General features: G+C 43.6%; 58 protein-coding genes and 3 tRNA genes (2 of these 61 cut by a window edge). 10 read left to right on the top strand and 51 right to left on the bottom strand.

Annotation, left to right across the window (positions count from 1 at the left end):
- From ACOAOT_RS04785 to ACOAOT_RS04725, 13 genes are all read right to left on the bottom strand, one after another.
- Positions 1-32, bottom strand: the 5' portion of a protein-coding gene (locus ACOAOT_RS04785) for a dockerin type I domain-containing protein (protein WP_420215931.1). Its footprint begins 2,326 nt before the window's first position; the window shows 32 of its 2,358 coding nt (coding positions 1-32); its start codon is at positions 30-32; its stop codon lies beyond the left edge, outside the window.
- Between the two features lie 209 nt (positions 33-241).
- Positions 242-691, bottom strand: coding sequence for a MarR family winged helix-turn-helix transcriptional regulator (locus tag ACOAOT_RS04780; protein WP_420215930.1), 450 nt, complete (start codon positions 689-691; stop codon positions 242-244).
- 23 nt (positions 692-714) lie between these two features.
- Entirely contained in the window at positions 715-2,571 is a 1,857-nt protein-coding gene (locus tag ACOAOT_RS04775) for an ABC transporter ATP-binding protein (protein ID WP_420215929.1), read from the bottom strand.
- Positions 2,568-4,298, bottom strand: a complete 1,731-nt coding sequence (locus ACOAOT_RS04770) for an ABC transporter ATP-binding protein (protein WP_420215928.1) — start codon at positions 4,296-4,298, stop codon at positions 2,568-2,570. Before ACOAOT_RS04770 ends, ACOAOT_RS04775 begins: the two co-directional genes overlap by 4 nt.
- A 172-nt stretch (positions 4,299-4,470) precedes the next feature.
- Positions 4,471-5,883, bottom strand: coding sequence for an oxaloacetate decarboxylase subunit alpha (locus ACOAOT_RS04765; RefSeq protein ID WP_420215927.1), 1,413 nt, complete (start codon positions 5,881-5,883; stop codon positions 4,471-4,473).
- Between the two features lie 42 nt (positions 5,884-5,925).
- On the bottom strand, positions 5,926-7,074 hold the full coding sequence (locus ACOAOT_RS04760) for a sodium ion-translocating decarboxylase subunit beta (RefSeq protein WP_420215926.1): 1,149 nt from the start codon (positions 7,072-7,074) through the stop codon (positions 5,926-5,928).
- Positions 7,075-7,130: 56 nt separating this feature from the next.
- A complete protein-coding gene (locus ACOAOT_RS04755) occupies positions 7,131-7,502 on the bottom strand; it encodes a biotin/lipoyl-containing protein (RefSeq protein ID WP_420215925.1) in 372 nt (123 codons plus the stop codon).
- Positions 7,503-7,521: 19 nt separating this feature from the next.
- Positions 7,522-8,304: an OadG family protein gene (locus tag ACOAOT_RS04750; RefSeq protein WP_420215924.1), complete on the bottom strand. Its 783-nt coding sequence runs from the start codon at positions 8,302-8,304 to the stop codon at positions 7,522-7,524.
- A 17-nt stretch (positions 8,305-8,321) separates the two neighbouring features.
- Positions 8,322-9,767: an acyl-CoA carboxylase subunit beta gene (locus ACOAOT_RS04745; protein ID WP_420215923.1), complete on the bottom strand. Its 1,446-nt coding sequence runs from the start codon at positions 9,765-9,767 to the stop codon at positions 8,322-8,324.
- Positions 9,768-10,040: 273 nt separating this feature from the next.
- Entirely contained in the window at positions 10,041-10,625 is a 585-nt protein-coding gene (locus tag ACOAOT_RS04740) for a hypothetical protein (RefSeq protein ID WP_420215922.1), read from the bottom strand.
- A 135-nt stretch (positions 10,626-10,760) separates the two neighbouring features.
- Positions 10,761-11,606: a YitT family protein gene (locus ACOAOT_RS04735; protein WP_420215921.1), complete on the bottom strand. Its 846-nt coding sequence runs from the start codon at positions 11,604-11,606 to the stop codon at positions 10,761-10,763.
- A 25-nt stretch (positions 11,607-11,631) separates the two neighbouring features.
- The gene (locus tag ACOAOT_RS04730; RefSeq protein WP_420215920.1) at positions 11,632-12,477 is read right to left on the bottom strand and encodes a tyrosine-protein phosphatase; all 846 of its coding nucleotides are present in this window, start codon (positions 12,475-12,477) and stop codon (positions 11,632-11,634) included.
- A gap of 84 nt (positions 12,478-12,561) precedes the next feature.
- A complete protein-coding gene (locus ACOAOT_RS04725) occupies positions 12,562-13,884 on the bottom strand; it encodes a D-alanyl-D-alanine carboxypeptidase family protein (RefSeq protein ID WP_420215919.1) in 1,323 nt (440 codons plus the stop codon).
- 113 nt (positions 13,885-13,997) lie between these two features.
- On the opposite strand from ACOAOT_RS04725, the gene ACOAOT_RS04720 reads away from it, so the two are divergent.
- Positions 13,998-15,242, top strand: coding sequence for a DNA polymerase Y family protein (locus tag ACOAOT_RS04720; RefSeq protein WP_420215918.1), 1,245 nt, complete (start codon positions 13,998-14,000; stop codon positions 15,240-15,242).
- A gap of 30 nt (positions 15,243-15,272) precedes the next feature.
- On the opposite strand, the gene ACOAOT_RS04715 is transcribed toward ACOAOT_RS04720, so the two are convergent.
- Both ACOAOT_RS04715 and ACOAOT_RS04710 read right to left on the bottom strand, forming a co-directional pair.
- The gene (locus ACOAOT_RS04715; RefSeq protein WP_420215916.1) at positions 15,273-16,151 is read right to left on the bottom strand and encodes a YitT family protein; all 879 of its coding nucleotides are present in this window, start codon (positions 16,149-16,151) and stop codon (positions 15,273-15,275) included.
- Between the two features lie 31 nt (positions 16,152-16,182).
- Positions 16,183-16,452 (bottom strand): U-box domain-containing protein 56, encoded by a 270-nt coding sequence (locus ACOAOT_RS04710; RefSeq protein WP_420215915.1) that lies wholly within the window; start codon positions 16,450-16,452, stop codon positions 16,183-16,185.
- Between the two features lie 87 nt (positions 16,453-16,539).
- Between ACOAOT_RS04710 and ACOAOT_RS04705 the strand changes: the two genes are divergently transcribed.
- Positions 16,540-17,463 (top strand): RluA family pseudouridine synthase, encoded by a 924-nt coding sequence (locus ACOAOT_RS04705; RefSeq protein ID WP_420215914.1) that lies wholly within the window; start codon positions 16,540-16,542, stop codon positions 17,461-17,463.
- Here the strand turns inward: ACOAOT_RS04705 and ACOAOT_RS04700 are convergent.
- Positions 17,426-18,829, bottom strand: coding sequence for an RsmB/NOP family class I SAM-dependent RNA methyltransferase (locus tag ACOAOT_RS04700; protein WP_420215913.1), 1,404 nt, complete (start codon positions 18,827-18,829; stop codon positions 17,426-17,428). The two genes, ACOAOT_RS04705 and ACOAOT_RS04700, sit on opposite strands and share 38 nt — an antisense overlap.
- Positions 18,830-18,930: 101 nt before the next feature.
- Here ACOAOT_RS04700 and ACOAOT_RS04695 point away from each other — a divergent pair, with 101 nt between their 5' ends.
- The gene (locus ACOAOT_RS04695; protein WP_420215912.1) at positions 18,931-19,506 is read left to right on the top strand and encodes a hypothetical protein; all 576 of its coding nucleotides are present in this window, start codon (positions 18,931-18,933) and stop codon (positions 19,504-19,506) included.
- Between the two features lie 8 nt (positions 19,507-19,514).
- Here ACOAOT_RS04695 and yedF read toward each other — a convergent pair whose 3' ends face one another.
- From yedF to ACOAOT_RS04590, 21 genes are all read right to left on the bottom strand, one after another.
- A complete protein-coding gene (gene yedF, locus ACOAOT_RS04690) occupies positions 19,515-20,126 on the bottom strand; it encodes a sulfurtransferase-like selenium metabolism protein YedF (protein ID WP_420215911.1) in 612 nt (203 codons plus the stop codon).
- A 93-nt stretch (positions 20,127-20,219) separates the two neighbouring features.
- Positions 20,220-20,558, bottom strand: a complete 339-nt coding sequence (locus ACOAOT_RS04685; RefSeq protein WP_104436882.1) for a DUF1292 domain-containing protein — start codon at positions 20,556-20,558, stop codon at positions 20,220-20,222.
- Positions 20,559-20,653: 95 nt separating this feature from the next.
- Positions 20,654-21,178, bottom strand: coding sequence for a cob(I)yrinic acid a,c-diamide adenosyltransferase (locus ACOAOT_RS04680; protein ID WP_420215910.1), 525 nt, complete (start codon positions 21,176-21,178; stop codon positions 20,654-20,656).
- Positions 21,179-21,194: 16 nt separating this feature from the next.
- On the bottom strand, positions 21,195-23,027 hold the full coding sequence (locus ACOAOT_RS04675) for an ATP-dependent helicase (protein ID WP_420216654.1): 1,833 nt from the start codon (positions 23,025-23,027) through the stop codon (positions 21,195-21,197).
- A gap of 82 nt (positions 23,028-23,109) precedes the next feature.
- Positions 23,110-24,570 (bottom strand): glutamate--tRNA ligase, encoded by a 1,461-nt coding sequence (gene gltX / locus ACOAOT_RS04670; RefSeq protein ID WP_420215909.1) that lies wholly within the window; start codon positions 24,568-24,570, stop codon positions 23,110-23,112.
- 106 nt (positions 24,571-24,676) lie between these two features.
- Entirely contained in the window at positions 24,677-26,026 is a 1,350-nt protein-coding gene (gene mgtE / locus ACOAOT_RS04665) for a magnesium transporter (RefSeq protein ID WP_420215908.1), read from the bottom strand.
- 328 nt (positions 26,027-26,354) lie between these two features.
- On the bottom strand, positions 26,355-28,904 hold the full coding sequence (locus tag ACOAOT_RS04660; RefSeq protein WP_420215907.1) for a transglycosylase domain-containing protein: 2,550 nt from the start codon (positions 28,902-28,904) through the stop codon (positions 26,355-26,357).
- Between the two features lie 79 nt (positions 28,905-28,983).
- Positions 28,984-29,056: transfer RNA gene (locus tag ACOAOT_RS04655), tRNA-Thr, on the bottom strand.
- Between the two features lie 193 nt (positions 29,057-29,249).
- Positions 29,250-30,203 (bottom strand): L-lactate dehydrogenase, encoded by a 954-nt coding sequence (locus ACOAOT_RS04650; protein ID WP_170822992.1) that lies wholly within the window; start codon positions 30,201-30,203, stop codon positions 29,250-29,252.
- A 56-nt stretch (positions 30,204-30,259) separates the two neighbouring features.
- Complete coding sequence (locus tag ACOAOT_RS04645) at positions 30,260-31,336, bottom strand: type IV pilus twitching motility protein PilT (protein WP_104436887.1); 1,077 nt, start codon at positions 31,334-31,336, stop codon at positions 30,260-30,262.
- A 19-nt stretch (positions 31,337-31,355) separates the two neighbouring features.
- Positions 31,356-31,778 carry a short-chain dehydrogenase gene (locus tag ACOAOT_RS04640; RefSeq protein WP_420215906.1) on the bottom strand — a complete coding sequence of 141 codons (423 nt, stop codon included), beginning with the start codon at positions 31,776-31,778 and terminating at the stop codon, positions 31,356-31,358.
- Between the two features lie 16 nt (positions 31,779-31,794).
- Positions 31,795-32,202 (bottom strand): hypothetical protein, encoded by a 408-nt coding sequence (locus ACOAOT_RS04635; protein WP_420215905.1) that lies wholly within the window; start codon positions 32,200-32,202, stop codon positions 31,795-31,797.
- Positions 32,195-32,686: a DUF4860 domain-containing protein gene (locus ACOAOT_RS04630; RefSeq protein WP_420215904.1), complete on the bottom strand. Its 492-nt coding sequence runs from the start codon at positions 32,684-32,686 to the stop codon at positions 32,195-32,197. Before ACOAOT_RS04630 ends, ACOAOT_RS04635 begins: the two co-directional genes overlap by 8 nt.
- Positions 32,687-32,696: 10 nt before the next feature.
- Positions 32,697-33,020 (bottom strand): hypothetical protein, encoded by a 324-nt coding sequence (locus ACOAOT_RS04625; protein WP_104436891.1) that lies wholly within the window; start codon positions 33,018-33,020, stop codon positions 32,697-32,699.
- A 9-nt stretch (positions 33,021-33,029) separates the two neighbouring features.
- Positions 33,030-34,082, bottom strand: coding sequence for a type II secretion system F family protein (locus tag ACOAOT_RS04620; protein WP_420215903.1), 1,053 nt, complete (start codon positions 34,080-34,082; stop codon positions 33,030-33,032).
- A gap of 29 nt (positions 34,083-34,111) precedes the next feature.
- The gene (locus tag ACOAOT_RS04615) at positions 34,112-35,095 is read right to left on the bottom strand and encodes a transglutaminase-like domain-containing protein (protein ID WP_420215901.1); all 984 of its coding nucleotides are present in this window, start codon (positions 35,093-35,095) and stop codon (positions 34,112-34,114) included.
- Between the two features lie 19 nt (positions 35,096-35,114).
- Complete coding sequence (gene rlmB / locus ACOAOT_RS04610; RefSeq protein WP_104436893.1) at positions 35,115-35,852, bottom strand: 23S rRNA (guanosine(2251)-2'-O)-methyltransferase RlmB; 738 nt, start codon at positions 35,850-35,852, stop codon at positions 35,115-35,117.
- Positions 35,849-36,307: a Mini-ribonuclease 3 gene (locus tag ACOAOT_RS04605; protein WP_277406798.1), complete on the bottom strand. Its 459-nt coding sequence runs from the start codon at positions 36,305-36,307 to the stop codon at positions 35,849-35,851. The genes rlmB and ACOAOT_RS04605 overlap by 4 nt, the downstream gene beginning before the upstream one ends.
- Positions 36,292-37,695 carry a cysteine--tRNA ligase gene (cysS, locus tag ACOAOT_RS04600; protein ID WP_420215900.1) on the bottom strand — a complete coding sequence of 468 codons (1,404 nt, stop codon included), beginning with the start codon at positions 37,693-37,695 and terminating at the stop codon, positions 36,292-36,294. Before cysS ends, ACOAOT_RS04605 begins: the two co-directional genes overlap by 16 nt.
- A 21-nt stretch (positions 37,696-37,716) precedes the next feature.
- On the bottom strand, positions 37,717-38,262 hold the full coding sequence (gene ispF / locus ACOAOT_RS04595) for a 2-C-methyl-D-erythritol 2,4-cyclodiphosphate synthase (protein ID WP_349669623.1): 546 nt from the start codon (positions 38,260-38,262) through the stop codon (positions 37,717-37,719).
- 33 nt (positions 38,263-38,295) lie between these two features.
- The gene (locus ACOAOT_RS04590; protein WP_349669622.1) at positions 38,296-39,222 is read right to left on the bottom strand and encodes a diacylglycerol/lipid kinase family protein; all 927 of its coding nucleotides are present in this window, start codon (positions 39,220-39,222) and stop codon (positions 38,296-38,298) included.
- 243 nt (positions 39,223-39,465) lie between these two features.
- On the opposite strand from ACOAOT_RS04590, the gene ACOAOT_RS04585 reads away from it, so the two are divergent.
- Positions 39,466-39,909, top strand: a complete 444-nt coding sequence (locus tag ACOAOT_RS04585; protein WP_420215899.1) for a hypothetical protein — start codon at positions 39,466-39,468, stop codon at positions 39,907-39,909.
- 118 nt (positions 39,910-40,027) lie between these two features.
- Here the strand turns inward: ACOAOT_RS04585 and ACOAOT_RS04580 are convergent.
- From ACOAOT_RS04580 to ACOAOT_RS04570, 3 genes are all read right to left on the bottom strand, one after another.
- A tRNA-Met gene (locus ACOAOT_RS04580) sits at positions 40,028-40,101 on the bottom strand.
- Between the two features lie 34 nt (positions 40,102-40,135).
- A tRNA-Val gene (locus tag ACOAOT_RS04575) sits at positions 40,136-40,208 on the bottom strand.
- A 149-nt stretch (positions 40,209-40,357) separates the two neighbouring features.
- Positions 40,358-41,242 carry a LysR substrate-binding domain-containing protein gene (locus ACOAOT_RS04570; protein ID WP_420215898.1) on the bottom strand — a complete coding sequence of 295 codons (885 nt, stop codon included), beginning with the start codon at positions 41,240-41,242 and terminating at the stop codon, positions 40,358-40,360.
- A gap of 130 nt (positions 41,243-41,372) precedes the next feature.
- Between ACOAOT_RS04570 and ACOAOT_RS04565 the strand changes: the two genes are divergently transcribed.
- The gene (locus tag ACOAOT_RS04565) at positions 41,373-42,371 is read left to right on the top strand and encodes a YeiH family protein (protein ID WP_420215897.1); all 999 of its coding nucleotides are present in this window, start codon (positions 41,373-41,375) and stop codon (positions 42,369-42,371) included.
- 63 nt (positions 42,372-42,434) lie between these two features.
- Here the strand turns inward: ACOAOT_RS04565 and ACOAOT_RS04560 are convergent, their stop codons facing one another.
- Positions 42,435-43,349, bottom strand: coding sequence for an NYN domain-containing protein (locus ACOAOT_RS04560; protein ID WP_170823006.1), 915 nt, complete (start codon positions 43,347-43,349; stop codon positions 42,435-42,437).
- Positions 43,350-43,545: 196 nt separating this feature from the next.
- On the opposite strand from ACOAOT_RS04560, the gene ACOAOT_RS04555 reads away from it, so the two are divergent.
- Genes ACOAOT_RS04555 through ACOAOT_RS04545 form a run of 3 tightly spaced genes read left to right on the top strand, consistent with a single transcriptional unit; the run spans position 43,546 to position 44,647 of the window.
- On the top strand, positions 43,546-43,737 hold the full coding sequence (locus ACOAOT_RS04555; RefSeq protein ID WP_349671431.1) for a spore coat associated protein CotJA: 192 nt from the start codon (positions 43,546-43,548) through the stop codon (positions 43,735-43,737).
- Positions 43,734-44,030 (top strand): spore coat protein CotJB, encoded by a 297-nt coding sequence (locus tag ACOAOT_RS04550; protein ID WP_420215896.1) that lies wholly within the window; start codon positions 43,734-43,736, stop codon positions 44,028-44,030. Before ACOAOT_RS04555 ends, ACOAOT_RS04550 begins: the two co-directional genes overlap by 4 nt.
- A complete protein-coding gene (locus ACOAOT_RS04545; RefSeq protein WP_420215895.1) occupies positions 44,030-44,647 on the top strand; it encodes a manganese catalase family protein in 618 nt (205 codons plus the stop codon). Before ACOAOT_RS04550 ends, ACOAOT_RS04545 begins: the two co-directional genes overlap by 1 nt.
- 64 nt (positions 44,648-44,711) lie before the next feature.
- Here ACOAOT_RS04545 and ACOAOT_RS04540 read toward each other — a convergent pair whose 3' ends face one another.
- The 3 genes from ACOAOT_RS04540 to ACOAOT_RS04530 are packed head-to-tail and all read right to left on the bottom strand — an operon-like array spanning position 44,712 to position 49,310.
- Positions 44,712-45,020, bottom strand: coding sequence for a DUF3837 family protein (locus tag ACOAOT_RS04540; protein WP_277406790.1), 309 nt, complete (start codon positions 45,018-45,020; stop codon positions 44,712-44,714).
- Positions 45,021-45,034: 14 nt separating this feature from the next.
- Entirely contained in the window at positions 45,035-48,238 is a 3,204-nt protein-coding gene (carB, locus tag ACOAOT_RS04535; RefSeq protein WP_420215894.1) for a carbamoyl-phosphate synthase large subunit, read from the bottom strand.
- Positions 48,231-49,310: a carbamoyl phosphate synthase small subunit gene (locus ACOAOT_RS04530; protein ID WP_420215893.1), complete on the bottom strand. Its 1,080-nt coding sequence runs from the start codon at positions 49,308-49,310 to the stop codon at positions 48,231-48,233. Before ACOAOT_RS04530 ends, carB begins: the two co-directional genes overlap by 8 nt.
- A 296-nt stretch (positions 49,311-49,606) precedes the next feature.
- Here ACOAOT_RS04530 and ACOAOT_RS04525 point away from each other — a divergent pair, with 296 nt between their 5' ends.
- A complete protein-coding gene (locus ACOAOT_RS04525; protein ID WP_420215891.1) occupies positions 49,607-49,804 on the top strand; it encodes a hypothetical protein in 198 nt (65 codons plus the stop codon).
- Positions 49,805-49,909: 105 nt separating this feature from the next.
- Positions 49,910-51,172, top strand: coding sequence for a peptidoglycan-binding protein (locus ACOAOT_RS04520; RefSeq protein WP_420215890.1), 1,263 nt, complete (start codon positions 49,910-49,912; stop codon positions 51,170-51,172).
- 71 nt (positions 51,173-51,243) lie between these two features.
- On the opposite strand, the gene ACOAOT_RS04515 is transcribed toward ACOAOT_RS04520, so the two are convergent.
- From ACOAOT_RS04515 to ACOAOT_RS04485, 7 genes are all read right to left on the bottom strand, one after another.
- On the bottom strand, positions 51,244-52,146 hold the full coding sequence (locus ACOAOT_RS04515) for a DUF368 domain-containing protein (RefSeq protein WP_420215889.1): 903 nt from the start codon (positions 52,144-52,146) through the stop codon (positions 51,244-51,246).
- A 27-nt stretch (positions 52,147-52,173) separates the two neighbouring features.
- Complete coding sequence (locus tag ACOAOT_RS04510; protein WP_420215888.1) at positions 52,174-52,824, bottom strand: HAD family hydrolase; 651 nt, start codon at positions 52,822-52,824, stop codon at positions 52,174-52,176.
- Positions 52,825-52,952: 128 nt separating this feature from the next.
- Positions 52,953-53,735: an N-acetylmuramoyl-L-alanine amidase gene (locus tag ACOAOT_RS04505; RefSeq protein WP_420215887.1), complete on the bottom strand. Its 783-nt coding sequence runs from the start codon at positions 53,733-53,735 to the stop codon at positions 52,953-52,955.
- A gap of 80 nt (positions 53,736-53,815) precedes the next feature.
- Entirely contained in the window at positions 53,816-54,271 is a 456-nt protein-coding gene (locus ACOAOT_RS04500; RefSeq protein WP_104436912.1) for an Lrp/AsnC family transcriptional regulator, read from the bottom strand.
- A gap of 134 nt (positions 54,272-54,405) precedes the next feature.
- A complete protein-coding gene (locus tag ACOAOT_RS04495; RefSeq protein ID WP_420215886.1) occupies positions 54,406-55,635 on the bottom strand; it encodes an LL-diaminopimelate aminotransferase in 1,230 nt (409 codons plus the stop codon).
- A 15-nt stretch (positions 55,636-55,650) separates the two neighbouring features.
- Entirely contained in the window at positions 55,651-56,463 is an 813-nt protein-coding gene (gene dapF / locus ACOAOT_RS04490) for a diaminopimelate epimerase (protein ID WP_420215885.1), read from the bottom strand.
- Between the two features lie 15 nt (positions 56,464-56,478).
- Positions 56,479-57,025 carry the 3' portion of an ANTAR domain-containing response regulator gene (locus tag ACOAOT_RS04485; protein ID WP_420215884.1) on the bottom strand. 2 nt of this gene lie beyond the right edge of the window, so the window shows 547 of its 549 coding nt (coding positions 3-549); its start codon straddles the right edge of the window (only 1 of its three bases is visible, at position 57,025); it ends in the stop codon at positions 56,479-56,481.

Below are 57,025 nucleotides of genomic sequence, written 5' to 3'. Positions count from 1 at the left end.
GCCATCCTGCCAGCTTTTTTATACTTTCTCATCTGTTTCTCCCATAATACCCTTAAGTATTTTCATTACCAGTTATATGTAAATCATACATTATTTTATTATAATGACAAATGCTACCATGTGTCAACACAATCAGTTAATCTTCAACTAATTGGAAATATTTGTAAGAAAATCTTTCATTTTATCCATAGTAAAAAACAGCGGAATGCATAAGCACTCCGCCGCCTGAAAATCAATCCCGCTATTCTTCACTTCCTCTGTCATTATAACGCTCCAGATTGACACACATTTTCTCCATGACTCTGTAAAATACATCAATATCCGCCTGAGAGATTCCCTCGCTGACAATCTCCTCGAACTGCTCAAATACTTTCCGTATCTCCATCGCTTCCTTATATCCCTTTTCTGTCAGGCAGATGGAAAAGGATCTTCTGCAGTCGGGATTGCTTTCCCGTACAAGAAGCCCCAGTCCTTCCAGCTTATCGATGTTTCTGGACATTGCTGCTGCATCGATTCTGCATCGGTCTGCCAGTTCTTTCTGGGTAATACGATCCTCCTGCTGAAGATGGTACAATATTTTTGCCTGGCCCTGACCGGGCGTCAGTCCTAAATCAGACAGCAGAGGAAAAAAAATCTGTTTTCTTGCTTTTTCACCCCGCACCATCAATTCCCTGATACTTTGTTTCTTCACAATCTGCCTCCTTCTTTCTTAATTTATTCCAATTCAAACTGGCCTGTATAGAGCTGATAATACTTTCCCTGCTCTTCAAGAAGTTCTTCATGATTACCACGTTCAATAATCTCTCCCCGCTCCAGCACTAAAATCGCATGAGAATTCCGAACGGTTGAAAGTCTGTGGGCAATAACAAATACGGTCCGCCCTTTCATCAGCGTATCCATCCCTTTCTCAATCAGCTTTTCCGTACGGGTATCAATGGAACTGGTGGCCTCATCCATGGCCAGTACAGGTGGACGGGAGATGGCTGCTCTGGCAATGGCAATTAACTGTCTTTGTCCCTGGGATAAATTACTTCCATCATTTTCAAGGAGTGTATCATATCCGGCAGGAAGTCTTCTGATAAAAGAATCTGCATTGGCAATTCTTGCAGCCTCCCGCACATCTTCCTCCGTCGCATTCAGTCTTCCATATCTGATATTATCGGCAATGGAACCAGTAAATAAATGTGTATCCTGCACAATGAGTGAAATAGATTGCCTTAAGTCATCCTTTTTAATCTGCCGAATGTCAATTCCATCATAGGTAATCTGTCCTCCGCTTAATTCATAAAACCGGTTGACCAGATTAATGATGGTGGTTTTTCCCGCTCCTGTAGATCCCACAAACGCTATTTTCTGACCTGGCTTTGCGTATAAAGTAATTCCATTTAATATGGAATGTTCTGGATTATAGCCAAAAACCACATCATGAAAACGGACATCTCCCTCCAGGGGGATCAGCCGGTATCCTTCTTTGTCATCTGGCACCTTCCATGCAAAGCGCCCTGTATAAGTCTGGGACTCCATTAAAACTCCATGATCCCCTTCCTGGGCTTTTACAAGTGTCACATCTCCCTCATCTACTTCCTGCTCTTCTTCCATCATCAGAAAGATCTTCTCTGCACTTGCCAGAGCTACCATCAGGAAATTAATCTGCATGGTAAACTGGTTCATGGGCATGGCGCTTTGTCTTACATAAACCAGATAAGAGGCCAGAGTACCCAGGTTAATCAGCCCGGCGATTGCAAACAGACCTCCCACACAGGCAGAGACTGCATAGTTAAAATAAGATAGTGCAACAATTGTAGGTACTGTAATTCCTGTATAAATGGATGCCTTGGTAGCGGAAAGCCGGAGTGCTTCATTTAATTCACAGAACTTTTCAAAATCCTGTTTCTCATGGCGGAAAATCTTTTCCTCTTTCTGCCCTTCTACCATTTCTTCTACAAACCCGTTGATGCTTCCCAGATTCCTCTGCTGCTTTGCAAAATAGTTCTTACTTATCTTTCCGTTGTGCCGGATATAGAGAAGCATAACCACAAGAAAGAAAACAACAATCATGGAAAGACGCACATCCAGGATCAACAGCATGATGATAGTTCCTGTTGAAGTAATGAAACTTTGAATCAGCAGGGTAAAGCTGTTATTTAACGCTTCCGATATGGTATCCACATCATTGGTAAAATGGCTCATCAGTTCTCCATGGGTATGGGTATCAAAATAAACGAGAGGAAGCTTTTGTGTATGGCGGAATAAATCCATTCGGATCTCACTCACTACCTGCTGGGATACATGAACCATCATTCTGCTGTAAATCAGACAGGAAAGTGCTCCTGCCAGATAGATTCCGCCCATAATAAAAATCATGCGGATGAGGCCTGGAATGTCCCCTGGCAGAATATAGTTGTTAATCACCGGTTTTAAAAGATAGGTTCCCATAATACCCGAAAATGCACTGATACATACCAGAACTGCTATAATTAAAATGGAAATTCTGTAATGCCCAATATACTTTAAAAGATGGAAAAGGGTCTTTTTTGCATCCTTTGGTCTTGCACGTCCTGTCTGTTTCATGCCAAAAGCCCCCCTCCTTTCTGCTGGGATTCGAAGATATCCCGATATATTTCATTATGGCTTAAAAGTTCATCATGGGTACCGACTGCATTCACCTTTCCGTCATCTAAGATAATAATCTGGTCTCCATGAGAAACGGAAGAAATTCTCTGGCTGATTATAATTTTGGTCATATCAGGAAGCGCATCCTTTAAACCGTCATTGATCTTTTGCTCTGTAGCTGTATCAAGCGCACTGGTTGAGTCATCCAGAATGAGAATTCTGGGTTTTTTTAAGATTGCCCTTGCTATGCACAGCCTCTGTTTCTGCCCGCCGGAAAGGTTCACGCCTCCCTGTCCAAGGACTGTATCAAGCCCGGCATCCAGACGGTCAATGAATTCGTCCACACAGGCAATCCGGCATGCTTCTTTAATCTCTTCGTCGGAAGCAGTCTCCTTTCCCCAGCAGAGGTTTTCTTTCACTGTTCCTGAAAACAATGTGTTTTTCTGTAATACCATACCAATGGCTTCTCTTAAATGATCCTGGGTATACTGATAAATCGGCTGCCCATCTATTAGAATCTCTCCGGAGTTTATCTCATACAACCGCTGGATCAGCTGAACCAGCGTGCTTTTTGCAGCACCGGTCTGTCCGATAATTCCTACAGTCTGGCCAGGTAATATCTGAAAGGATATATCAGATAGCACATATTCTTTTGCAGTCTCCCTGTATTTGAAATATACATGATCAAACTGTATACCTCCCCTGGTAATCTCAATGTCAGTTGCACGATCATCACGGATTTCAGGCTCTTCTACAAGAACTTCTGAAATTCTTCTCCAGGAAGTCAAGGATCTGGTAAACAAAAGGAACACATTGGAAAACATCATAAGAGAATTCAGCACCTGAAGCACATAACTTAAAAAGCTGGTCAGGGCACCCACCTTCATATGTTCTCCAATTACAAGATTCCCGCCAAACCAGAGAATGCTTAAAATGGTTCCGTACATAACAAACTGCATGGCAGGCATGTTGAGAGCTGCCAGTGAGAAGGAGTGTTCGGAGGTGTTCCTTAAATATGTATTGACCTCTCCGAATTTTTCTGTCTCATATTCCCCCCGTACATATGCCTTTACCACACGAATTGCTCTTAAGTTCTCCTGTATGGCACGGTTTACTAAATCCATGGCGCCCTGCATTTTCCCATAAAGGGGTCTTACATTCTTAATAATAAAAAATAAGATTACCGCTAGCAGAGGGGCAGCAATAAAAAATACCATTGCCAGGCGGGCATTCAGCCGGAAAGATACCACCAAAGCGGTCAGCATCATCACTGGGGATCGAAATCCGGGTCGCATCCCATTGGTTATGGAATTCTGAATGGTGGTAACGTCACTGGTGAGTCTTGTTACCAGGGAAGATGTGCTGAATCGGTCTGTATTGGCAAAAGAATAGGTCTGCATCTTCTGAAATTCTGCTTTACGGATCTCCGCACCAATTCCATTTCCACAGATTGCTGTAAAACGTGCGCAGGCATGCCCCAGTAAAAGAGCAACTGCTGCGAAGGCAATCATCTGTCCTCCCTTCATTAAAATATAACTTTTGTTGCCGGTTGCAACTCCCACATCAATAATATCTGCCATAATCATTGGTATGATCAGTTCAAATACGGTCTCGGCCTCGATGCAGATAATTGCAAGAATCAATTCTTTTTTGTACTTCCTGGCATAATGCAGCAGATTATTCATTTTTTCTTCTCCACATTGATTATTACAATAATTGTATTTGCAACTATTGACTATACAACTATTATATTCTCTTCTATGGGAATGTCAATGAAATCACTCCATTTTTCCAAAAAAATCAGGCCTGGAGTCCCTGTTGCAGGGAACTCCGAAGCCTGATTCTAAATCTGGTTTATTAAACCGGATAAGTCTTATTCTGTTTGTCAGCCAGAGTGGAATCCACACCTGTCTGCTGCGCTGCACGGTATTCAAAGAATTCCTTAGCAACACTTGGGAACAGAGCATAGGACAGAACATCTTCATCCTGCTGTTTCCACTGTGCACATTCTTTCTCAAACTGAGGAAGCTGTGGTGCGATTAAGTCAGCCGGACGGCAGGTAATTGGTTTTTCATCACCAATGATCTTTTTCTGTACTTCTGGATTAAAGGGTTTTACTGTCTGTCCGAACTCACCCATAAGGATTTTTTTGGTCTCCTTGGTTACCATCTTATAACGCTCACCGCTGATCACGTTTAATACAGCCTGAGTTCCCACAATCTGGGAAGATGGAGTAACCAGAGGTGGCTCACCAAAGTCAGCTCTTACTCTTGGAACCTCTTCTAATACCTGTAAATATTTATCTTCCTGCCCTGCTTCCTTTAACTGGCTAACAAGGTTGGAAAGCATACCGCCTGGCACCTGATACTGGAGTGTCTTAATATCCACACCAAGCACTTTGGGATTTAACCGGCCGCTCTTTAATGCCTCATCCCTGATCGGCTGGAAATGAGCTGCAATTTCAGCCAGCAGGTTCTGATCATATCCTGTGTCATATGGTGTTCCACGGAAGGTTTCTACCATTACTTCAGTTGCTGGCTGGCTGGTACCTAATGCCAGAGGTGACATTGCTGTGTCAATAATATCGCAGCCTGCTTCTACTGCCTTTAAATAGGTCATGGAAGCAACACCGGATGTATAATGGGTATGAAGGTCGATAGGAAGTTTGGTTGACTCCTTTAATGCACGAACCAGCTCATCCGCATTATACGGAGTTAAAAGTCCGGCCATATCCTTAATGCAGATGGAATCTGCACCCATATCCTCAATTCTTTTCGCAATGTCTTTCCAGTAATCCAGAGTATAGGAATCACCCAGTGTATAGCTTAATGCAACCTGAGCATGACCCTTTTCCTTATTACAGGCTGTTACTGCAGTCTGTAAATTACGCATATCATTGAGACAGTCAAAAATACGAATGATATCAATACCGTTTGATATGGATTTCTGAACAAAATATTCCACTACATCATCAGCATAATGATTGTATCCCAGAATATTCTGTCCGCGGAACAGCATCTGCAGCTTTGTATTCTTAAATCCGTCTCTTAATTTTCTCAGTCTCATCCAGGGATCTTCTTTTAAGAAGCGCAGGCATGAATCAAAGGTAGCACCGCCCCAGCATTCAACTGCATAATAGCCAACCTGGTCCATCTTCCCCACGATGGGAAGCATCTGCTCAGTTGTCATTCTTGTAGCAAGCAAAGACTGATGAGCATCACGAAGAACTGTCTCTACAATCTTAACCGGCTTTTTTTCTATATCTGCCATTTTCTTACCTCCTGGTTATTGTTCATTTACTTTGCTTTTCGATTATTTCACTCCGAAGATAGCCATGAATGTACCGGCTGCAACTGCAGTACCGATAACACCGGCTACGTTTGGTCCCATGGCATGCATCAGCAGGAAGTTGGTTGGATCAGCCTCTGCTCCGACTTTCTGGGATACACGGGCTGACATGGGAACTGCGGATACACCAGCGGAACCGATGAGCGGATTCACTTTGCCTCCTGTTACTTTACACATAAGCTTACCGAATAAAACACCTGCAGCTGTTCCAAAGGAAAATGCAACCAGTCCCAGGAAGACTATTTTCAGCGTATTGGAATTTAAGAATGCTTCTGCGCTGGTGGTTGCACCTACTGATGTACCTAAAAGGATAACAACAATATACATCAATGCATTGGAAGCTGTCTCTGTTAATTGCTTTACCACGCCAGACTCTTTAAATAAATTTCCCAGCATCAGCATACCAACCAAAGGAGCAGTTGTCGGTAAAATCATACATACAACAGTTGTTACAATGATTGGGAACAAAATTCTCTCAAGTCTGGATACCGGACGAAGCTGTTCCATCTTAATCTTGCGCTCTTTCTCTGTAGTAAGAAGCTTCATAATGGGTGGCTGTATAATCGGAACCAGAGCCATATAGGAATATGCCGCGACCGCAATGGGTCCCATCAAAGATGTCATTCCCAGTTTACTTGCCAGGAATATAGAGGTAGGGCCATCTGCGCCTCCGATAATGGAGATCGCTGCAGCTGCTTTATCACTAAATCCCAAAAAGATAGCCAGAAAATATGCGGTATAAATACCGAACTGGGCAGCCGCTCCCAACAGAAAGCTCTTAGGGTTTGCAATGAGCGGGCCAAAGTCTGTCATAGCTCCTACACCCATGAAGATAAGTGGAGGAAGAATCCCCCATTCATCCAATTTAAAGAAATATTGCAGCAGTCCGCCGCCGGCACCATCCGCTCCAACTTCTTTCATAATATCCGGATAGATATTTACCAACAGCATACCAAAAGAAATCGGCACCAGAAGCAGTGGCTCAAATCCTTTTCTAATCGCCAGATATAAAAACAGAAAAGCGACCAGGATCATAAGCATGTTACCTGCAGTCAGGTTGAAGAATGCGGTCTGCTGAAGAAGATTGGTGAATGTATTACTAATATAATTCATGTTAATCCCTCCATAAGGAATCCGCGCTATTTATTGTGATAGCGGATCTTTCCGTACTAGTTTAATGTAGCCAAAGTTGCGCCTGCTTCTACGGAATCACCCACTGCTGCCTGAACGCTTGCAATTGTTCCATCGGAAGGTGCTACGATTTCGTTCTCCATCTTCATGGCTTCCAGAACAAGAAGAACTTCGCCTTTTTTCACAGACTGTCCTGCGCTAACCTTAACGCCAAGAATCTTGCCTGGCATTGGTGCAGTTACTTTTACGGAACCTTCCGGTCCTTTTGCTGCAGTTTTAGGTGCCGGAGCTGGTGCTTTAACCGGTGCGGAAACCGCTGCCGGAGCAGATACTGCTGCGGCTGTACCTGTTGTTTCTTCTACGGTTACATCGTAAACATTACCATTCACTGTAATTTTATAATTTTTCATGATGACAATCCTCCTGATTTTATGCTTTTTTCCAATTACCGGCTGCTGCACGTTTAATGGAACGAACAACAAGGCCGCTTGGTGATACTCCTTCAGATGCTGCAATTGCTGCTGTTATTACAGCTGCCAGTTCCAGATCATCCTTCAGCTCGTCTTCCTCTGCGAGGGGTTCGGTAAATACCGGTTCAGCTTCAACAACCGCCTTTGTATTTGATCCTTTTTGTTTATTAAGCAGCTTCTCTTCAAATATGCTGATATAGCGGAATCCACCAATCAGCAGACTGATAAATATTAAAACCACAAATACTGTTCCCATACCCATCAGTGTATTAAAACCGGCTTTTTCCATCTTTTCACCTATGGTGTATTCTGGAATAAACGCCACACCGGTAATCTTGGAAAGCTTATGGTCAAAGGTTACGGTAAACTCCATGTTTCTCTTTTCAAATACGGTATCCACCGTAGCAGTAAATCCGTCCTTACTTTCTTCTAATTTCAAAGAATCAGAAGCTTTAACGAAACCGCCTAAATCACCCTTCACATTATTCCAGGAATCGATTCCCTCTGCTAACGCAGCCACCTCATCCTTTTTCGTCAGGCTCTTTCGCATCTGCTCGGTATCTTTGTCCTCAAGACCGGTGTACAGCTCCAGATACGAGGCGACGGGAATCTGCTCAAGCTGCGCCTTCATATCAGCATCAATGCCTTCGGACTTATTACTGGCAGCACCGCATGCAGATAATGAAAAGAGGCAGACTGCCATAGTAAGACCCACTACTGCTCGTTTCAAATTTAATTTCATATGCCTGTCACCTCATTCTATATCGTGCCATGTTTTTTCGCCGGACGATCCTCTCTCTTTGTGAATAACATCTCAAATGCAGCGATTACTCTGGCTCTGGTTTCACTGGCATCGATGATGTCATCAACATATCCTCTTTTTGCTGCAGAAAGTGCGCTGGACTGAAGAGCCCGGTAGCTTTCGGCCTTCTCCTCCATCACTGCCTCTCCCTTTGCAATCTCATCTGCATACATGATTTTTGCTGCCTGAACCGGATCCATCATTCCTATGGATGCTTCCGGCCATGCATATACAATATCAGCACCAATGGATTTGCTGTTCATGGTCAGGTAAGCGCTTCCCAGTGCCTGACCAACTACAACGGTCACTTTCGGAACTGTTGCATTGGCAAATGCATAAGTGAGCTTTGCAGCTGCTTTTGCAATGGTTTTTTCAGATCCGGTTGTGCTCTCATATCCGGTTACGTTCACCAGGGTGAGAAGGGGGATATCAAAAGCATCACAGAAACCAACAAACTCTGCAGCCTTCTCACAGCCTTGTCCCGTTAATTTTGCTTCACAGGTCATGGTTTTTAATCCACTCTCGTCATAGGATTCTGTTCGATTGGCAACGCAGCCCACAGTGATTCCGTTTAAACGGATAAAGCCGGTAACCATAGAGGAGCCATATTCTTTTCCGGTCTCCATAAAGAAATGATTATCAGAAATCTGTGTGAGCGCAATTTTCGTATCACCAACATAGTTTGCTAAATCGGAGCATACGCGGTTTAAATCATCCGTGCACTCGTCGTAAGACATGTCATCCTCGCTATTGGCAGGTAAAATCGTGACAAGAGTTCTGATATGATCAAAAATCTCTTCTTCCTCTCCGATAAAATCTACCAGTCCTGCTTCTCTGCTCTGAAAGCTTGCGGAAGCGGTATTTAATTTTTCTGTATAGTTATCCTGAATGGCATTGGGTGAATTAACAAACAGCTTTGCAGACTTTCCTTCCATAAAAGTAAAATCTGACATAGCTGCAGAAACAGCCATTCCACCGCCGCAGGTGCCAAAAATCGCTGTAATCTGCGGAACTACTCCTGATGCTAAAGTCTGGCTCATATAAATTTCACCAAAGCCGTTTAAGGCATCTGTTGCCTCCTGAAGTCTTAATCCGGCACAGTCTATCAGACCGATTACCGGTGCTCCCATTTTCATTGCCATGGCATAAAGTCTTGTGATTTTTTTAGCATGCATCTCTCCTACAGCCCCGCCGAAAACAGTTGAGTCCTGACTGTAAACATACACAAGGCAGCCTCCAATGGTTCCATAGCCGGTAACAACACCGTCAGAAGGAGTTTCTCTTGCTGTCATGTTAAAGTCTGTGCTTCTGGCTGTTACATAGCCGCCGACTTCAACAAAACTGTTTTCATCAAGCAAAGCGTGAATTCGATTACTTGCTGATGTTTGTGTTGAATTACTCATTTTGCAATCCTCCATTTTGTAATATTTGCATAGCCTCCGTTAAAAAAACAACGATGAGTCTATATAATAACACCAATTTCTGCCAATTATAATTGTATAATTAATTTCAACTTATTTCAAGTTCTTTTTAGTAAAAAAAGAGCAAAAAACTATGGATTTCTTACAATCCATTGTCTCTTGCTCCTAATTTTCGTTGGCATAATATCGATTCCTGTAAAATTTTCCGGCATTTTGTATAATTTTGTCGAATGTTTTTGTATGTTGTATACAATGCTATTCCTTCATTTCCGTAATTCCAATGCTGCCATCTGCTGTTTCCTGGAATACAATCCTTGATGGACCCTCTCCCATCACGATTCCTACGTCCGATTTCTTTAAGGTAGCTGTGTCAACCTTGGCGATTGATACCATTAAGTCATCCCCAAATACCATATCCGGATTCAGCTTTAATAAATCTTCCTGCTTTTTTAAAATAATTGTTTCCTGATCCCCGTTAATAAACACGCATGGATAGGCAATCAGTTCTGCCAGTTCTTCTAAATTTTTATCCGAAACTGCTTCCTGTATTTTTTCCGCAAAGGCTTCCGCCTGCTTTCCCGGTCCCCCATAGGTCTCGTCAGCCTGCGTCTCTTCCTGATCTTTCATAAGTGAATCCGGTTCCCCATCTTCTGATGAAACCGCTTCTTCTGTGCTGCTTTCCGATACGGACTTTTTCATATTACTGTCCGCAGCCTCTGATTCAGTTATCTGCCCAGCGCCTGTGCCTGCGGCAGATTCACCCTTTTTCCCGCAGCCAGCTATAAAAAACACAGCCAGTGCAATGATAAAACAAACGATACCGAATCTTTTCCTGAGCATCTTTTTTTCGTTCCTCCCTGCGTCCATTTACTGCTTCGGGCACAGTATAGCACCGGTAAAGATTGGAAGTCAATAGAGTTCCCAAAACCGTAAACCTTAGTCATTTTTCCGTAAGATATTTGTCCGCATTTTTAATTATTTATATTCTTTATGAAGCGTAAAGCCTCTTCCACGCACCTCTGTAACCTGATTAATAATCATAAAGGCATTGGGATCAATTTCAAGAACCAGGTCATTGAGTTTGGGCAGCTGCCTCCCTGATATTACAGTAAGAACAGCAAAGGAGGATTCTCTTAAATGTCCTCCTTCACTGGCAAGTAAGGTTGTCCCTCTGTCCATACGCCGCTGTATCTCCTGACTGATCTGGTCATACTTTTTACTTATGACCTTTACCTGCATCTGATTACGGCCAGTCATAAGAACTTTATCAAGAACCATTGTGTATAAAAGAACAAGAAGAATTCCGTAAAGAATCTGCTCCATATTGGAGAAAATCATTTGGGAAAGCAGAATCAGGCAGTCAAAAACCGACATGGTCTGGGAAATCGACAGATTCCACTTCTTATTCAATATGAGCGGAGGGATATCCATTCCTCCGGTAGAAGCACCGGCCCGTATCACCATCCCAATGCCGGCACCAATTAAAAGACCGGAAAATACAGTGGCAAGCATACGGTCCTGGGTAATGACCATATTGCCGGACAGCTTCTCAAATACCCCCAGAATAAAGGGATAATAGAATGTACTGATCATGGTTGTCAGGGCGAATGCCTTTCCCAGTACGAAAGCACCTGCAACAAACATAATAATATTAAAAACTCCTATAAAAAGAGCTATGGGAATTCCAAGTTTTGCATGGGCTACTAAAGCGAGACCTGTGGTACCTCCTGTAATCAGTCCATTTGGAAGAATAAACAGGGAAACAGCAAGTGCATATACGGTGTTTCCTGCCAGCACCGTCGCTATTTTTTTTAAATTCATACTTCAGTAACTTCCTTTCAAGTTCTTATTGTGCTAAAAATTTTGCTCTCAGCTCATTCCTTTTTTCCGGAGTTACGAAGAGCCGCTCTGACAGGTAATGGTCTATGGTTCCATATGACTGTTCGATGGCAGAAAATGCACGGAGAATATAGGCCTCTGAAACAGTAAATAATACACGGACGCAGTCTGCAAGACTCTTGTCCCCCGTCTGCTGTTCAATCAGAGAACAGGTCTGGTTTACCTGGGTTATTACATAATCATTGGTTTTTACGAAATCCTTTATTATGGTTTCCCGCTGTACCCCCAGGGCAGTCAGAAGAAGGGCAGTGCCAACTCCTACCCGGTCCTTTCCGGCCGTGCAGTGCCATAAAACAGCTCTGTCATCTGCTTCCAGCAAAAGATCAAAAAAACGGGAATAAGAATCTGCAGCATGGTCATTTAAAACCAGATCCTCGTAAAGCCTGTCCACATATGTTTCCGGTTTTCCACCTAAGGAAGAGGCATGGAGAAGGATTGATTTTATTGCATCTGGTTCCCCTTCCTCTGCCTCTTGTTCTTCCTCTTCAAAGGTGATTCCCACTGTCTTTTCATCCAGAATGGGATTGAATATATTACGGACTCCGGGCATATCAGGATCCGGCTTTTGTTTTCTTTCCGTTGCCGTTCTAAAATCAATCACTGTTCCAAGACCGCAGCGGTCGGATAATATCCGGATATCCTCTCCGGTTGCCTCGTAAAGGGTACCACTCCTGATCAGCCTGCCTGGCAGTATCATCTTCCCCTCCTCAGTCTTTAATCCACCTAAATCTCTGGTATTATGAAGCTTTTCAAGCTTTATTCTTCCCACGAAACCGGTATTTTTCTCATTCATTTTTATTATTTCCTCCCATTCCTTTTGCAGCATATCTCTCATAAAAAGGAATTGTATTTTTGTCAAGTATACCATAAGATTCCGTTAAGAGGAAGTCAGTATTTGGGGAAAACCAGGCATGGAAAGATAACGGGTAACCAGATTTTTAAGGCACCAGATAACAGTCAGGCGATTGGTTCCTTCCGTTAAATAAACCGGATATTCTTTCACTGGCCTATTGTTTAACCAATATGTAACCGACCCTATTTTCTGTCCTTTTTTAACAGGAGCCTCTATCTTATCTGGAATGCTGGTCTTCACAGTGACCTTCTCATCATCTGCCAACAGGAGTTTAAGACTTTTCTCCCTGTCTTCTGCCATGGAACTGGCGATGAAAACCGGCTTGTCAAGCCCTCCTGAAATGGGAATTCCCTCATTAATCAGCACGTCTGGCATGGGTACTTCTTCATATACATCCCGATAATGAAAACGATCCATTCCGTACTGAAAGAGTTTTCTGGCATCAGACCATTTCCAGGTTTTGTGAGGAGGCCAGCCGCACCCTAACAGGGCGATGGTAAAAATTCTTCCATCACTTTTCACTGATCCTACATAAGAATAGCCTGCACCACCGGTAAACCCTGTTTTTCCTGAAAACGCCCCGCTCATAGAGCTTAAAAGGGCATTGTGGTTTGTGCAGCTAAAGGATCTTTTCCCATCAACATCTGTAAAATAATAGCTCTGGGTTCCTGTTATTTCCAAGAACTCTTTACTTTTTGGAGAATTTCCAATGCAGTAATTCATAATCCTGGCTAAATCGGCTGCTGTGGTAGAATGTTCTTTTATTTCTCCGTCATTCTCCTCCTTGGCATCCAGACCGTTGGGCGTAATAAAATAAGTATTGCTGCACCCCAGCTCTTTTGCCTTCTGATTCATGAGTTTAGCAAACCCCTCCCGGCTTCCACCTACATGCTCTGCTATCATCATGGCTGCATCGTTGTGTGATTCAAGCATCAGACTGTAGAGCAGATCCTTTAAATAAATGGTCTCTCCTTTATAGACTCCCAGATGAACCTTGGGCTGGTTAGCCGCATTCTGGGTGGCAGCAACCGGATCAGACAGATTGCCGTTTTCAAGAGCGATAATACAGGTCATGATCTTGGTCGTGCTGGCCATGGGACGCACCAGTTCCTCGTTTTTTCCATATAAAATCCGGTTGGTTGAGGCGTCCATTAATACTGCTGACTGAGCATAAAGATTGAGTTCGTCGGTTGTCTCAATTTGTGTCTTATGATCCATTTTTTCTGAAGTCACTGATGTATGGTTTTTAATAGTCTCTTTTTCTGCCAGCTTCACCGCAAACGTTCCCACAAAGGAAACAATGGCGATTCCTGCTGCTGCCAGGAGTATTCCTTTGGCATGCCTCATAAAAGAGCCTCCCCCTAGACTTTATTTTATCCTATTCCGCGTATTTTTTAATTATTCCCCTTTACATTTCGAACGTATTTTCGGTATAATAAAAGAAAAAAGGAGAATCGGATATGCCAACGGAGCCTCTTATTTTCCATATTGATGTTAACTCTGCATTCCTAAGCTGGGAATCTGCAGACCGCTTAAGGCAGGACCCGGATGCTCTTGATCTGCGCACCATCCCCTCTGCAGTCGGCGGAGATGCCCAGTCAAGACACGGGATCGTACTGGCAAAATCAACGCCTGCCAAAGAATATGGAATTACAACCGGAGAACCCATTGCCCAGGCTCTTCGCAAATGTCCGGGGCTTACAGTGGTTCCTGCCCGCTTTGATATCTATCTGGAATATTCCAAAAGACTGATGGATCTTTTGTCTGACTATACACCGGACATTGAACAGTTCAGCATTGACGAAGCCTTTCTCGATATGACTTCCACCATCCATCTGTTTGGATCTCCCATTGATACAGCCAATCTCATACGGGAGAGGGTCTTTCAGGAGCTGAAATTTACGGTGAATATGGGAATTGCGCCCAATAAGCTGCTGGCCAAGATGGCTTCGGATTTTAAAAAGCCCAACCTCTGCCACACGCTGTTTGCTCATGAGATTGAAACCAAGATGTGGCCTCTTCCTGTAGGAGAGCTGTTTTTTGTAGGACATTCCGCGAAGCAGAAGCTTGAGGGGATCGGCATTCATACCATCGGACAGCTGGCAGCCTGTGATGTTAAATATTTAAAACACCTGCTGGGAGAAAAGTATGCGGTATTAATCCACGACTATGCCTGCGGGATAGATACCTCTCCAGTTGGCTACCGGGAACCAGTGAATAAGGGATATGGAAACAGCACCACTTTGTCAAGAGACGTGGAAGACGTGGAAACAGCCCGATCGATTCTTTTATCCTTAAGCGAAACAGTGGGTGCCAGACTGCGCAGAGATCATGTGTTGTGTGACTGTGTCTGTGTGGAGATTAAGGATTGGGATTTTCACACCACCACCCATCAGACTACCTTAAACTGCCCCACGGATTCCACCACTCTTATTTATGAACACGCCTGCAGACTGCTGGAAGAATTCTGGGACCGGACGCCCCTTCGCCTTTTGGGTGTGCGTGCCACCAAGATTTCAGATGAGGGATATTTGCAGATGAACTTATTTGAATCGGAACAATCAAAAAAGATGAAAGAGATGGAAAAAGCTGTGGATCATATCCGCAGCAAATTTGGTACTGACAGCGTAAAAAGAGCCAGTTTTTTAAAGAAAGACCGGATGGTGGATCATGCAGCTGGAAAGGAGAAGCATATGAAGCAGTGATGCGCTCCTTTCCACTCTGCTTATTCTCATTTAAAACTGTCCGCTTATGGGCTTAAAGCCTTCCCCATAAACTTCGTTAGAATCAGTTATGATCAGGAATGCATCCTTGTCCGTTTCGTGAATTGCTCTTCGGATGGAGACCACCTGAGAATTGTTGCATGCGCACATAACCACATTCTTTTCATCTTTGGTAAAAGAGCCCTGGCCTTTTAAAAAGGTGCAGCCTCTGCCCGTTGCTTCTTCGATTTTACATGCTACCTCATCTTCCTGGGAGGTAACCACAAATACCAGTTTGCCGGCACCCAGACCATACATGATTTTATCAATCACCATGGTGGTCACGATGGAAGAAACCAGACCAAGTATGACCGCATCCACATTCCGAAACACCAGTCCGCCCGCTATGATTACTACGGCATCCACCACAAGGGAGATCTTGCCTATGGTAAGATGAGGAAATATCTTTCTGATAGCCATAACCAGGAAATCTGTTCCTCCAGTGGAACCATTTCTTAAATATACCAGGGTTAAACCAAGCCCGGAAAAAATTCCGGTACACGCCGATGCGTAGAGAGGATTGCCCTGATAGGCAGGAAACACGGGAACAACATAATCCAGTACCAGTGCAAAGATCAGCATGCTTTTCATAGAGCGCAGAAGAAAGCCTCGTCCCAAAAGCTTATAGCTGACCAGTATAATGGGGATATTTAAAACAATGCTGGTGATACCCATAGGCAATCCGAACAGATAACGCAAAATTAATGCAATACCTGAGACTCCTACTGGTGCAAACTGTGCATTAACAGCAAAGTTATAGATTCCCACATTAAATAAAAGTGCTCCCACAAGATCACACAGCAAATCGATGCCAAGCTCTTTGGGGGAGTATTTATCACGGTCTCCCATCATGTTGTACTGCCTCCGTTTCTCTTTCGATTATTTATAGAAAATAATCATTGATTTCAAATTCTTTTTTGCCAATCTTTATTTGTTTAATTAAAACACTGACCTCGCCATCTTCGTCAGTGCAGATTCCGGTTGCATAGATCTGTGTCTTACCATAGGATTCCGTCAAATTCAATTCTTTATCCAGAATTTCCTTATCTGCCAGCGCTTCCGCCAGATCAAGCAAAACCTCCTCTACTTCTTCCTCAATATGGTATTTCTCAAACTCTGCTTCTAATTCCTCATACGTTTCTTCATTAAACATCTGATATCCCCCTTTCCATTTTTACAAATTAATTATACACGCAAGTTGCTTCTTGTCAATCATGTTCCCTCATGATAGAATCGGTTTATGAAAATGACCATAAATTACTTAATCACAGAAGCTTCTAACCCTAAAACCATAGGGCAGTTTCTATTAGACCAGGGATACTCCCAAAGCCTGATCCGGCGCTTACGAAATACAGAAAATGCAATCACAGCCGGAGGCAGGGCAGTATACACCACTTACAGACCTGCAAAAGGAGAGGTACTTACCATCACCTTTCCCGAGGAGAAAGATTCGGAAAATATTGTACCCACCGAGATGCCCATTGACATATTATTTGAGGATGAGCATCTTCTGGTTATTAACAAAGCGGCGGGCGTTCCCATTCACCCCTCCCAGGGAAATTTTGATAATACCCTGGCCAATGGACTGGCATGGTATTTCCAAGATAAACAGGAGGCTTTTACCTTTCGTGCCATTAACCGACTGGACCGTGATACCACCGGCCTCTTAATTATTGCCAAAAATCCCTTAAGTGCCTGTATCCTGTCTGACATGGTAAAAAAGCATGAAATTCACAGACGGTATCTTGCAGTGGTCCAGGGTGAACTTCCAATGGAGGGAATCATTGACTCTCCCATAGCCAGAACCCACGATTCTACCATTGAGCGTTGTATCGATCCCATTAACGGCGACCCGGCAAGAACCTTTTTTTGCCGTCTTTTTTATGATCCCGTCACAGGACACTCCCTTGCAGGACTTCGACTGGAGACCGGACGAACTCACCAGATCCGGGTTCATCTAAAATCCATCGGACATCCACTGCCAGGTGATTTTCTTTACAATCCGGATTACCGCTATATTAATCGTCAGGCACTCCACTCCTTCCGTCTGGATTTTACCCATCCGGTCACCAGAGTTCCCATGTTTTTTGAGGCAGCTCTTCCGAAAGATATGCAGTTTATTGGTGTTACATCCACCGAAGGCCTTTGGGATAATGATTTTTAAGAATTCCAGCAGCCAGTTTTGCAAACCCAATGGAATAACCATCTGTCACTATCAGCACCCAGCCTTTCTTGTCCAGCCTGACCGGCCAGGAAAAGGGGGCTGGAATCGTCTGTCCTTTTAAATATTTTACTATATCCTCGTGATCTGCAGGTATCTCTGCCCAGGAAAGAACCTCCTCTTTTCTTAAGGAAAGAGCCAGTGCATGGGAAGGTTCGAACCGGTTCTTTTTTATGGTACCCATGTGAAGTCCGGGACGGATTACTTTAATTCCCTTTAAATCAATCATCTCCGGCGGAAGTAGATAAAGCTGTTCTCCAAACAGGATATATTCTTTTCTGTCTAAAAAAACTTCCGGTTCTGCAAGCAGCTCCTTTAAAAATAATTCTACCTCTTTCCAGACAGCTTTATCCTTTAAATAAGAAGGACAGGATCTTTTTCCCTCCGGTACCTTATCCCCATCTCTTTTTAATACAGCCAGATAATGACCTTCCCCTTCTGACTTATGAGGCCAGATGCGGAATGTCTTTTTTAAGTCTTCTGATCCGTACTTACTCCACTTGGGCATGCCATGAGAAAGTCCCGGGCGTTCCCCCCTGTCCACAACGGAAAAATCAGGGTGGGAAATCAGAAACGATTCAATCACCTGCTCGTTTTCCTCAGGAGAAAAGGTACAGGTGGAATAGACCATGGTCCCCCCTGATTTTAACATTACGGCGGCATTTTCAAGAATTTCCCTCTGCCTGCGGGCGCAGGCTTCTACGTGATCCGGGCTCCATTCCAGTCTGGCAGCCTCATCCTTTCGAAACATTCCTTCTCCAGAGCAGGGTGCGTCCACCACGATACGATCAAAAAATTCAGGAAATTTAAGGGACAGCGAATGAGAATCTTCATTGGTAACAACGGAATTACGTATTCCCATACGTTCCACATTCTGTGCTAGAATCTTTGCCCTGGCAGGATGAATTTCGTTGCTCAGCAAAAATCCTTCTCCTTTTAATTTACCAGCAATATGGGTTGTTTTTCCGCCGGGAGCTGCACACAGATCAAGAATCTTTTCTCCTGGCTTTGGATCTAAAAGCTCTACCACTGCCATGGCACTTGGTTCCTGAATGTAGTAAACACCGGCTTCATGATATGGATGCTTTCCAGGGCGCTGTCCTGCCTGATAATAATAGCCTTCCGATGCCCAGGGGACTGGTTCAGATAAAAAAGGAGATTGGCGGATAAATTCCCCGGGGTCTGCTTTTAATGGGTTAATCCTGAGTCCCAGGGCCCGATCCTCCTCATAGCTTTTTAAGAAAGCATCGTATTCATCTGCCAGCAATCCTTTCATCTTTTCCACAAATTTATCCGGTAATTGAATCATTTTAATTCCTCTTCCTGTCTATTTTTAAAATCCCCATAATTTTATGTTATTTTTTCAAGTTAGTGGCAAACTAAATAGAAGAAATATCCGGGAGGTGCCATATGACTTTATTAACCATAACCGCTTATATTATCATCCCTGTCTATACCATACTGTTTGCCTGGGGAACCAACTGGTTCACCCTTAATTTTTCCGTTCTTGGAAGCCTGGCAGACAGAAAAAACCTGTTTCTTTTATGGGGTATTATTGTTGGTGCTTATTTTTATTATGTTTTAAAAAGAATTATCCGTACACTTCCCAGAAATAAAAAGGAGATGGTATTTACTACATTAGCCCTCTTTCTTTTAGGCCTGGCAGTTACCATCCCTTATCTGCCTGACTCACAGCCCTTTCATGCCGTTCTTCATGTATTTTTGTCATTTGCAGCTTCCATCTCTCTCATGATCAGTCTTTATCTGGTGACATGGAAGCTTAACTGCATGAATCAGTCAGTTTATCGACCTTATTTCATCAGTCTGATCGTTATCACAGTGGTATCCGTGATTCTCTTTTTCCTGACCGGAATTGTCAGCTCAGCTCTTGAAATATTCTTTGTTATTTCAAGTACTTTTTTGCTGCATAAGCTCTATTTAAAGGTGTGCGATCCGGCTATCTCCCTGAGATACCAAAGATTATAAAAAAGGTTCTATGGCCGTATAACCAGACGGGCGCCTGCCATCTTTTCTGTAATCTCATACATGTTGGTTACGGTTCCTACGCTGAGTTTTTCTGTTAATTCATAAAAATTCAGACAGGTTCCACAGGTTAAAATCTCAACTCCCTGAGCTTCCAGTGTCTTTAAGTCTTCCAGAGAGGCAGAGCCCTCGGTTGACAGCCTGGCTCCTCCATTGTAAAGCAGTATGGTTTCAGGGAGTTCTTCCAACTGGGTCAGGGCATACACAAAGCCTTTCATCAGAATACGGCCTAATTCTTCACTTCCGGTTCCCATCTGGTCAGAGGAAAGTACGGCAACCAGACCTTTCTTTCGGCTGTCAGGTACACATTCTTCTAACGTATTCTTCTGTACAGACTCAGCTCCTTTTTCCATGTAAAACAGGATCTGATATTCTTTCTCTGACAGCTTTGTGGAAGAAGGATTCACTCCTGAATAATTCCCCAGTTTCATTACATTCTGAACAGCAATCTCATTATCAACGAGAATGGTCAGAATCCCTTCCGTCATGTCTTTCATGGCTTCCTTTGCCCTGATAACCGGCTGGGGGCACAAAAGCCCTCTGGCATCAATTGTTCGATCCATACTTCCTTCTCCTTTTTTTATGCAATAAAATCAAAAGCCGGGACCGGCTCCATATCCCGGACCTTTCCCGACTTTTCATTCTTAATTCAATTTTTACTCTTCTTCCTCGTCTTCGCCGACAAGCTCATCATATTCTGCTTCGTCTAACATCTGATCAAAGGCATCTGCAACGATTTCATATTCTTCGTCATCTTCGATATTTTCAAGATTAGGCTGTCCGTCTTCGCTTTCGGAATAACGATACAGATAAACTTCTCCCTCTTCTGCCTCAGCGCCTTCCATAGGAAGCAGAGCGATATAATCTCTCTCATTTGCTGTGAAAATTGTAAGTACAACGCACTCCAGTTCCGATCCATCATCCAGGGTCAGTGTTACTGTCATCTCCTCCTGGGGTTCCATCTCATCGTGCTCTAAATTAGGATCCTGTGCCATCCTGATACCTCTCTTTTTCCATCTTAATATAGGTGTCTGTTTACACCTTTCTTCACTCTATCAAACAATCGGCTAAAAATCAAGGGATTTTATCCTTAATATTCAATTCCCCTTCTGGCATTGATCCCCCGGTCATAGGGATGCCTGATCTTTTTTATTTCCGATACGTAATCTGCCTGACCAAGGAGCTGATCGGATGGATTTCTTCCTGTAAGCACTACCTCAAGCTTCTCTGGCCTTCCGGCAATAAACTGGAGCACTTTCTCCTCATCCACCAGTCCGTAATTGCTAACAGCCATAATTTCATCTAAAACCAGCAGATCAAAGGATTCTTTTGCCGCTTTTTCAAGCACCAAGTCCAGAAGGCTGGAATAATAAACTCTGGCTTCCTTCTTTTGTTCGTCAGTCATGTTGGAGAAAAATCCAAAGCTTTTCTCACAAGGCATGACTGTAATACCGGAAAGGGATTGTAGCGCCAGAACCTCTCCGGAATGATCGGTTTTAAGAAACCGGGCAATTAATACCTTTTTATTACAGCCACTGGCACGGACTGCCAGACCGATGGCTGCCGTAGTTTTTCCTTTTCCATCTCCGCAGTAAATATGAACGCAAGATTCCATAAAAGCCATTCCCTCCTTAACTTTTCTCCAGATACTCCCTGACAAAGCGGGATACATCCTGTTTTTTCCCGTATCGTTCCTGAACATAATTTACATGAAGCCGTTCCTTGGCCCTTGTCATTGCCACATAAAACATCCGCCGCTCCTCTTCTAAATCAGCCGGAAGAACAGCCTTCTGGTGTGGGGTCACTCCCTCATTGGCGTCTAAAATATAGACAATTTTGTATTCCAGCCCTTTGGAACTGTGCATGGTCATTAATGCCACGCCCTCTGCTTTTGTCTGTCCCGATTTTGCCCGCTTATTTAACTCTTCCCCATACTCTTTCATATGCACCAGCCACTGGTCAAAGGACTGAAATCCTGCCGCACTTTCTGAAAGCTGATCTGCCACCTCAAGGAGTTCCTCCGGCTTCATCCTCCGGTACTGGGCATACTCCCTTAAATAATCATCATACCCAATTGCTTTCCTGATATAATTAACCGCTGCAACTGGTGCCATGTTTTTTATCATTCGCAAATCATATTCCAGCTGTTCCACCCGCTCCACCATGAAACTGCGATCCTGGTAAAAGGATTTTACAGACTCAAAGTTTACCGGATTGCCTTCCAGCGAATCCCTGCTTATGTAGCGGTTGGGGCGGTTGATGATTTGGAGAACATTGGCCCTTTGACAGTCACCCTGTGCCGTTTTCATATAGGAAACCAGATTCTGGGCAATCCAGTGATCGTATAGATTGGGAACAGAATCCCGGGTGATAAACGGAACATTATATTCCATAAATTTCTCGATTAAAAGTCTGGGGCCCAGATTAGTCCGGTATAAAACAGCGATATCACTGAGTGCATATCCTGCTTTCCCGTAATTTAGAATCTCCTCCACAATTTCCATGGTTTCTTCCTGGGGATCCTTCCACAGTCTGGTAACCACTGGTTTTCCAGAGCCTTTGTCTGTTACAATTTTCTTCGGGAACCGCATTTCATTGTGGGCGATCAGTTTCCCTGCTGTTTCCACAATGTCTCTGGTGCTTCTGAAATTAATATTTAAAAGAACCTTCTTCGCATTTTTATAATCTTTTTCAAAACCAAGCATGATTTCCGGCTTGGCTCCCCGGAACCGGTAGATGGACTGGTCATCGTCTCCCACAATAAAAAGATTATCCTCAGGCGCAGCAAGCATACGAACAATTTCATACTGTACCCGGTTTATATCCTGAAATTCATCCACCAGAATGTACTGGTATTTTCTCTGCCAGGCTGCCAGTATATCTTTTCTCTGGGTAAAAAGTTCGTGACACATTACCAGCATGTCATCAAAATCAATCAGATTTGCTTTTCTCAGCCTGTCCTCATACCCCAGATAAAGCTGTTTAAATATTTCTTCTGAGCAGTTTTTGGAGTAATAATGGTCCAGTGAGATCATATCTCCTTTCACGGAGCTGATCTCTGATAAAATGGAGGTAATAAAATCCCCCTCATCTTCCACTTCCACGCTGCAGCGGTCCATTTCTTCCTTTACAAATCTGGTTTTCTGGTCTTCCCTGATAATATTTCTGGCATCATAGCGATAGGCGAATTTGAGAATGCGGAAAAATATGGCATGAAAGGTGCCGAAGCTGACAAAGGGAGCAGGATCTCCCATCAATGCATCAAATCGTTCCTTCATCTCCGTGGCTGCAGCCTTGGTGAATGTGATGACCAGAATGCGGGACGGATCCACATGATACTCCTCAATGAGATGGCAGACTCTGTGGGTAATGGTAAATGTCTTTCCTGATCCCGGCCCTGCCAGCACTAACATAGGTCCATCCCGGTGAAGAATTGCTTCTTTCTGGGCGCCTTCATAGGTCACTTGTTGTTTCATGTTATCCTCCAAGTCAAACAAAGAAGCAGGAGTCCGGTTTTCTGCCATTCCCCTGCTTTCATCTTCTTTTCTATAAAGTCTCTTTGCTTAAAAGTTCGATTCCTTTTCTGATTCGATGTAAGGATTCTTCTTTTCCAAGGACCTCCATGATTTCTGTTGCACCAGCCGGAGTCATCTGCTTGCCGGAAACTGCAGTGCGGATAGGCCACATAACATAGCCGGTTTTATATCCTTTTTCAGAAACAAATGCGGAAAGCGCAGCATAGAGTGCATCGTTGCTGTAGTCTTCCTGTGCTTCCAGAATGGGAAGTATCTCCTGTAACAGGGTAAGAGAGGTCTGGCTGTCCGTCTTCATCTTCTTATTAAAATACATGGAGCAGTCATATTCCGGAAGCTCCTCAAAGAAATCAATATGATTCTGGATATCCGGGAATACTTCGATTCTGGTCTTAACCATGGCAGCGATCTTTCTTAAATCCAGATCCTTTTTAATGACTTTCCTGATGAAAGGTTCTGCCATTCCATAAAATCTGCCAAAGTCCATGGCCTTCATGTATTCACTGTTCATCCACTTTAACTTGGTCATATCGAACACAGCCGGGGATTTACTGATATTGTGGAAATCAAATTCCTGAATTAATTCTTTGAGGGAGAAAATCTCCTGATTTCCAACTGGTGACCAGCCAAGCAAAGCCACATAATTGACCACTGCCTCAGAAATAAATCCCTGCTCAATTAAATCCTCATAAGAAGCATGGCCGCTTCTCTTGCTTAATTTTTTATGTTCCTCATTGGTAATCAGAGGACAATGTACATAAACCGGAACTTCCCAGCCAAACGCGTCGTAAAGGCGGTTATATTTGGGAGAAGAGGATAAGTACTCGTTACCTCTTACCACATGAGTGATTCCCATCAGGTGATCATCCACTACATTGGCAAAATTGTAAGTTGGATATCCATCGGATTTAATCAGAACCATATCATCAAGCTCTGAGTTATCGACTGTGATATCACCGTAAATTTCATCGTGGAATGTGGTGGTTCCGTCAACCGGATTATTCTGGCGGATTACGTATGGCATTCCTGCTGCCAGATTAGCCTGTACCTCTTCTTTCGTAAGGTGAAGACAATGCTTGTCATAAACCATGATCTCCTGACCGTCTACGGTTTTCTTTAAAGAATCCAGACGTTCCTGGGTACAGAAGCAGTAGTAAGCCTCTCCTTTTTCCACCAGCATCTTAGCATAATCAAGGTACATGCCAAGAGCATGACGTTCACTCTGAACGTAAGGACCCACACCGCCATCCTTATCAGGGCCTTCATCATGAACAAGTCCTGTCTCTTCCAACGTTCTATAAATAATCTCCACAGCACCTTCTACAAAACGTTCCTGATCGGTATCTTCAATACGGAGAAGAAAATCTCCACCTTCATGTTTTGCAATCAGGTACGCATACATGGCTGTTCTTAAATTGCCTACGTGCATGCGGCCTGTGGGGCTTGGGGCATATCTGGTTCTAATTCGATTCATTATAAACACACTCCTATATCTTCATTCTCGTGATGTTTCAGACAAATTTTATTATATAACGAACATCCGGAAAAAACAATGACTTAACGGCATTTTTCCAGAACAATTAAAGTTGAAGAAGAGAACAGGCAAGCTGGAAATAGATAATTAAGCTTATAGCATCCACTATGGTAGTAATTAAAGGTGCTGCCATAATAGCCGGATCCATGTGAAATACCTTTGCGCCGATGGGAAGCATGGCACCGATTGTTTTTGCCAGAATAACGGTAGCCATCAGGCTTAACATAACAGTCAGACAAAGCATCTCCTGACCTGGGTATAGAATAATCAGGCGGATATAATTAACCATTCCAAGAACAAATCCCACAAGTATGGCGACTTTCAGTTCTTTCCATACCACCCGAAAGATATCTCTTGTATGGATCTCTCCTACTGCCATACCGCGGATTATCATGGTGCTGCTCTGGCTTCCTGCATTTCCGCCGGTATCGGTAAGCATAGGGATGAATGTTACTAAAAGAGGAATTACTGCAAATGCTTTCTCGTATTTTGCCAGAATCCCTCCTGTGATCATGCTGCTTAACATCAGAACCAGAAGCCAGACAATCCGATTTTTTGCCAGCTGAAATACACTGGTCTTTAAATAAGGCTTTTCACTTGGCAGCATCGCAGCCATTTTTTCAAAGTCCTCTGTCGCTTCCTGTTCTATAACGTCAACGACGTCATCTACCGTTACAATTCCTACCAGGCGATCCTCATGATCTACCACAGGAAGGCTTAGAAGATCATATTTCCGAAACCGTCTGGCTACTTCTTCCTGATCCTCAGTGGTGACTGCTTTTATCACATTTGTATCCATGATATCTCCAATAAACCGTTCATATGGATTCATCAATAGATCCTTTACCGTCACCACGCCCTCCAGCATTCGCTTGGAATTCATTACGTAACAGGTATAAATGGTTTCCTTATCTACACCATGTTTCCTGATGTAATCAAATGCCTGTTCCACAGTCATATCTTTTTTCAGACCTGCATATTCAGCCGTCATAATGCTTCCCGCACTGTTTTCGGGATAATTCAGAAACTGATTAATCAGTTTTCTGGTGTCAGGTGCCGCGCTTTGCAGAACTCTCTTAACAACAGTGGCAGGCAGCTCCTCCAGCATATCCACCACATCATCTACATACAGGTCTTCAATAATTGTTCCCAGTTCATGATCTGTAATACTGTTAATAATGTATTCCTGCTTTTCAACTTCAAGGAAAGCGAATACCTCACTGGCTGTTTCCTTGGGAAGCATACGAAAGACAAGTACCGTCTTTTCCGCCTCCTGCTCTTCCAAGAAAGCAGCTATATCCATTTCATTGAATTCGGTCAGAACTTCTTTTAACTTCCGCAGCTGCCGGCTGTTTAACAGCTCTGACAATTCTTCCAGCTTTAAATTCTCCTGCATTATTTTCCCTCCATATGAACCTGTTTTTTCGTCTTGGCTAATATGGAAGCAGCGAAAATCTGCCTGTCATTGATTTACGACAAGCAAAATAGCCATAGTTACAGAATACATCTGTAATCCATGGCTATCATAAACGCAGAGAGTTTCTCTCTTTTAACGGCAGCAAACACAGAGCAGATCCGAAATCTCAGACTCTGCTGTCACTGCCTTACGCCTATGATAATAATCTGCTTCCATCTTCTGACTTCGACCTTCCACTCTGGTTCACTTCCTTTCTTTATTTTTCTTAATTCAGAATACCAGTTATTTCCTGAAAAATCAACCCCATTTATTCCATCCCGGGACCAAAGGTCTCTGCCTGGGAATCATCATCTCCAGGTCCGGAGCCAACTTCCCCCTCTGAATCAGGGCTACTATCTCCTGGGAATACCGGAGCTGTGCTCTCTCTTGGTTTCGTCATTCCAGGTCCGATCTCCTGTGGTTTCGACGAATCATCCTGTTTAGGAAGAGCAAGAACACGGTTGACCGCTTCATCAAGTGCCTGTTTTAAGCTGTCATACGTTTCCGTTCCGTTTAACTGCTCCAAATATGTTTTAGCCGTAGTAATCTTATCATCCGTAGAACTGTCACGGTGATTTAGTCCGTTAAATTCAGCAATAAGAGACTGCAGGGAAGCTGCTGCCTGTTCCTGGGTCTGTCTGGCTGCATCCTGTGCTGCCTGATTCATCTGCGACTGGGCTTCCTGCTGCTTACGGGCTTCTTCATCTTTCCATTTCTTTGTATCTGCCATTGCTGCAGCTTCTGCCACGGAGGAGAATAAATCCTTATTGCCCGTTTCCTGATCCGTTTTCTCTCCTCTGGAATCCACATTATAAGCGGAAACGGTAGAAGGCATATCCCAGTCCAGGGGAGGCAGGTCCTTATTGATTTCAGCCATAAAATCATGCCACATCTTACCGGAATAAGTCTTTCCGTAAACTCCCGGCATAGCTCTTGGAGTATCGTATCCCACCCAGATGGCAGTGGTGTAATATCTGGTATAGCCGCAGAACCAGGTATCCTTGCTGCTGTTTGTTGTTCCCGTCTTTCCTGCTGCCGGAACACCAATTCCCAGTCCGGAGCCTGTTCCGTAAGGCTTATCCAGAGTTCCTTTCAGAACATCGGTAACCATATATGCCGTATCTTCCGTAAAGACTCTCTCATCTGCCTGACTGCCTTTATAGATCTCTCCGTCATACTGGCTCTTAATACTTGTAATGCAGGTTTTATTGCTGTATTTTCCCTGATTGGCAAGAACCGAATAGCCTTTTGCCATATCCACAACTCTGGCTCCTTCAGTAAAACCTCCGATACTCATACTACTGTTGCCATTGTCCATATTGCTTAAGCCTACAAAGTGCATTTTTCCCAGATAGCTGATCCCTTTGTCGACTCCAATATCTGTCAGAACCTGCCATGCGACTGTATTTAAACTCCGGTTTAATGCTTCTCTTACAGACACTTCACCAAAGTACTTGCCTCCGCTGTTTTTGGGCCCTTTGTCAAACAAATGGTCATTGACCAGTCTGGAAGGATAATAAAAGCCGGTTTCAAATGCAGGAGCGTAATCAATCAGTGGCTTAATGGTAGAGCCTGGCTGCCTTCTGCTTAAAAATCCACGGTTATATTCATCATCGGTTCCCCGTCCGCCTACTATCGCCACCACATATCCGGTCCGGTTGTCTACGCAGACAGCTGCTCCCTGTAGTGCGAATTTTCCGTTCTCCTGAACTTCCGTAAACCCTTTTAAATGGGTATCGATGTTGTTTTGCAGCGCAGCCTGCAGTTTGGAATCCAGGCTGGTATGAATTTCAAATCCTCCCTTGCGTACCATATCGCTTTTAGCCTGATACTGTTCCTGATATTCTTCCTTATAGGAATCATAGGAACTTTTACTCGGAAAGACATACTGGAATACAAAGTCATCATTCTTCATCAGTTCCAGAACGGCAGAATGTATGGCGTAGCTGGTCTGATAATTCTCTGTGGTTCCGCCTTCATAAACCTTGGCGACTGTAAGGGGCTGGGCTTTTGCATTCTCCTGCTCTTCCTTTGTGATGAACTTGCAAAGGGCCATATTGTCAATCACCTGATCCCGCTTCCATTTAGAGGTATCGGGATGTGCCACCGGGTCATATCTGGAAGGATTGTTGCTGATTCCCGCAAGAGTTGCTGCTTCCCAGATGGTCAGATCCTTTGCTTCCTTATCAAAATAATAACGGCTGGCCTCGGATACACCATAACTGCGGTTTGCATAATAATTGGTGTTGCAGTAGAATTCCATAATATCCTTTTTGGAATACTTGTCCTCCATCCGGGGAGCAGCAAAGAATTCTGTGATCTTTCTCTGAATGGTCCTCTCCTGAGTTAAATAGGTGTTTTTGATCACCTGCTGGGTGATGGTACTGCCTCCCTGGGTCGCCACACCTTTGTTTTTTATGAAAACCAGACCAGCTCTTAAAAGCCCCTTGTAATCAATTCCATGATGTTTATAGAATCGCCTGTCCTCCTGGGCTATGTAAGCATTCTGAAGATTTTCGCTGATGTCCTTAATTGGTACATATTCGTAATGACCGGAATTAATGGTTCCGATTAAGTTTCCTTCAGAATCATATACTCTTGTATCCATTGGCTGTGAGAAATCAGTTTTGGAAGTCTGACTTATAATGGTGTCAGCCTTTTCCTTACATGTCATGATCTCATCCTGATATTTTAAAAATACGACGCCTCCAGCCAGGCACCCTATCACCATCGCCAACAGAAATACAAAGAGTATGACCTTTATGGGACGAAAAAATATATACCATGCACTTTTTCGTTTTCTGCTTTTCTTCCCCATAACAACCTGCCTCCTTCTCTTCTTTTTATGATATAACAAAAACGGGAAGTCTCTTGAATAAGACTTCCCGTTTGTTATAAGCTGATGACGGGACTCGGACCCGTGACCTCCTCACTACCAATGAGGTGCGCTACCACCTGTGCCACATCAGCATTTCTTTGGTTCGTCGCTCGAACCTCGTATATCATAGCATGGGAAAATCTATTTGTCAACGTTTTTTATAAGTTTTTTATAATATACATGAAACTACAAAAATTCTACAAATACTCCGCAAAAATGTCCTTTATTGAGACGGGTAGACACCAGGAAAGAACAGGGTTTTCCCCATTCCTTCCTGGTATGTTTTTATAAAATACCCTGAAAGCTTTCCCGTAACGTATCACAGGAATGGCCAAACTGCTTCATCTCTTCTTCTGTAAGAGAGAGAGATAAAACCCGCTGAATGCCGTTCTTATTTATGATACAGGGAACTCCCGCATATACGTCATTCTGACCGTATTCCCCTCTTAGCATGGTTGATACGGTGAAGACACTGTTCTCATCTCCAAGTATTGCTTTTGTAATTCTGGTTAAAGCCATTCCGATTCCATAGTAGGTTGCCTGCTTTGCATCAATAATGCGGTATGCCGCTCCCCGCACCTCATCTTCGATCCGCTTTAACTCCTCCCTGCATACCATATCATCTTCGCCGCCGCTTCCGCAAAGTGACAATATGGGTTTGGTAGCAATCATGGCCTGACTCCACGGTACGAATTCACTGTCACCGTGCTCTCCCATTACGTATGCATGGACATTTCTTGGATCCACACGAAGTGATTCCCCAAGGAGATACCGCAGTCTCGCTGTATCCAGGGCTGTGCCGCTTCCTAAAACCCGCTTGGGATTAAAGCCGGAAAGAGAATAGGTAATCCTGGCCATAATGTCTACCGGGTTGGTTGCAACAAGAAAGATTCCGTTAAATCCGGATTCTGTAACTGGCTGCACAATGGACTCAAAGACAGATGCATTACGTTTTAACAGATCAAGTCTGGTTTCTCCCTGTTTCTGTGCCACGCCTGCACAAATCACCACAATATCCGCATCGGAACAGTCCCTGTATTCTCCTGCATAAATCTTCATATGATATCCGGAAAAAGCAAGCCCATGGTTTAAATCCATGGCTTCTCCCTCTGCTCTTTTTCGATTAATATCGATTAAAACAAGTTCATCACAAATTCCCTGGTTTAACATGGAATAAGCATAGCTCATTCCAACCATTCCAGTCCCTACAAGCGCAACTTTTCTTTTATCTGTTCTCATATTTTATGCCACTCTCCTATTCGTATTATAGATAGTGTTACTGCATGAAATGGAAACTATGCGTTTGATATTCCCCGTTCGATTTTTTTTGACATCAATTCACTGTTACTGCTGTAAATAATTGCATTTTCTTTTGAAATTCTGCCTTCCTTGTAAAGATTCAGCAGACTGGAATCCATGGAACGCATTCCTTCTGCCTGACCGGTGGCAATAACAGAATCAATCTGATGAGTCTTGGATTCCCGGATCATATTTCGGATTGCATTGTTAAAAAACATGATTTCAAATGCCGGATAAACACCACCGTCTACGGTAGGGATCAGCTGCTGAGAAATCACAGCCTGCATCACCATGGACAGCTGCATTCGAATCTGCTGCTGTTGATTAGGCGGAAAGCTGTCGATAATGCGGTCAATGGTATTGGCTGCACCCACAGTATGTAGTGTGGAAATCACCAGATGACCAGTCTCCGCTGCAGTCATGGCAATCCGGATTGTCTCGTAATCCCTCATTTCTCCAACCAGTATGACATCCGGAGCCTGACGCAGTGCCGAACGAAGTCCGGTCACATAGCTGTCTGTATCCGTAGTCACTTCCCGCTGGGTTACCACGCTCTGCTTATGGCGGTGTAAGTATTCCAGGGGATCTTCCAAAGTAATAACATGGGCATTTCTTGTATTATTAATCTTATCAATAATACAGGCAAGGGTGGTTGTCTTTCCGCTTCCCGCCGGTCCTGTTACCAGTACAAATCCTTTTGTCAGCCTGGCTGCATCGATCACACTTTCCGGAATATGAAGCTCCTTATAATCAGGGAGATCGAAGTTCACCACACGAATCACTGCAGCCAGAGAGCCTCTCTGGCGGAATACGCTGGATCGGAATCTGGAAACTCCTGGTATGGCAAAGGAAAAATCATCATCACCATGTTCCCTTACCTTTCCCATGTCCCGTTCTCCTGCCAGCTGGTAAAGCTCTGTTATCAGCAGCTCCATCTGAGCGGGGTACAGCTTTTCCTCACTCTGGTAAACAATTCTGCTTCCGATCTTATACGAAAACGGCATGCCGGGCACAAGAAAGATATCAGATGCCTTCTGTGCCACAGCAGAACTCAACAAATCTACTACCTTCATCTTCCAATCTCCTGCTCTGTCAATTCCCGCCCTTAAAAACCGGCAGGGATTGATCAATTTCATAATCTTCTGTCTGTATGACTTTCCACTGGGATATTTCAATTTTCCCGCTCTGATCCGGTGATACATGAAGCTTTATGGAAAGAGACTGGGATCGTTTCATGGGAATCTGAGTGGATGCGATCCCGGTCTGTGAATCATAATAATCCCCCAGTTTCCCGGAACGTGAATTCTGCAATATCATCTGGTAAAAGACTTCTCCCTCTTTATCTGCCCTGTAATACTCTGCAACAGAATCTGCATTCCTCTGTGCCAGATTCCATTCGCTTTTTGCCGTGCTAAGAGAAAGCATCCCAAAAGTAACCAGACAGAGAATCATAAATATCAGAATAAGAGTAGGAGTTCCCATATTGGCCCTGTAGCCAATCTCCTGTTTCGCCATATGACTCCTCCTTCACTCAAGGGTTTTCATGCCGGCTTACCGCCAGGGTATAAAGCGTATTTCCGGCTTTTGATACGGTCACTTCCGCTTCCAGTTCACTTATAAGTTTAACCTCTCCATAATAAACTGCATGGGACTGGTCAGCGGCATTCCCTTTTTTATCAAACATCATGGTATAGGTCTCCCCTGGGGAATCCTTTTTCACACCATTTAAACGGTGAATCAGGCCTGCTTCTCCTTCTGCCTTCCAGATTTCAGCTGCACTTTGTGCAATCAGAACACTCTGATTTAAATCCGCTGCTCTTTTACTGAGTAAGTCCGCCTTAACAAATGCCTGAATACAGACTGCTGCACACAGCAGAAAGAAAAATACGGCGACAATCATCTCCATCATCATTACATTGGATCTGTTTTTTCTATTCATCTGCAGCTCCTTTGCTTCTTAAAGAAATAAAGAGCTGGCTTCCTGTTTCACCTTCTGATTTCAAATGGAGAAGGTGATCCTCCATATCCATGGTGATTTCTTTGCATTCCAATATCTGATTTCCGTCACCAATGGATAATCCACTGTCCTGATCTGCAAACAGCTCCCATAAGCTTCCGTCACGGTAATAAATCTGTGTCACATACGCCGTGCCTTCAATGGTCTGCTTTAATGTAAGTACCTGCACGCCATCCACATCTGTCAGTGATACAGCACCGGCTTCATCTGCCTGCCTGACCTTATTGGCTATATAGCTGAAAGCAATATCTTTCTCATAGGTCAGTTCCGATCTGTTATTGATGTTTTCATAAACTCTGCCGCCGATCAGGATCAGAAACAGAGCACACATCACAAACACGAGAAATAAAAGGAGGGGAAAAACGATAGTTCCCAACCGGCTTTTTGGTATTTCTTTTCCTGCCATGGCTACCTCTCTATGGATTTTGTAAGTTAACCGTGATATCCGGCATGAAATTTGATGCGAATCCGCTGTAAAATACATCGTAGCGGTCTCTGTCTATTTTAATGCCGTAATTTTCTTCTAAATACTCCACACTGGGTGGATATCTTCCTTCAATGGCATAGCACTGAACCGATGCTCTGCGTATGGCATCCCGTAAAGTTTCTGCGCCTCTCTCTCCTGACCGCTTTGAAAAAGTCAGAGCGGAAGAGACAAAAAGCACAACGGCGAGAGAAAACGCCCCAAGGGATACAAGCTGTCCGAGCAGCTCTTTTCCTGAACCATTTGGTTTTTTCATAGAAACCTCCTAGCCGATGGCAGACAGTACACCGATTAACGGCAGCATGACTGACAGAAGAATCATACCAACAGAAACTGCCAGAACTGCTATCACAGTTGGTTCAAACCGGCCAATCATCTGCTCCGTGGCAAGATCTGCCTCTTCCTCATAGCTTTTTGATATCTCTGACATTACACTGTCCAGACGGCCGCTTCTTGTTCCCACTTTAATCATCTGGATATAAAACCCGTTGAAAAGACCAGTATCTTTCATTGCGCTGTAATAGTCGCTTCCAGCTTCCAGCTGACTGGCACACTGACGAATCTTCTCTTCCACTGCTGGATTTTCTACCAGCTCACCTGCAAGCTCCATACCTTTTTCCAGGTCCAGTCCGCTTTTTAAGGTCAGGGAAAGAACTGCAGTAAAGCGGCGGTTTGCTATTGATTTTGCTATTTTACTTCTTCGCTTAATCCAGTTGAGTAATCCCTCTGCAAGAAGGAATCTTCTTCCGTTCCTCCCCAGAATCCAGACAAAAAATGCTGCAATCCCAAGGAGAAGAATAATTACCAGCGAAATGGCACAGAATATTCCTCCCAGTCTTGTTGCAGCAATCGATACCGGCGGCATCTGGGCCCCCAGCTGTTTATATACCTTTTCAAATACAGGCATTACCTTGGTAAACAGTACAAACAGAACAATCAAAAGCATCCCTATCATCATTGCCGGATAGGAAACCGCATTCTTCATGTTCTTCTTCATAATATGTTCTTTTTCATAATATCCGGCTAAAGACTCCATAATCTGATCCAGAGTTCCTGTCTCTTCTCCAAGCCTTGCCATCCGTACCATATAAGCCGGAAATGCGCCGGTTTCTTTCAATACTTTGGAAAATGGATTTCCCAGCTCTGCTTCCTCTGCCATGGATAAAAGCAGCTTCTTTTCTTCCTGACGCTGCGCATCCTCCGCCATAACAGACAATCCCTCATCAAGAGGGATCGCTGCATGAAGAAGAATGGATATCTGAAGGCAGAATGCAGAAAGTTCCCGGGCAGAATACTGTTTTTTCTCTACTTTTGCCATCTGTCCTTTCTCCCTTTTCATTCCATTCATTAATACGTATATTTCGCCTTATAATTGGAGCTGTTTGTAATATAATCCTTAATGGATGGATCATTTTTACCCGATGATGCAAAGGTGGGATCCATCAGCTTCCACTGAGTGCCGTCAAAATAAATGATGTTATCCACCCAGCCCTGTCCTTCTATGTACACACTCACCCATGCGTGGTAAAGGCTGCCTGTATATCCCACCACCAGTTTGGTTGGAATATTCTGAGAACGAAGCATGGCTGTCATGACAGCTGCATAGTCAAAACAGATTCCCTTCTTCACAGACAGAACATGATCCACATTGGGTAAGTAACCTGACTGGACTGAATTGGCAAGTGCCGTATCGTATGTAAAATTCTGCACAACGTAATTATATACATTGCTTACAACTCCCAGCGCATCTGCTGCAGAAGCAGCAACTTCTGCACCCTTTGCAACCACAGCGCTGCCGGCAGTAAAATTCACATACTGGTTGGGATATAAAAATGGTTCATACTCATTTGACAGCGTTACATTTAAGCTGTTATTGGATTTTACCGCATATTGGTTTCCAGAAACCTGTTCCAATACCCGGACGGTATAGGTTCCGCTTCCTTCCGTCAGAGGAAATACCTCATACGCCGATCTGGAATTCAAATCATAGGTATAAGTCTCGCCTCCGCTTTTTATAACCTGGACCTTAATTTTAGCTGAATTACCTGTATACTGCACCATCACATATCCATGGCTGGTATTGGATGCATCTAATAGAACGGAATTGCTGTTGTAAGTAACCGTTCCTGACGCCTGGGGAACCTTAACACTGCTTCCCGCAGGTTTGGAATAAAGAGGAACTGCCTCATCTTTAATTGTAACAACCGTTCTCCATTCTGTGGCTTCTGCTGTCTGATCAGCAGAAGCAATCCGGTTTGCCGGAGCACAGCCGTTTAAAGAAAACAACAGGGCTGCGCAGACGGCGGCGGCAGCCATACCTTTTTTTCTCATGGTCATCATCTCCTAAAAGTTATCCCAGACGCTGCCTTACAATCTCATAAGCCAGCACTCCTGCAGCTACTGAGGCATTGAGAGAATCAATATTTCCCTTCATCGGAATGGAAGCGACCATATCACAGGTTTCTTTTACCAGTCTGCCCACTCCGCTTCCCTCACTGCCAATAACAAGACCAATGGGTCCTTTTAAATTCAGGCGGTACATGCTTTCTCCATCCATATCCGCACATACGAACCACATTCCCTTTTTCTTTAAATCTTCCATCACAGCGGTTAAATTGGTTACTTTTGCAACGGGTGTATAATTAAGTGCACCTGCTGAAGTCTTTGCCACTGTAGCTGTTAAACCAACTGCTCTCCGCTTCGGTATAATAACACCGTGGGCTCCTGCAAGGTTGGCTGTACGGATAATGGCTCCCAGATTGTGAGGATCTTCAATTCCGTCAAGGAGGAAGAGAAACGGCGGTTCTCCCTTTTCTTCTGCTGCCTTTAACAAATCTTCCACTTCTGCATATTCATAAGCAGCAGCATGGGCGATCACACCCTGATGGTGACCTTCCTCAGACATCTGATCCAGACGCTCTCTTTCAACAAAGTTAACAATGGTATCTGTCTTCTTGGCTTCCCTTAAGATTGATTGAATGGGGCCATCGGATACACCTTTCTGCACATACAGCTTGTCAATGGTCTTCCCGGAACGGAACGCTTCAAGTACTGCATTCCTTCCTTCTATTGTAAATTCTTCTATCATTCCAGTTCTCCTATTCTGTTAAGCCCCCTGCTTACCACCCAAATCAAACGTTCCAGCTTTCCGCTTAAATAGAGATAACCGCATAAAGCTTCAAACCCGGTTGCGGTTCTGTAATCTGCCACTGTCGCATGTTTGGCTGTTGTGGCAGATTTGGCATTGCGCCCACGTTTGTATACGGCAATCTCCTCCGGAGTCAGTTCTTCTCCTTCCACCAGACTTCTGATGATGTCAGCCTGAGCCTTCGCATTCACCAGTCTGGCGCTTTTCTTATGCATGTTATTCACCTGGGTGCTTCCGTGATTCATGACTTTCGTCCGGATAATCAGTTCATACACCGCGTCTCCGATATAGGCCAGTGCAAGTGGAGAATAACTGGTAATATCCACCTTCTTTAATTGAAGTGTATCTGCAAAATAATCTGCAAATGCAGACAATGATATTATACTCTCTTCCATTTTACACCTTCCCTGGTGTCCTCCAGTACTATGCCCTGATCCAACAGTTTACCCCTGATTTCATCAGCCAGTGCAAAGTCCTTGTCTTTTCTTGCCTGCTGCCTTGCAGCAATCATAGCTTCAATCTCTTCCGCAAGAATCACTTCTTCTTTTTCTGTGATAATTCCCAGAATATCGCAAAGCTTTTCAATGGTGTTTTTCAGCAAAGTAACATACTCCAGAGAGCTTTCCTCATCGGTAGTGGAGTTGCTTACTTTCACCAGTTCAAAAATTGCGGAGATGGCATCTGCCGTATTAAAATCATCGTCCATGGCGGCTTCATATTTCTCCACCAGAGCATTAACCTGATTTTTGTCTTCTTTTTCAAGCAGTCCTTCTGTCTTAGCTGTAACTTCCAGACCCTTTAACTTATCAACTGCAGTCAGGATGCGCTCCAAACCATTTTTAGAAGACTCCATTAAATCAGCACTGAAATTTAAAGGACTTCTATAATGAGCACTGAGCATAAAGAAACGCAGTACCTGAAGATCATATTTTTCACTGATATCACGAACGGTAAAGAAGTTGCCCAGAGACTTTGACATCTTTCTGTTATCAATATTAAGAAATGCGTTATGCATCCAGTATTTTGCAAATTCTTTTCCGTTAGCTGCCTCACTCTGTGCAATCTCATTCTCATGATGGGGGAAGATTAAATCCTCACCGCCTGCATGAATATCGATCTGGTCACCCAGATATTTTTTGGACATAACCGAGCACTCAATGTGCCAGCCTGGACGGCCGTCGCACCAGGGAGACTCCCAGTAAGGCTCCCCTTCTTTCTTCGGTTTCCACAGTACGAAATCAGAAGGATCTTCCTTTTCCTCTTCTCCGGTTACTTTCAGTTCACGAAAACCGGACTGTAAATCCTCCAGGTTTTTATGAGACAGTTTTCCGTACTGATCAAATGACTTTGTACGGAAATAAACGGTGCCATCCTTGGCTGCATATGCATGGCCGGACTCAATTAAATGTGAGATCATATCAAGCATTCCGCAGATTTCTTCTGTAGCAAGAGGATTTTTGGTTGCCGGCTTTACATTCATGGCTTCCATATCCTTTTTGCATTCTTCAATGTATCGCTTTGATACTGTATCCGCATCAACGCCTTCTTCAATGGCTTTTTTAATAATCTTGTCATCCACATCAGTAAAGTTGGAAACAAAATTCACATCGTAGCCCTTATATTCAAAATATCTCCGTACTGTATCAAATACGATCATCGGACGTGCATTGCCGATGTGGATCAGATTATATACCGTAGGACCGCAGACATACATCTTCACCTTCCCTGCCTCTAACGGTATGAATTCTTCTTTTTGTCTGGATAATGTATTAAATATTTTCATGCTGTCTCCCTTCTTCTCCTGTTATTCATGTTTGCAGCAGCCTTTACAGCCCTGACAGTCGCTTTGCATGATTTTTTCATCATAACAGTAATCTCCGACAGAAGTCAAAAGAACAACGGCCTGTGAGGAAATCCCTTCTCCTCTTCCGGTAAATCCCAGTCCTTCCTCTGTTGTCGCTTTCACATTCACTTTGTCAACCGGCAGATTCAGCGCGTCAGCCATATTCTTCGCCATAAGCGGTCTGTATGACAAAAGCTTTGGTTTTTGGGCGATCACAGTGGAATCAATATTCTCCACAACATATCCGTTTTCTTCCAGCAGATCTGCCACATTCTTTAACAGTTCGATACTGGAGACTCCTTTATACTTAGGATCTGTGTCAGGAAAATGTTCCCCGATATCTCCTAATCCGGCTGCTCCCAATAAAGCATCAATCACTGCGTGGGTCAGCACATCTGCGTCCGAATGTCCCAGAAGTCCCATCTCGTATGGAATGGTCACTCCTCCCAGAATCAAATCTCTGCCTTCTGCAAATTTATGAACATCATATCCCTGTCCAATTCTCATTATTTTTCCTTTCCTATATAAATAGATCAGATCTTAAACGATCATTCGAAGTTTCTTACTGATACAACGGATCTCCACATCATTCTGGCAGAAACAGCTTTCTCCATCAACATGTACCGCCATGGGGCGATCCATATGAATGTGAATCTCTTCGCAGGAATAAAAGCGGATTCCTTTGTTTACAGATTTTTTTCCCATAAGGGAATTAAGCAGTACACAAATCAGCTTACTCTTCTTCCGGTTATTCATCACGCAGACTGACAGTTTTCCGTCTTCAAAATCTGCATCCGGCGCAAATTTAAATCCTCCGCCTTCATATGGATGAATATGGGTGGAAATGAAATAAGCATGGTTAAACTCAATCTTTTGTACTCCGTTCAGGACGATATATCCCTTGCAGGGCCTGGCTGATATAAGTTGTCTGACGCCCACAAGCAGATAGGACAGTTTTCCAATTCTCAGTCTGTGAAGCAGCCCTTTCGTTCTGGAATACAACAGATTATGACAGACAGCCGCGTCCATACCGATACCGGAACTGACCATAAAGCGGCGATGGGAGATCTCACTGTCTCCATATGATAATACTCCATAGTCCATCAATTTATAATATTTGGGGTGCAGAATCTTATTTAAACATCGGATGGGATTCTTCGGAAGTTTTAAGCTTCTTGCAAGATCATTGCCAGATCCTGCCGGAATATAACCAAGTGTAACACAACTGCACATGGAATATCCATCAAGAATCTCATTGACTGTTCCATCGCCTCCAACTGCGATGATTACATTGGATTCTTTACATCCTTCTGTTAAATTTTTTGCAAATATCTTTGCGTCCCCTGGCTTTTCAGTTAAATATGCCTGATATTCCACACCGGAATCGTTTAAAGTCCGTTCCAGCTTATCCCAGATAATTTTACCCCGTCCGCAACAGGAGTTCGGGTTAACAATAAAATAGTACATGGAATCCCTCCGCTTTTTGCTATTTGTAAGTATAACATAAAAGATCAAAAATGAATATAAAAAAAAAGGAAAAAGGTCTGGGTGCCTTGTCGAAAAAGAAAGATTTTTGCAATCTATGAGTTTTTTTATCAAAACATTATATTTTTATTGCATTTTTTACACACTTTTTATATAATATTTATAAATTTATCAGTCAAGCTTGAGGACAACTGCAAGCAAATAAAATTATCGGGGGTATTTACCATGAGAAAAGTACAATTATTTCTAGTTGCTGCACTATTGGTCGCAGCATTCAGCATGACTGCTTATGCAGCTGAATGGAAAAATAACGATCAGGGGTGGTGGTATGAGAAAGATGACGGTTCCTATCCGGCTAACAAACTAGAAAAAGTTGGGGAATACTGGTACTATTTTAATGAAGCCGGTTACGCTCAAGCCGGTTTTGTTAAGCTTGATACCGGATGGTATTATCTACAAGACAACGGAGTCTGCCAAAATCCCATCGATCCTGCAACGCAGCTGCCAGTAGGTGCTCCAAATGGCGGTTGGATTGTATATGATGAATTTTTTGGAACCAAAGAAGAGCTTGGTGCTGTATATTACAATAACTTTTACTGGATAAAGTTTTATGATGTGCAAGAGCCAGATAGTTTTAATGCGAACACAGGCAATTTTATCGGGTCTTAAAAGAGGTGCGATTGGTCAGTGTCACAGATGCTTGCCAATCGCTTTATCAAAATCATTCGGGAAAGCAAAAAAACACATTTTAATCCGACTTAGACATCAAATTAGAATGTGTTTTAAGTAGCGGAAGGGAGATTCGAACTCTCGACACCACGGGTATGAACCGTGTGCTCTGGCCAACTGAGCTATTCCGCCATATTCAATTGTTTGATAAGCGTTTGCTTATCAGTGGGACCTACAGGGCTCGAACCTGTGACCCTCTGCTTGTAAGGCAGATGCTCTCCCAGCTGAGCTAAGATCCCAGTGCCTGTCAGGAGCTTTTATTTTCTCTCGTTCCCGACTGCTTCATTAGTATAATATGAATTGTATTAATTGTCAACACTTTTTTGTCAATTTTTTTCTTTTTTTACAATGTCTTGTAAAACCCTGATTCCTGCGAGGTTTTCTCCACTTATCCTTCTGTATGAAACAGGTCAAAAAGCTCTTTATAGTAGGTTTGATAGATACTTCCTTTTCTCCAGATAAAAGAAAAATCATGAAACAATTCAAAATCCTCCAGATGAATCTTTCTTAAGATCCCTTCTTCCAATTCCCGTTTCACAGCCGTCTCATATAAAAATGTAATCCCCGTTCCTTTTGCAGTCATCTGTTTTATGGCACCAATACTGTTGATCTCCACCCGGTTGGTGAAATCCTGGAGAAGAAGATTTTTTCCTTCCAGATACCGTTCTAACACATATCTGGTTCCAGAACCGGACTCTCTGATAAAAATCCGTTCTGAAAGCAGATCCTCCACCCTCTTTACTTCCTTATGAAATTTATAATCCCCTGCACAGACTGCCGCAAACGGCTCTGAAGCATATACCAGAAAGTCATACTCCTTTTTTTGGAAAAATCCTTCCACAAGGGCAAATTCAATCTCCCCCTCATTCAACTTTCTAAGAAGTTCTTTGGTATCCGCCACAATCATCTGAACAGAGGAATCCGGATATGCCTCTAAAAATCTCATAAGCGCTTCCGGCATCTTGTATTCCCCGATGGTCATTGTTGCTCCAAATACCAGATGCCTCTTTTTCTCCGACTGCTGCATCATGAGTTTCTTTAAATGCAGTTCATCATCTCTCATGGTAATGGCTGCTGACAAAAGAGTTTTTCCGCCATCTGTCAGACTTATTTTTTTTCCTGTATATTCAAACAGCCGGACTTTATATTCTTCTTCTAAATATCTGATGTGCTGGGAAACTGCTGGCTGGGTAATACTTAGTTCCCCTGCTGCTTTGGTGAAATTCATATGCCTGCATACTGCAAGAAAGGTTTCCATTCGAAAATCCAGCATTTATTATTATTCTCCCTTTTGGTGTTTTTTTAATCATAACATATTTTTATCATATGATAAATATTTATAATTTTATTTTATTATAATTTTTATATATAATTGCCTCAGATCAAAAAGGAGGAATTTACTTATGAAAAAATACGTTCCAGGCCTGCTTTTGTGCCTGATCCTTGCAATACCTGCCTGGTATCTGGGAAAACTGATTCCTGTTGTGGGCGGGCCGGTATTTGCCATACTTCTTGGCATAGGTGTTGCACCGTTTTTAACCGGAAAAGAACAGATCAGGCCGGGTATTGCCTTTACTTCAAAAAAGATCCTTCAGTACGCAGTTATTTTACTGGGATTTGGCATGAATCTATCCACCGTATTACAAAAAGGAAGACAGTCACTTCCTATTATTGCTGCCACCATCACCACTTCCCTGGTGATAGCATATATTTTGTTTCGAAAACTGAAGGTCCCTGAAAAAAGCGCAATCCTCATCGGAATCGGATCTTCTATCTGCGGCGGCTCTGCAATTGCTGCAACAGCACCAGTCATAGATGCGGATGATAATGAGATTGCCCAGGCAATATCAGTTATTTTTCTATTTAACATTGCAGCTGCGCTTTTATTTCCGGCTCTGGGCACAGCCCTTGGCCTTTCCAATGAAGGATTCGGTCTGTTTGCAGGGACTGCCATTAATGATACTTCTTCCGTCACTGCGGCTGCTTCTGCCTGGGATGGAATTTACAAAAGCAATACGTTAGAGGCTGCAACGATTGTTAAATTAACCCGGACACTGGCCATCATTCCCATTACACTGTTTCTGGCGCTGTACAGGGCGGGGAAAGAGCAGAAGAACTCCAAAGAAAAACTGGGATTAGGTAAAATTTTTCCCTTTTTCGTGCTGTATTTTCTATTGGCTTCCATTATTACCACCGTTTTTCATCTACCCCATTCCGTGACCGGACAGATAAAGGAGCTAAGCAAATTTTTTATTATTCTCGCTATGGCCGCCATCGGTACCAATACAAATCTCCCCAAATTATTGAAAACCGGAAAGAAGCCGATAATCCTGGGCTTTTGCTGCTGGGTGGGAATTTCAGTGGTCAGTCTTACCTTTCAGATTGTGTTAGGAATCTGGTAAATATTTAAATAATAAAAGACTGGGGGGAGAGTATCCAAGCCTCTCCTCCACAGTCTTTCTCATTTATTTTATAAATACAGATTTGCTGTTGTTTTTATTCTCCCGGACTTCCAGCTGGGAAATACTGTGTACAAACTTGGAGAACGTGGAGTAACCGTAATCCTTTACTTTAAAATCAGTAAATTTACGATGCATTCCGTTCCCAAGTGCTGCCAGCTCCATTCCATTCTTACCGCTGCCTTTGACCAGTTTTACAGCATAATCATCAAGTTCCTGCTTTCTGGTACGGTTGTCCTTCATACGGACAGTCACTACATTGCTGGTCTTTCTCAGTTCAAAACTATCCATCTCTTCGAGAAACTTGGACAAAGAGCTGTATCCGTAATTTCTCACATCAAAATCCGAATATTTTTTAACCAGGCGGTTACCGATTTCTCCCAGACCAGTTGCCTTGTTCTTATCCTCATTCTCCAGTATTATGGAAGCAATATCCTGTTCAATCACTTCTTTTCCAATGGCACCACCGCCAGTTCCCTCTTCGTCCTGATCCAGTAAAACTTCAAGATTGGTAAATACGGTACAGGCAGCACGGAAAGACTTTGGTGTTTTTTCCTCTCCCATTCCGATGACTTCCTTACCCGATTCCCGCAGACGGCTGGCAAGACGGGTAAAATCGCTGTCACTGGAAACAATACAAAATCCATCTACATTATCCGTATAGAGCAAATCCATAGCATCAATAATCAGAGCGGAATCGGTTGCATTCTTTCCTACTGTATTGGAAAACTGCTGAATCGGTGTGATGGAATTCTCAAGAAGTTCCATCTTCCACTTGCCCATCTGGGCGCTTGTCCAGTCACCGTAAATTCTTTTGTATGTAATTACCCCGTATCGGGTCATCTCATCCAGAATACACGTAATGTACTTGGCGGATATATTATCCGAATCAATCAAAACTGCAAATTTCTTATCACTCAATCGTCTGCTCTCCCGTCATAATTGTTTTACATTTTATGTCAATTCCCTTGACTTTGTCTCTATTATATTTCATTTTCTTCATTATTACAATAACATCACAATGGGTAATCTGGGATAATTTTTGCAACGTAATTTTTTATTTTCGTTCCATAATAAAAAAGAGTTAAAGAATTCATCAAAAGAAGGGAGTGTTACTATGAATTCAGTAGCTGTTAAGGAATGTGAATGTGAAACTGCAACACCCAGCAAAACCGTAGCATTAGCCATAGCAACCGTTCCCATGCAACCGTGGGAACAGCCTTACGATCCAAAGACTGCTTTAAAACACGGAACCATTTTCCCCAGTCTTGATTTACCATTTTACGTAACAGGAGGGGAACAGCCATGATCGATCGAAATAACCTGCTCAGTCAGATAACTGAGATCAGCTTTACCGTAAATGATTTAAACCTTTATCTGGATACCCATCCTCTTGATGAAAATGCCCTGAATGCATTTAAGGACGCAATGACTCAGAGAAAACAGCTGCTTCAAACCTATGCCGATAACTTTGAGCCGCTTACCATGAACTGTATCTGCCCTGACAGCAACAACAAGACAAAGTCAAACACAAAATATCCGGACCAGAGACATTTTACCTGGAGCGACGGACCGCTTCCATGGGAAGGAGGTGTATTCTGATGTGGAGTTATGAAAAAAGACTGCAATTTCCTGTAAATATTAAAAATACCTGCCCTAAAACGGCTTCTCTGATCATCAGCCAGTTTGGAGGTCCTGACGGAGAGCTGGCAGCTTCCATGCGTTATCTTTCCCAAAGATACACTATGCCATGCAAGGAAGTGGGAGGACTTTTAACTGATATCGGTACGGAAGAGCTGGGGCATTTGGAGATGGTTTGCTCCATTATTTACCAGCTTACAAAAAATCTGACCATCGAACAGGCAAAAACGGCTGGTTTTGATGCTTATTATATCGATCATACCACCGCATTATGGCCTATGGCTGCCGGAGGAGTTCCTTTTAATGCATGTGAATTTCAGTCAAAAGGTGATGCCATCACTGATCTGGTAGAAGACCTTGCTGCAGAACAGAAAGCCAGAACCACTTACGATAATTTAATTCGTATGATTGCAGATCCAGATGTAAGAGAACCTCTTAAATTTTTGCGTGCGCGGGAAGTGGTTCATTTCCAGAGATTTGGTGAGGCTCTGGAAAATATAAAGACTACGTTAAATCCCAAAAACTACTATTATTATAACCCTGAATTTGACAAGCAGTTTGTAAAGAAAGAAATGTAAGATTTTGTGATCAAAAAACACCTTTCGTTATTAGTAGCGAAAGGTGTTTTCATATCATTGTTTGTCAACGCTGTTCTTCATAGCTGTATTTCAACAGCTCATATATTTCATCTGTTACCCGATCATCTTTATAATACTCGTCAAGAAGGCTGATGATTTTAGCTGCAAATTCCGACGGAACCGGACGCGCTGCAACTGCCTCATGAAAATCCTTCTTCATATCACTGACCATTTCCTTTTTTTCCGGAACAGGCAGACCGTAGATCTTATAAAGCATTCCCATAGCCGCACACGCCTCATTGGGGGATGTTAAAGGCGCGTTTTCAAACCTGGTTTTAATTTCTACAGCCTGCTTATTAATATAAAATACCATGATATCGTAATTCCTTATACATTTTTTACTAACGCAATGTCAATCAGGGTGAGTTCCTTCGCCCTGTTTTCCATGCTGGTTACAAGGGCTGCTGCAGTATCCAGGGACGTAAGCACGGTCACGCCGGTTTCGATAGCATTTCTCCGGATTACAAATCCATCCTTGCATCTGTCTGCGCCCTGAGGCGGAGTATCAATAACCAGGTCAATCTCATGACCCAGTATCAGATCCAGGAGGTTGGGGGACTCCTGCTCCAGCTTGCGTACCTGGAATGCCTTGATTCCGTTATCGTTTAACACCTTGGCAGTACCGGCAGTAGAGAAGATCTTGTAGCCCTGATCTTTAAATCTGCGGGCAATGTCGATAATCTCTTCTTTATCAGAATCTTTTACTGTTATGATCATGTTCTTATGCTTTGGAAGCTTGATTCCAGATCCTGCAAACGCTTTGTAAAGCGCCTCATTAAAGGTCTTGGCAATTCCCAGACACTCTCCGGTGGATTTCATCTCAGGTCCAAGGCTGATGTCTGCGCCGCGAATCTTTTCAAAGGAGAACACCGGCATCTTAACCGCGATGTAATCTGCTTCCGGCTGAAGTCCTGGTTTGTAGCCAAGCTCTTTTATGGTATGACCGCAGATAACTCTGGTTGCCAGGGGAACAATGGGGATTCCTGTCACCTTGCTGATATATGGCACCGTACGGGAAGAACGTGGATTTACTTCGATGACATAAACATCTTCTCCGCTGACAATAAACTGAATGTTGATCATTCCTTTTACATGAAGTGCTCTTGCAAGTCTTCTGGTATATTCTACAAGCTTGTCCTTGATGTCTTCATTTAAGCTCTGAGCTGGATATACAGAGATACTGTCGCCGGAGTGAACGCCTGCACGCTCGATATGCTCCATAATTCCCGGTATGAGAATGTCTTCTCCGTCACAGACTGCATCGACTTCAATCTCTTTGCCCACAATATATTTATCTACTAAAATAGGGTGTTCCTGAGCAATCTGGTTGATAATCGCGATAAACTCGTCAATATCCTGATCAGAAATAGCGATCTGCATTCCCTGACCACCCAGTACGTAAGAAGGTCTTACAAGAACCGGATAACCAAGTTTTGCTGCTGCCTTCTTAGCCTCTTCTGCTGTATAGACTGTCTGGCCTGCCGGTCTTGGAATCTGGCATTCTTCCAGAATCTTATCAAACAGTTCCCGGTCTTCTGCCGCATCCACATCTTCTGCTGCTGTTCCAAGAATGGGAACTCCCATCTTCATAAGCGCCTCTGTCAGCTTGATGGCTGTCTGGCCGCCGAACTGTACCACTGCTCCGTCTGGTTTTTCGATGTCAACAATGCTCTCCACATCTTCCGGAGTAAGTGGCTCAAAATACAGCTTATCTGCAATGTCAAAATCCGTACTGACTGTTTCCGGATTGTTATTGATAATGATAGTCTCATATCCTTCTTTGCTGAAACTCCAGGTACTGTGAACGGAACAGAAGTCAAATTCAATTCCCTGACCGATTCGGATCGGACCGGAGCCTAATACCAGAACCTTTTTTCTACCTGTTGTCTGCTCTGCTTCATTTTCACTTCCAAAGCAGGAGTAGTAATATGGTGTCTCTGCCGCAAATTCTGCCGCACAGGTATCTACCATCTTAAAGGCAGCTGTTATCCCGTTTTCTTTTCTGGTCTGATGGATTTCTTCTATAGATATACCTGTCAGCTTTGAAATGACTGTATCCGGGAATTCCAGTCTCTTTGCTTCTTTTAAAAGCTCAGTGGTGAGAGGTCCCTTCTTTAAGGCTTCTTCCATCTCCACCAGAATTGCAAGCTTATCAATAAACCACACATCAATCTTTGTGATGTCGTGAATGAGTTCATAGGTAAAGCCTCTTCTTAATGCTTCTGCAATCACCCAGATTCTTCTGTCATCTACCAGATGAAGGGTTTCTGTCAGCTGATCATCGGTAAGTCCTGTGAAATCATAAGACATCAGACTGTCTACATGCTGTTCCAGGGAACGGATTGCTTTCATTAAGCCGCCTTCAAAATTGGTACAGATACTCATTACCTCACCGGTTGCCTTCATCTGGGTTCCGAGGGTTCTCTTGGCGCTTAAAAACTTATCAAAGGGAAGGCGTGGCATCTTAACCACGCAGTAATCCAGCATGGGTTCAAAGCTTGCATAAGTTTTCTTGGTTACGGCATTTTTAATCTCATCAAGGGTGTATCCCAGAGCGATCTTAGCTGCAACCTTGGCGATGGGGTATCCGGTTGCCTTGGAAGCCAGAGCGGAAGAACGGCTCACTCGTGGGTTTACCTCGATTACACAGTACTCAAAGCTTTCCGGGTGAAGAGCGTACTGAACGTTGCAGCCTCCTGTTATGCCTAATTCGCTGATAATCTTTAATGCAGAGGTACGAAGCATCTGGTATTCCTTATCTCCCAGTGTCTGGGAAGGAGCCACTACGATGCTGTCGCCTGTATGAACCCCTACCGGATCCAGGTTTTCCATGTTGCAGACGGTAATTACATTACCTGCCCCATCACGCATTACTTCATATTCAATCTCTTTCCAGCCTGCAATGCAGCGTTCCACAAGAACCTGACCGACTCGGGATAAACGGAGTCCATTTTCCAGGATTTCCCGGCACTGTGCCGGATTTTCAGCAATTCCGCCGCCTGAGCCTCCCAGTGTATATGCAGGACGTAAAACGATGGGATAACCGATCTGCTCGGCAATTCTTAATCCATCTTCCACATTTTCAACGATATCCGAAGGAGCTACCGGCTCACCGATCTTCTCCATGGTTTCCTTAAACATCTCCCGGTCTTCTGCCTTTTTAATGGTCAGGGCAGTGGTTCCGATGAGGCGGACATTGTTCTTTTCAAAAAACCCCTTATCTTCCAGCTCCATTGCAAGGTTTAAGCCAGCCTGGCCTCCCAGTGTAGGAAGAACGCTGTCTGGTCTTTCTTTTAAAATCAGCTGTTCCACAACCTCTACTGTCAGCGGTTCGATATAAACTTTATCTGCAATGTCTTTATCAGTCATGATGGTTGCAGGATTGGAGTTTAATAAGACAACTTCAATTCCTTCTTCTCTTAAAGAACGGCATGCCTGTGTTCCGGCATAATCAAATTCTGCTGCCTGACCGATGATAATCGGACCAGATCCAAGGACAAGTACTTTTTTGATCTCCTGATTCTTAGGCATTCTTTCCCACCTCCATCATATTTATAAACCGGTCAAATAAGTAGCTGGAATCCTGAGGTCCGGGGCAGGCCTCCGGATGGTACTGTACGGTAAATATGTTCTTTCCGGTATATTTCATGCCTTCATTTGTTCCGTCGTTGACGTTAACAAATGCAGGAACTGCCACAGCCGGATCTACAGTATCTTCATCCACCACATATCCATGGTTCTGAGAAGAGATGTAAACTCTACCGGTTTCTAAATCTTTAACCGGGTGATTGCCGCCTCTGTGTCCGTATTTCAGCTTATGGGTATCAGCGCCAGTGGCCAGTGCCATCAGCTGATGTCCAAGGCAGATCGCAAAGATGGGAACCTGTGATTCATACAGCTTGCGGATTTCCTTAATGATCTCCGTACACTCCTTGGGATCTCCAGGGCCGTTTGACAGCATAATTCCATCTGGATTTGTGGAAAGAATCACTTCTGCTTTTGTATCCGCAGGATATACAGTAACCTCACAGCCTCTTTCATTTAAAGACCGTGCAATATTTTTTTTAGCTCCTAAATCTAACAGCGCCACCCGCTTGCCTTCACCGGGAAGCACATATGATTCCTTACAGGTAGTTGCATTCACAACGCCCGTTACGGAATAAGTTTTCATACGCGAAATGACTTCGTCAAGATCAAATCCTTCATCGGTTGTGATCATGCCGTTCATTGTACCTTTTTCTCTTAAGATTTTTGTTAGGGCTCTCGTATCGATACCACTGATACCTGGAATGTCGTTAATTTCTAAGAAATGCTGAATGGTATCCTCGCTTCTAAAGTTGCTGGGGATTCTAGATAATTCTCTGACAATGTAGCCATCCGGCCAAGGTTTGTATGACTCCATATCTTCCTGACAAATGCCGTAATTACCAATTAGCGGATATGTCATCACAACTGCCTGTCCCGCATAGGATGGGTCGGTGAGGACTTCTAAATAACCCGTCATGGAAGTATTAAATACGATCTCACTGATCACTTCCCGTTTTGAACCAATGCTCGTGCCTGTAAAAACAGTGCCGTCTTCCAGTATTAAAAAAGCTTTCATACGCAAAGTCCCAATCCTTTCTTAATATTTGTCCACGTTTTTTGGACATAAAGGGATACCCGCAAGGGTTAATTTTGAACTGACTGGTATCAGACCAAATTGAATAGATTATACATTATACCGCGACATTTTTCAACTGTTTTTTTATAATTTATTTATTTACTTTTTATGCATTATTTTTCTTTTTTCAGATATTTTAATCGGGTTTACTGTATATTTATGCAATGCTATTAATATTATACATTACTGTATACTTTGTGTCAACTTCGAACAAACTATTTATGAGGTGATAAATTATGATTGATAACAACGAACTTCCCATTGGATTTACCATGGAACTGGCACAGCATTCAGACATTATGGTACAGTTTGCCGGACTCTCTAAAGATGATCAAAATCGCATTATCAATGGTGCAAGAGAAATTGAAAGCCGAGATGAAATGAGAAGCTATGTAGAGTCCATGTTCCATGAACCCAAAACTTCATTCTTTTAAAAAAGCCCCCGCAAAAACTGATTTATTTAGTTTTATGCGGGGCTTTTGTAATCATTGCCCAGAGCAGCTAATATATTAATAATAATCATTCAATAAGGGGCTATTATGAATCCATATATGACCACTGCCCAGGAAACGGCTGCTACCGGCTCTCTTCAGGTGGATGTGGTATCTACCGAGAATAACTATCCCATCGGGGATGCAGAAGTTTCCATTTCCTTCACAGGAGACCCCGGCAGCATTTTAGAAAAGGTTACTACTGACAGTTCCGGTCAGTCCGAAACCGTAAGTTTATCAGCGCCGCCTGTCGATTTAAGTCTGTCTCCCGGACTGGCACAGCCGTATTCAGAATATTCACTTTTTATTACTGCACAGGGTTATGAACCAGTGGCTATCTCCGGAACCCAGATCCTGGCAGATACGGATGCCATTCAGCCTGTCCGCATGACTCCTGTCAAAGACGAGACAACACCCGATACGCCCATTACCATTCCGGATCATACGTTGTACGGCGACTATCCTCCAAAGATAGCAGAGGCCGAGGTAAAGCCTGTTGCAGAAACCGGCGAGATTGTATTAAGCCGGGTTGTTGTTCCACAGACAATTATTGTACATGACGGTGTGCCCACAGATCCCACAGCCACCAATTATTACGTTCCTTATAGCGATTATATTAAAAATGTGGCCTCCAGTGAAATTTACGCTACATGGCCAAAAGAAACAATTACTGCAAATGTTCTGGCGATTATGAGCTTTACGTTAAACCGTGTTTATACGGAATGGTACCGGAATCAGGGTTATGACTTTACCATTACTTCCTCTACCGCTTTCGACCATAAATGGATACATGGCAGAAATATTTTTGACAGCATTTCCCAGGTTGTAGATGAAATCTTTAACAGCTACTTATCACGGCCCGGAATCAAACAGCCCATCTTAACCCAGTACTGTGATGGCCACCGGGTAACTTGTCCTAACTGGATGTCCCAATGGGGAAGCTGCACCTTAGGGGAACAGGGCTATACTGCCATTGAAATTCTCCGGAACTATTACGGAAGCAACATGTACATCAATACTGCGGAACAGGTTTCCGGCGTTCCTTCCTCCTTCCCCGGTTATAATTTAACTGTAGGTGCCTCTGGAGACAAGGTGCGCCAGGTTCAGGAGCAGCTTGATACCATTGCCGGGGTTTATACCAGAATCCCCAGAATCACAGCAGACGGGGTTTATGGAGATAACACGGCAGAGGCAGTCCGTCAGTTCCAGTCCATATTTAAACTTCCTGTGACGGGAGTCATTGATTTTGCAACCTGGTATAAGATCTCCCAGATCTATGTGGGCATTACAAGAATTGCCGAGTATTCTTAAACTCTATAAAAGAGGGATATCCCGCCAGATTTGTATCCGACGAAATATCCCTTTTTTTAATTGTATTTAAATTATCCCTCGCCTCCCAGCAGATCTGCGATCACGTATCCCAAAAGTGCCAGTGCAATTCCTCCCAGCAGTTCATATATTGCCACGGTTTTCCACGGCACATCCCAGAGAATAACAAAGGGGGAAGAAATCACAAGACCAATGATCACCCGGTACATCTGATGCTCATAACGGGTCAGAAGCTGCTCCACCACTCTGGCAAACAGAAGAACCCCTGTCAGCATGCCCAGAAAATACGGGAACAATACTGTAACGTTTTTCATAAGACCTTGAAAATCAAGAGCACAGGCTGCCCGGATGCAGGCATTATTGGTCTGCAAAACAGGCTCATAAAAGCCCAGCATCATCATGATCATGGACCCGCTTACCCCTGGTACGATCATAGTGGCGGCTGCAAGAAGCCCCACTGCAAAAAGAGTAACTACCCAGTATTTTCCCGATGATAAATATGCCGCACCGGAAGCCATGGCAAACCCTTCTCCGCTATGACTGGAAGCGATCACTGTTTCAGCCACATATGTAATGAGGATTACGATGCTGCATGTGATTCCAGCAGTTATAATTCCTTTCCATAAGTCATTTTTTTCTCCAGAAAAAGCTTTGCGGCCAAGGGCCGGAAGACCGCCTCCGATTAATCCCAGAAAGGATAGTTTCGTCTGAAGAGGATATGTATGAAACAGATATTCAAAGACCAGTGACAAAAAAATGATGCCTGCAACTGCACCGATTCCATAAGGAAGAAGAATCCTTATACTTTTTACCGGCTCTTTAAAAAGCCGGTTTACCGCATGGATGATCTTATCATAGACACCCATGGTAATGGCCAATACTCCTCCGCTGATGCCCGGCAGTATATTTGCCACACCAATTATTAAACCTTTTAAAAGCTCACCGATATACTTCAAGCAATTCCTCCTGCATTAATCCGTATATCAAATCCTATGCACTTTTACTGCTTCTAATACTTCTTTTACCTGATTCAGCTTATAATCTGCAAGACTCTGGTCAAATCCATATCTTGTATCGATGACTGCCGCAATTTTAAGCCCTGCCCGGTGTGCTGCCGTTATTCCGATGGTGGAATCCTCTACAGCAAGACATTCCTCCGGCTTTAATTTCAGCTGCTCTGCTGTATATAAATAGATCTCCGGGTCAGGTTTGCTCTTTTTAAACTGTTCTCCGCTGACCACTGCTTCAAAATAGTCCCGGATTCCATTTTCTTTAAGAACACGTTCCACCAGTTCTAAATGGGTGGAAGAGGCAAGAGCCAGACGAAAACCAGCTTCTTTCAGCTGTTTTAATGTATCGGTTACTTCCAGGCGGTAAATGCTTCGGTAATCTATTTCGCTATAAATATCTCTCTGTCGGAATTCTGTTCTTAACTCCTCCCAGGTCTGTCCATTGGAGACAACCCTCTCCACTACTTCCCAGCACTCCTGCTTTGTTGCCCCAACCATTGGATACAGATCCTCCAGTTTTACATCTGGATTTTTCTTTTTGGCAAATTCCAGCTGATATTCCAGATATACACCCTCGCTGTCGATAATAACGCCATCCATATCAAATATCACTGCCTTAATCATAATTCTCTCCTCTGTATTCATTCTGATTAAGACCATACGACAATAAAAGGTATCTTGTCAAGTCAAAGTCATAAGAGATGGCCGGAAGAGGCTCTTATTTACCGCCCCTTCCGGCCTGTTTCCCCGACTCAATACACAGCCGGGCGTTTCACCATAAATGTGTTATGCCCCAGCTGCCTGAGAGCCTGCTCCATTTTAACGGCATTGTCCATATTTCGGAATGCACCGACTCGAACCTTATATAAACCATCTTCATAAACTACGAAAGCTGGAAATCCCTGGGATTTCAGCATATTAACCTGGTCCTCGGCCAGAGAACGCACCCGGAAGGCACCCGTCTGTATCTGATAGTACTCAACCTGATTTTCTTCCTGCTGCTGAATGGTATTTAAAATACCAGTAGCAATTGCCTGGGCTATCTCATCAAAGCGATCGTCAAAAAGATAATTATCCGCTTCATTATCTATAAAACCAACCTCTGTTAAGACAGATGGAATCTTTGTTCTTCTCAATACTACAAGCCCCGGACGTTCCACAGTTCCTAAATTGGTAAAGCCGATTGCTCCAAGTGCTTCTCCGATATTCCCTCCAAGCATTCCCTCAATGCCTTTGTTTTCAAAAACAACCGTTTCCACTCCGGATCCTGTTCCTGGAACCGGCATGGCATTCCGGTGAATGGAGACGAATAAATCTGCTTCAGCATCATTGGCCATCATGGCTTTTTCCAGGGGTGTATTATAGGTATCGTCAGTTCTTGTATACCTGACATCAACTCCGTTGTCTGCCAGGACTTTCCCGACAGCTAACGCAAGTTTTAAGTTATCATCTTTTTCCTGCCGCCCATTATAGACTGCACCCGGGTCCGCACCGCCGTGACCGGCATCTATTACCACGATCTTTCTCTCAGCCAAAAGAAAAACTCCTTTCACATACCTCTATTCTATAAAGTATGTAAAAGAAGTGTTCTCCGTACCATATTTCAGACTATGATTTATTCATTTTCTCCTAATTCTGCCATAACATCCACGCCTCTTGGACCAACCGGTGTGGAAAAGACAATCTGAGTACTGGTCTTTCCGTATTTCTGAAGCTGTCCGATGAAAATATCCAGCTCCATGGTGCTTTGAAATGCCACCTTAATCAGCATGGAATAATCTCCGGTAACGCAGTTGCATTCCAGCACATTGGGTATGGAATCCATGTAGGAATAAAACTGGATTTTATCAAGGGGCGACACATCCAGATTAACAAATGCGATGATGTGGTAGCCAAGCTTCATAGGGTCCACTGACGCATGATACCCGGTGATGATTTTTTCCCGCTCCAGCTTTTCAATTCTGGAGGAAACAGCAGGCGAGGATAAAAAGGTATTTTCTGCTATGTTCTTTAAAGATGCCCGTGCGTTCTTCTGCAGTGTCTGCACTATTTTCTTATCAATATCGTCCATATCTTCCTCCTTGAATTAAAAAAAGCGCCAGTACCACTAAAGTACTGAACGCTTTTGTTCTAACAAATTAAGCTTAAACCTTATTAATCTTTTCTTATCAATATCATAACCAATTATCAAATACTTGTCAACGTTTATTTTATTAAGGATGGCATCTTTTTCATCCGTTCAATGGCTTCCACTGTGTTTTCGTAGGTTCCAAATGCGGTGAGACGGAAGTAACCTTCTCCGCTGGGACCGAATCCACTTCCAGGCGTTCCCACAACGCTGGCTTCCTCTAAAAGCCGGTCAAAGAAGTCCCAGGAAGTCATTCCTTCCGGCACCCGCAGCCAGATATAAGGCGCATTCACACCTCCGTATACTTGGCAGCCCGCCTCTTTTAAACCGTCATAGATCACCTTTGCATTTCTCATGTAATAGGCCACCTGTTCTTTTAACTGAGCTTTACCTTCTTGGGAATAAACCGCTGTTCCTGCTTTCTGAATGATGTAGGGAGCACCGTTAAACTTGGTTCCATGGCGTCTTGCCCATAAAGAATGGAGCATGACTCCGCCTCTTACCAAAGCTTTTGGGATCACGGTAAAGCCAAGACGTACACCGGTAAAACCGGCATTCTTGGAAAATGAACGGAATTCAATGGCACAGGTATGGGCTCCCTCTATCTCATAGATGGTGTGAGGCACGTCGTCCTGGGCAATGTAAGCTTCATAGGCAGCATCATAAAGAATGACTGCGCCAGTCTCATTGGCATAATCCACCCATACTTTTAACTGATCTCTGGTAAGAGTGGTTCCGGTAGGATTATTGGGAACACATAAGTAAATAAGATCTGGAGTTTCCTCTGGAAGCTGTGGAACAAAATGATTCTCAGCGGTACATGGCATATAAATAACATTACTCCATTTTCCTGTCGTTTCATCATATTCACCAGTTCTTCCTGCCATGACATTGGAATCCACATAAACCGGATAAACGGGATCACAGACAGCGATTTTACAGTTCTGATCGAAAATTTCCTGAATATTTCCGCAGTCACTCTTCGCTCCGTCGGATACAAAAATTTCATCTGCTGCGATCTGGCAGCCTCTTTTAATGTAGTCTTCACTGGCAATGAGTTCTCTTAAAAAACCATAACCAAGATCCGGTGCATATCCGTGAAAAGTTCCCGCTTCCCCCATCTCATCTACTGCTCCATGAAGCTCCTTAATAATTGCCGGAGCTATGGGCTGGGTTACGTCACCGATTCCAAGACGAATCACCTTTTTATCGGGATTTGCCTCTATATAAGCATTCACCTTTTTCGCAATGGTGGAAAACAGATAACTTCCAGGTAATTTTAAGTAGTTTTCGTTGATCTTAACCATAGGTACCTCCTGTTTTTAAAGATTATTTATGTCCAACTCTCCTGCAAACACCTCCACAGCAGGACCTGTCATAAATACGTGACCGCTTCCCTCTCTGTCCCAGTGAATCGTTAAGTTGCCGCCTTTTAATGAGACCTCCACCGTATTGCCGGTGCGTCCGCAAAGCGCCGAAGCAACTGCACTGGCTGTTGCTCCAGTCCCGCATGCCCAGGTCTCTCCGCTTCCTCTCTCCCACACCCGCATGCGGATGTGCTCTGTACTTACCACCTGAATAAATTCAGAATTGGTACGCTCCGGAAAACGCTTATGATTTTCAAACCCAGGTCCGATTGCTTCCAGATCCAGGCCGTCAATGTCATCCATATAATAAACTGCATGGGGATTTCCCATGGAAATACCAATAAACTCATAATCCGTACCATCGACACAAATAGGCTCCGGTACCTGGCTTGTTACTTCCGGGATACCCATATCAACCGTTAAAAGGACTGCTTTCCCATCTTCCTCAGTCACTTTTAAATGCTTGATTCCAGCTGCCGTTTCCACATCAAACTCCGTCTTTTCCACCAGATGATGATCGAAAACATACTTACCCACACAGCGGATGCCATTGCCGCACATGGGGCTCTCTGAACCGTCAGCGTTAAACATACGCATGCGGCAGTCTGCCACTTTGGACGGGCAGATCAGAATCAGACCATCCGATCCGATTCCAAAATGCCGGTCACTGACTTTTTTTGAAAGCTCTGCAGGATCCTCAACGGATTCCTCAAAACAGTTAATATATACATAATCGTTTCCGATTCCCTGCATTTTTGTAAATTTCATCTTAATCCCCCACTGTTAAATATTAATAAGGCTCATGATCATCTGGGCAGTTTCCACCATGTTGGTTCCGCTGTCCATACTGCACTTTTGAATGTAACGGTGTGCTTCTGATTCTGTCATATGATTCCGTTCCATCAAAAGTTCCTTGGCCTGCTTAATCAGCTCCTGCTCTTCTCCGCTTCTTTCCTTCGGCTGGCTCTTTAACTTCTTCCGCCTTTTTGCCAGAGATTCCATCATCATCTCTAAGGTACTTAAAAGATCCTGAACCTTTAAAGGCAGTCCAAGACAGACCATATCATCCGGTGCCCTGCCGCTCCACTGGCTGGGTGACGCTACCAGGAGCATGAGCATCCCTTTTGGGAGACATTCATAAATCTCCTGATACACCATATCCGCAAACCTGCAGCCGCATACTACAATTCCACTGCCCAGCTCATCCGCGCTGTTGACCGTCTGAGCGCCGGAGGTGCAGACTGCCGAGACCGAAAAGCCGTTTTTCATAAGAATATTCTTTATATTTTTCGCATCCTCTGCTTTTGAAAATGCCACAATCACATTGGTC

Source organism: Lacrimispora struthionigena (genome assembly GCF_048627165.1).
Lineage (GTDB): Bacteria > Bacillota > Clostridia > Lachnospirales > Lachnospiraceae > Lacrimispora.
The sequence above is the reverse complement of the archived record's forward strand: the minus strand, read 5'-3'. Positions and strand labels throughout refer to the sequence as shown.

What these genes read in the sequence shown, in the direction of transcription:
- ACOAOT_RS04745 (WP_420215923.1), bottom strand. Translation starts at nt 9,767, where the DNA reads ATGAGTAATTCAACACAAACATCAGCAAGTAATCGAATTCACGCTTTG.
- ACOAOT_RS04550 (WP_420215896.1), top strand. Translation starts at nt 43,734, where the DNA reads ATGATCGATCGAAATAACCTGCTCAGTCAGATAACTGAGATCAGCTTT.
- ACOAOT_RS04640 (WP_420215906.1), bottom strand. Translation starts at nt 31,778, where the DNA reads ATGGCGAAACAGGAGATTGGCTACAGGGCCAATATGGGAACTCCTACT.
- ACOAOT_RS04590 (WP_349669622.1), bottom strand. Translation starts at nt 39,222, where the DNA reads ATGTACTATTTTATTGTTAACCCGAACTCCTGTTGCGGACGGGGTAAA.
- ACOAOT_RS04495 (WP_420215886.1), bottom strand. Translation starts at nt 55,635, where the DNA reads ATGGTTAAGATCAACGAAAACTACTTAAAATTACCTGGAAGTTATCTG.
- ACOAOT_RS04685 (WP_104436882.1), bottom strand. Translation starts at nt 20,558, where the DNA reads ATGGCACAGGATCCTAATTTAGAGCACGATGAGATGGAACCCCAGGAG.
- ACOAOT_RS04755 (WP_420215925.1), bottom strand. Translation starts at nt 7,502, where the DNA reads ATGAAAAATTATAAAATTACAGTGAATGGTAATGTTTACGATGTAACC.
- ACOAOT_RS04730 (WP_420215920.1), bottom strand. Translation starts at nt 12,477, where the DNA reads ATGAATGAGAAAAATACCGGTTTCGTGGGAAGAATAAAGCTTGAAAAG.
- ACOAOT_RS04705 (WP_420215914.1), top strand. Translation starts at nt 16,540, where the DNA reads ATGAAAATGACCATAAATTACTTAATCACAGAAGCTTCTAACCCTAAA.
- ACOAOT_RS04565 (WP_420215897.1), top strand. Translation starts at nt 41,373, where the DNA reads ATGAAAAAATACGTTCCAGGCCTGCTTTTGTGCCTGATCCTTGCAATA.
- ACOAOT_RS04750 (WP_420215924.1), bottom strand. Translation starts at nt 8,304, where the DNA reads ATGAAATTAAATTTGAAACGAGCAGTAGTGGGTCTTACTATGGCAGTC.
- ACOAOT_RS04650 (WP_170822992.1), bottom strand. Translation starts at nt 30,203, where the DNA reads ATGAGAACAGATAAAAGAAAAGTTGCGCTTGTAGGGACTGGAATGGTT.
- ACOAOT_RS04630 (WP_420215904.1), bottom strand. Translation starts at nt 32,686, where the DNA reads ATGGCAGGAAAAGAAATACCAAAAAGCCGGTTGGGAACTATCGTTTTT.
- ACOAOT_RS04635 (WP_420215905.1), bottom strand. Translation starts at nt 32,202, where the DNA reads ATGAATAGAAAAAACAGATCCAATGTAATGATGATGGAGATGATTGTC.
- ACOAOT_RS04615 (WP_420215901.1), bottom strand. Translation starts at nt 35,095, where the DNA reads ATGAGAAAAAAAGGTATGGCTGCCGCCGCCGTCTGCGCAGCCCTGTTG.
- ACOAOT_RS04570 (WP_420215898.1), bottom strand. Translation starts at nt 41,242, where the DNA reads ATGCTGGATTTTCGAATGGAAACCTTTCTTGCAGTATGCAGGCATATG.
- ACOAOT_RS04520 (WP_420215890.1), top strand. Translation starts at nt 49,910, where the DNA reads ATGAATCCATATATGACCACTGCCCAGGAAACGGCTGCTACCGGCTCT.
- ACOAOT_RS04660 (WP_420215907.1), bottom strand. Translation starts at nt 28,904, where the DNA reads ATGGGGAAGAAAAGCAGAAAACGAAAAAGTGCATGGTATATATTTTTT.
- ACOAOT_RS04555 (WP_349671431.1), top strand. Translation starts at nt 43,546, where the DNA reads ATGAATTCAGTAGCTGTTAAGGAATGTGAATGTGAAACTGCAACACCC.
- ACOAOT_RS04710 (WP_420215915.1), bottom strand. Translation starts at nt 16,452, where the DNA reads ATGTTTAATGAAGAAACGTATGAGGAATTAGAAGCAGAGTTTGAGAAA.
- ACOAOT_RS04585 (WP_420215899.1), top strand. Translation starts at nt 39,466, where the DNA reads ATGAGAAAAGTACAATTATTTCTAGTTGCTGCACTATTGGTCGCAGCA.
- ACOAOT_RS04765 (WP_420215927.1), bottom strand. Translation starts at nt 5,883, where the DNA reads ATGGCAGATATAGAAAAAAAGCCGGTTAAGATTGTAGAGACAGTTCTT.
- ACOAOT_RS04760 (WP_420215926.1), bottom strand. Translation starts at nt 7,074, where the DNA reads ATGAATTATATTAGTAATACATTCACCAATCTTCTTCAGCAGACCGCA.
- rlmB (WP_104436893.1), bottom strand. Translation starts at nt 35,852, where the DNA reads ATGATAGAAGAATTTACAATAGAAGGAAGGAATGCAGTACTTGAAGCG.
- ACOAOT_RS04720 (WP_420215918.1), top strand. Translation starts at nt 13,998, where the DNA reads ATGCCAACGGAGCCTCTTATTTTCCATATTGATGTTAACTCTGCATTC.
- ACOAOT_RS04715 (WP_420215916.1), bottom strand. Translation starts at nt 16,151, where the DNA reads ATGATGGGAGACCGTGATAAATACTCCCCCAAAGAGCTTGGCATCGAT.
- ACOAOT_RS04735 (WP_420215921.1), bottom strand. Translation starts at nt 11,606, where the DNA reads ATGAATTTAAAAAAAATAGCGACGGTGCTGGCAGGAAACACCGTATAT.
- ACOAOT_RS04530 (WP_420215893.1), bottom strand. Translation starts at nt 49,310, where the DNA reads ATGAAAGCTTTTTTAATACTGGAAGACGGCACTGTTTTTACAGGCACG.
- yedF (WP_420215911.1), bottom strand. Translation starts at nt 20,126, where the DNA reads ATGGATCGAACAATTGATGCCAGAGGGCTTTTGTGCCCCCAGCCGGTT.
- ispF (WP_349669623.1), bottom strand. Translation starts at nt 38,262, where the DNA reads ATGAGAATTGGACAGGGATATGATGTTCATAAATTTGCAGAAGGCAGA.
- ACOAOT_RS04605 (WP_277406798.1), bottom strand. Translation starts at nt 36,307, where the DNA reads ATGGAAGAGAGTATAATATCATTGTCTGCATTTGCAGATTATTTTGCA.
- ACOAOT_RS04545 (WP_420215895.1), top strand. Translation starts at nt 44,030, where the DNA reads ATGTGGAGTTATGAAAAAAGACTGCAATTTCCTGTAAATATTAAAAAT.
- ACOAOT_RS04695 (WP_420215912.1), top strand. Translation starts at nt 18,931, where the DNA reads ATGACTTTATTAACCATAACCGCTTATATTATCATCCCTGTCTATACC.
- ACOAOT_RS04775 (WP_420215929.1), bottom strand. Translation starts at nt 2,571, where the DNA reads ATGAAACAGACAGGACGTGCAAGACCAAAGGATGCAAAAAAGACCCTT.
- gltX (WP_420215909.1), bottom strand. Translation starts at nt 24,570, where the DNA reads ATGAATCGAATTAGAACCAGATATGCCCCAAGCCCCACAGGCCGCATG.
- carB (WP_420215894.1), bottom strand. Translation starts at nt 48,238, where the DNA reads ATGCCTAAGAATCAGGAGATCAAAAAAGTACTTGTCCTTGGATCTGGT.
- ACOAOT_RS04510 (WP_420215888.1), bottom strand. Translation starts at nt 52,824, where the DNA reads ATGATTAAGGCAGTGATATTTGATATGGATGGCGTTATTATCGACAGC.
- ACOAOT_RS04525 (WP_420215891.1), top strand. Translation starts at nt 49,607, where the DNA reads ATGATTGATAACAACGAACTTCCCATTGGATTTACCATGGAACTGGCA.
- mgtE (WP_420215908.1), bottom strand. Translation starts at nt 26,026, where the DNA reads ATGCAGGAGAATTTAAAGCTGGAAGAATTGTCAGAGCTGTTAAACAGC.
- ACOAOT_RS04700 (WP_420215913.1), bottom strand. Translation starts at nt 18,829, where the DNA reads ATGATTCAATTACCGGATAAATTTGTGGAAAAGATGAAAGGATTGCTG.
- ACOAOT_RS04680 (WP_420215910.1), bottom strand. Translation starts at nt 21,178, where the DNA reads ATGGAATCTTGCGTTCATATTTACTGCGGAGATGGAAAAGGAAAAACT.
- dapF (WP_420215885.1), bottom strand. Translation starts at nt 56,463, where the DNA reads ATGAAATTTACAAAAATGCAGGGAATCGGAAACGATTATGTATATATT.
- ACOAOT_RS04645 (WP_104436887.1), bottom strand. Translation starts at nt 31,336, where the DNA reads ATGAAGGTAGTAGATTTGTTGAGTTCTGCTGTGGCACAGAAGGCATCT.
- ACOAOT_RS04500 (WP_104436912.1), bottom strand. Translation starts at nt 54,271, where the DNA reads ATGGACGATATTGATAAGAAAATAGTGCAGACACTGCAGAAGAACGCA.
- ACOAOT_RS04740 (WP_420215922.1), bottom strand. Translation starts at nt 10,625, where the DNA reads ATGCTCAGGAAAAGATTCGGTATCGTTTGTTTTATCATTGCACTGGCT.
- ACOAOT_RS04725 (WP_420215919.1), bottom strand. Translation starts at nt 13,884, where the DNA reads ATGAGGCATGCCAAAGGAATACTCCTGGCAGCAGCAGGAATCGCCATT.
- ACOAOT_RS04625 (WP_104436891.1), bottom strand. Translation starts at nt 33,020, where the DNA reads ATGAAAAAACCAAATGGTTCAGGAAAAGAGCTGCTCGGACAGCTTGTA.
- ACOAOT_RS04540 (WP_277406790.1), bottom strand. Translation starts at nt 45,020, where the DNA reads ATGGTATTTTATATTAATAAGCAGGCTGTAGAAATTAAAACCAGGTTT.
- ACOAOT_RS04770 (WP_420215928.1), bottom strand. Translation starts at nt 4,298, where the DNA reads ATGAATAATCTGCTGCATTATGCCAGGAAGTACAAAAAAGAATTGATT.
- ACOAOT_RS04620 (WP_420215903.1), bottom strand. Translation starts at nt 34,082, where the DNA reads ATGGCAAAAGTAGAGAAAAAACAGTATTCTGCCCGGGAACTTTCTGCA.
- cysS (WP_420215900.1), bottom strand. Translation starts at nt 37,695, where the DNA reads ATGAAAATATTTAATACATTATCCAGACAAAAAGAAGAATTCATACCG.